The organism is Gordonia sp. NPDC127522, from assembly GCF_042672305.1.
Lineage (GTDB): Bacteria > Actinomycetota > Actinomycetes > Mycobacteriales > Mycobacteriaceae > Gordonia > Gordonia hongkongensis.
The window spans coordinates 1-57,477 of the sequence record NZ_JBHXVK010000018.1 but is presented as its reverse complement, the minus strand read 5'-3'; the positions used below and the strand labels follow the sequence as shown (position 1 = coordinate 57,477).

The 57,477-nt window shown below is 68.2% G+C and carries 54 protein-coding genes; 27 read left to right on the top strand and 27 right to left on the bottom strand.

Annotated features, from left to right (window positions below; genetic code table 11):
* The first annotated feature begins 54 nt into the window (after positions 1-54).
* The 4 genes from rhaI to ACFVHY_RS20735 are packed head-to-tail and all read left to right on the top strand — an operon-like array spanning position 55 to position 6,041.
* Complete coding sequence (rhaI, locus tag ACFVHY_RS20750) at positions 55-1,215, top strand: L-rhamnose isomerase (RefSeq protein WP_390275187.1); 1,161 nt, start codon at positions 55-57, stop codon at positions 1,213-1,215.
* A 49-nt stretch (positions 1,216-1,264) separates the two neighbouring features.
* A complete protein-coding gene (locus ACFVHY_RS20745; RefSeq protein ID WP_390275185.1) occupies positions 1,265-3,301 on the top strand; it encodes a bifunctional aldolase/short-chain dehydrogenase in 2,037 nt (678 codons plus the stop codon).
* Positions 3,298-4,785 (top strand): rhamnulokinase family protein, encoded by a 1,488-nt coding sequence (locus tag ACFVHY_RS20740; RefSeq protein ID WP_390275183.1) that lies wholly within the window; start codon positions 3,298-3,300, stop codon positions 4,783-4,785. Before ACFVHY_RS20745 ends, ACFVHY_RS20740 begins: the two co-directional genes overlap by 4 nt.
* 20 nt (positions 4,786-4,805) lie before the next feature.
* Positions 4,806-6,041, top strand: coding sequence for an alpha-hydroxy-acid oxidizing protein (locus tag ACFVHY_RS20735; protein WP_390275236.1), 1,236 nt, complete (start codon positions 4,806-4,808; stop codon positions 6,039-6,041).
* A gap of 40 nt (positions 6,042-6,081) precedes the next feature.
* On the opposite strand, the gene ACFVHY_RS20730 is transcribed toward ACFVHY_RS20735, so the two are convergent.
* Complete coding sequence (locus tag ACFVHY_RS20730; protein WP_137809267.1) at positions 6,082-7,539, bottom strand: MFS transporter; 1,458 nt, start codon at positions 7,537-7,539, stop codon at positions 6,082-6,084.
* A 119-nt stretch (positions 7,540-7,658) separates the two neighbouring features.
* Here ACFVHY_RS20730 and ACFVHY_RS20725 point away from each other — a divergent pair, with 119 nt between their 5' ends.
* The 3 genes from ACFVHY_RS20725 (at position 7,659) to ACFVHY_RS20715 (ending at position 11,820) form a co-directional block, all read left to right on the top strand.
* On the top strand, positions 7,659-8,672 hold the full coding sequence (locus tag ACFVHY_RS20725) for a LacI family DNA-binding transcriptional regulator (RefSeq protein ID WP_390275182.1): 1,014 nt from the start codon (positions 7,659-7,661) through the stop codon (positions 8,670-8,672).
* A gap of 105 nt (positions 8,673-8,777) precedes the next feature.
* A complete protein-coding gene (locus tag ACFVHY_RS20720) occupies positions 8,778-9,455 on the top strand; it encodes a TetR/AcrR family transcriptional regulator (protein WP_390275181.1) in 678 nt (225 codons plus the stop codon).
* A gap of 1 nt (position 9,456) precedes the next feature.
* Positions 9,457-11,820 carry an MMPL family transporter gene (locus tag ACFVHY_RS20715; protein ID WP_390275180.1) on the top strand — a complete coding sequence of 788 codons (2,364 nt, stop codon included), beginning with the start codon at positions 9,457-9,459 and terminating at the stop codon, positions 11,818-11,820.
* 6 nt (positions 11,821-11,826) lie between these two features.
* Here the strand turns inward: ACFVHY_RS20715 and ACFVHY_RS20710 are convergent, their stop codons facing one another.
* Positions 11,827-12,147: a putative quinol monooxygenase gene (locus ACFVHY_RS20710; protein WP_068971038.1), complete on the bottom strand. Its 321-nt coding sequence runs from the start codon at positions 12,145-12,147 to the stop codon at positions 11,827-11,829.
* A 184-nt stretch (positions 12,148-12,331) separates the two neighbouring features.
* Between ACFVHY_RS20710 and ACFVHY_RS20705 the strand changes: the two genes are divergently transcribed.
* From ACFVHY_RS20705 to ACFVHY_RS20685, 5 genes are all read left to right on the top strand, one after another.
* Positions 12,332-13,756 carry an aldehyde dehydrogenase family protein gene (locus ACFVHY_RS20705; protein ID WP_058250781.1) on the top strand — a complete coding sequence of 475 codons (1,425 nt, stop codon included), beginning with the start codon at positions 12,332-12,334 and terminating at the stop codon, positions 13,754-13,756.
* Positions 13,757-14,008: 252 nt separating this feature from the next.
* Entirely contained in the window at positions 14,009-14,371 is a 363-nt protein-coding gene (locus ACFVHY_RS20700; protein ID WP_390275178.1) for a hypothetical protein, read from the top strand.
* A 44-nt stretch (positions 14,372-14,415) separates the two neighbouring features.
* Positions 14,416-15,225, top strand: a complete 810-nt coding sequence (locus ACFVHY_RS20695; RefSeq protein WP_390275177.1) for an alpha/beta fold hydrolase — start codon at positions 14,416-14,418, stop codon at positions 15,223-15,225.
* Positions 15,226-15,300: 75 nt separating this feature from the next.
* Entirely contained in the window at positions 15,301-16,782 is a 1,482-nt protein-coding gene (locus ACFVHY_RS20690; protein WP_390275175.1) for an alpha/beta hydrolase, read from the top strand.
* Positions 16,783-16,891: 109 nt separating this feature from the next.
* The gene (locus ACFVHY_RS20685) at positions 16,892-17,338 is read left to right on the top strand and encodes a hypothetical protein (RefSeq protein WP_390275174.1); all 447 of its coding nucleotides are present in this window, start codon (positions 16,892-16,894) and stop codon (positions 17,336-17,338) included.
* 15 nt (positions 17,339-17,353) lie between these two features.
* On the opposite strand, the gene ACFVHY_RS20680 is transcribed toward ACFVHY_RS20685, so the two are convergent.
* The 3 genes from ACFVHY_RS20680 to ACFVHY_RS20670 form a co-directional block, all read right to left on the bottom strand.
* On the bottom strand, positions 17,354-18,190 hold the full coding sequence (locus ACFVHY_RS20680) for an alpha/beta hydrolase (RefSeq protein ID WP_390275173.1): 837 nt from the start codon (positions 18,188-18,190) through the stop codon (positions 17,354-17,356).
* Positions 18,191-18,211: 21 nt separating this feature from the next.
* A complete protein-coding gene (locus ACFVHY_RS20675; protein ID WP_390275172.1) occupies positions 18,212-18,601 on the bottom strand; it encodes a hypothetical protein in 390 nt (129 codons plus the stop codon).
* Between the two features lie 294 nt (positions 18,602-18,895).
* Positions 18,896-19,825, bottom strand: a complete 930-nt coding sequence (locus ACFVHY_RS20670; protein WP_390275171.1) for an LLM class F420-dependent oxidoreductase — start codon at positions 19,823-19,825, stop codon at positions 18,896-18,898.
* A gap of 129 nt (positions 19,826-19,954) precedes the next feature.
* Here ACFVHY_RS20670 and ACFVHY_RS20665 point away from each other — a divergent pair, with 129 nt between their 5' ends.
* Positions 19,955-20,368 (top strand): hypothetical protein, encoded by a 414-nt coding sequence (locus ACFVHY_RS20665; protein ID WP_065631983.1) that lies wholly within the window; start codon positions 19,955-19,957, stop codon positions 20,366-20,368.
* 506 nt (positions 20,369-20,874) lie between these two features.
* On the opposite strand, the gene ACFVHY_RS20660 is transcribed toward ACFVHY_RS20665, so the two are convergent.
* A complete protein-coding gene (locus tag ACFVHY_RS20660; RefSeq protein ID WP_390275170.1) occupies positions 20,875-21,378 on the bottom strand; it encodes a DinB family protein in 504 nt (167 codons plus the stop codon).
* Between the two features lie 69 nt (positions 21,379-21,447).
* Here ACFVHY_RS20660 and ACFVHY_RS20655 point away from each other — a divergent pair, with 69 nt between their 5' ends.
* The 5 genes from ACFVHY_RS20655 (at position 21,448) to ACFVHY_RS20635 (ending at position 27,090) form a co-directional block, all read left to right on the top strand.
* On the top strand, positions 21,448-22,902 hold the full coding sequence (locus ACFVHY_RS20655) for an LLM class flavin-dependent oxidoreductase (RefSeq protein WP_390275169.1): 1,455 nt from the start codon (positions 21,448-21,450) through the stop codon (positions 22,900-22,902).
* Complete coding sequence (locus ACFVHY_RS20650; RefSeq protein ID WP_390275167.1) at positions 22,899-23,942, top strand: methionine ABC transporter ATP-binding protein; 1,044 nt, start codon at positions 22,899-22,901, stop codon at positions 23,940-23,942. Before ACFVHY_RS20655 ends, ACFVHY_RS20650 begins: the two co-directional genes overlap by 4 nt.
* A complete protein-coding gene (locus ACFVHY_RS20645) occupies positions 23,939-24,646 on the top strand; it encodes a methionine ABC transporter permease (RefSeq protein WP_390275166.1) in 708 nt (235 codons plus the stop codon). Before ACFVHY_RS20650 ends, ACFVHY_RS20645 begins: the two co-directional genes overlap by 4 nt.
* A gap of 84 nt (positions 24,647-24,730) precedes the next feature.
* Positions 24,731-25,669, top strand: a complete 939-nt coding sequence (locus ACFVHY_RS20640) for a MetQ/NlpA family ABC transporter substrate-binding protein (protein ID WP_390275165.1) — start codon at positions 24,731-24,733, stop codon at positions 25,667-25,669.
* 83 nt (positions 25,670-25,752) lie between these two features.
* Positions 25,753-27,090 (top strand): YibE/F family protein, encoded by a 1,338-nt coding sequence (locus ACFVHY_RS20635; protein WP_390275164.1) that lies wholly within the window; start codon positions 25,753-25,755, stop codon positions 27,088-27,090.
* Positions 27,091-27,105: 15 nt separating this feature from the next.
* Here the strand turns inward: ACFVHY_RS20635 and ACFVHY_RS20630 are convergent, their stop codons facing one another.
* Positions 27,106-27,951, bottom strand: a complete 846-nt coding sequence (locus tag ACFVHY_RS20630; protein ID WP_171011574.1) for a hypothetical protein — start codon at positions 27,949-27,951, stop codon at positions 27,106-27,108.
* A 344-nt stretch (positions 27,952-28,295) separates the two neighbouring features.
* On the opposite strand from ACFVHY_RS20630, the gene ACFVHY_RS20625 reads away from it, so the two are divergent.
* Positions 28,296-29,534 (top strand): TerD family protein, encoded by a 1,239-nt coding sequence (locus ACFVHY_RS20625; RefSeq protein WP_390275163.1) that lies wholly within the window; start codon positions 28,296-28,298, stop codon positions 29,532-29,534.
* Between the two features lie 19 nt (positions 29,535-29,553).
* Here ACFVHY_RS20625 and ACFVHY_RS20620 read toward each other — a convergent pair whose 3' ends face one another.
* From ACFVHY_RS20620 to ACFVHY_RS20605, 4 genes are all read right to left on the bottom strand, one after another.
* A complete protein-coding gene (locus tag ACFVHY_RS20620) occupies positions 29,554-30,804 on the bottom strand; it encodes an SfnB family sulfur acquisition oxidoreductase (RefSeq protein WP_390275162.1) in 1,251 nt (416 codons plus the stop codon).
* Positions 30,801-31,928, bottom strand: coding sequence for a dimethylsulfone monooxygenase SfnG (gene sfnG / locus ACFVHY_RS20615; protein ID WP_058250796.1), 1,128 nt, complete (start codon positions 31,926-31,928; stop codon positions 30,801-30,803). The genes ACFVHY_RS20620 and sfnG overlap by 4 nt, the downstream gene beginning before the upstream one ends.
* Before the next feature lie 67 nt (positions 31,929-31,995).
* Positions 31,996-33,174: an LLM class flavin-dependent oxidoreductase gene (locus tag ACFVHY_RS20610; protein WP_058250898.1), complete on the bottom strand. Its 1,179-nt coding sequence runs from the start codon at positions 33,172-33,174 to the stop codon at positions 31,996-31,998.
* Between the two features lie 199 nt (positions 33,175-33,373).
* Complete coding sequence (locus tag ACFVHY_RS20605) at positions 33,374-33,814, bottom strand: rhodanese-like domain-containing protein (RefSeq protein WP_065632001.1); 441 nt, start codon at positions 33,812-33,814, stop codon at positions 33,374-33,376.
* A gap of 92 nt (positions 33,815-33,906) precedes the next feature.
* Here ACFVHY_RS20605 and ACFVHY_RS20600 point away from each other — a divergent pair, with 92 nt between their 5' ends.
* Positions 33,907-34,401 (top strand): Lrp/AsnC family transcriptional regulator, encoded by a 495-nt coding sequence (locus tag ACFVHY_RS20600; protein WP_205333106.1) that lies wholly within the window; start codon positions 33,907-33,909, stop codon positions 34,399-34,401.
* 34 nt (positions 34,402-34,435) lie between these two features.
* On the opposite strand, the gene ACFVHY_RS20595 is transcribed toward ACFVHY_RS20600, so the two are convergent.
* Entirely contained in the window at positions 34,436-35,098 is a 663-nt protein-coding gene (locus ACFVHY_RS20595) for a TetR family transcriptional regulator (protein WP_058250799.1), read from the bottom strand.
* A 161-nt stretch (positions 35,099-35,259) separates the two neighbouring features.
* Between ACFVHY_RS20595 and ACFVHY_RS20590 the strand changes: the two genes are divergently transcribed.
* The 4 genes from ACFVHY_RS20590 to ACFVHY_RS20575 all read left to right on the top strand — a co-directional run bounded on the left by ACFVHY_RS20590 (position 35,260) and on the right by ACFVHY_RS20575 (position 38,840).
* The gene (locus tag ACFVHY_RS20590; RefSeq protein WP_390275161.1) at positions 35,260-36,375 is read left to right on the top strand and encodes a ferredoxin reductase; all 1,116 of its coding nucleotides are present in this window, start codon (positions 35,260-35,262) and stop codon (positions 36,373-36,375) included.
* Positions 36,376-36,444: 69 nt separating this feature from the next.
* On the top strand, positions 36,445-37,659 hold the full coding sequence (locus ACFVHY_RS20585) for a fatty acid desaturase family protein (RefSeq protein ID WP_390275160.1): 1,215 nt from the start codon (positions 36,445-36,447) through the stop codon (positions 37,657-37,659).
* A 90-nt stretch (positions 37,660-37,749) separates the two neighbouring features.
* Complete coding sequence (locus ACFVHY_RS20580) at positions 37,750-38,241, top strand: hypothetical protein (protein ID WP_065631996.1); 492 nt, start codon at positions 37,750-37,752, stop codon at positions 38,239-38,241.
* A gap of 101 nt (positions 38,242-38,342) precedes the next feature.
* On the top strand, positions 38,343-38,840 hold the full coding sequence (locus ACFVHY_RS20575) for a DUF4395 domain-containing protein (RefSeq protein ID WP_065631995.1): 498 nt from the start codon (positions 38,343-38,345) through the stop codon (positions 38,838-38,840).
* An 11-nt stretch (positions 38,841-38,851) separates the two neighbouring features.
* Here ACFVHY_RS20575 and ACFVHY_RS20570 read toward each other — a convergent pair whose 3' ends face one another.
* The 15 genes from ACFVHY_RS20570 to ACFVHY_RS20500 all read right to left on the bottom strand — a co-directional run bounded on the left by ACFVHY_RS20570 (position 38,852) and on the right by ACFVHY_RS20500 (position 53,542).
* Positions 38,852-39,028: a hypothetical protein gene (locus ACFVHY_RS20570; protein WP_171011688.1), complete on the bottom strand. Its 177-nt coding sequence runs from the start codon at positions 39,026-39,028 to the stop codon at positions 38,852-38,854.
* A 30-nt stretch (positions 39,029-39,058) separates the two neighbouring features.
* A complete protein-coding gene (locus ACFVHY_RS20565; protein ID WP_159370423.1) occupies positions 39,059-40,006 on the bottom strand; it encodes a Ppx/GppA phosphatase family protein in 948 nt (315 codons plus the stop codon).
* A complete protein-coding gene (locus ACFVHY_RS20560; protein WP_390275159.1) occupies positions 40,003-40,491 on the bottom strand; it encodes a DUF501 domain-containing protein in 489 nt (162 codons plus the stop codon). The genes ACFVHY_RS20565 and ACFVHY_RS20560 overlap by 4 nt, the downstream gene beginning before the upstream one ends.
* Positions 40,492-40,544: 53 nt before the next feature.
* On the bottom strand, positions 40,545-41,219 hold the full coding sequence (locus ACFVHY_RS20555; protein ID WP_390275157.1) for a septum formation initiator family protein: 675 nt from the start codon (positions 41,217-41,219) through the stop codon (positions 40,545-40,547).
* Positions 41,220-41,231: 12 nt separating this feature from the next.
* On the bottom strand, positions 41,232-42,515 hold the full coding sequence (eno, locus tag ACFVHY_RS20550) for a phosphopyruvate hydratase (RefSeq protein ID WP_058250807.1): 1,284 nt from the start codon (positions 42,513-42,515) through the stop codon (positions 41,232-41,234).
* A gap of 184 nt (positions 42,516-42,699) precedes the next feature.
* Entirely contained in the window at positions 42,700-43,488 is a 789-nt protein-coding gene (locus ACFVHY_RS20545) for a lytic transglycosylase domain-containing protein (RefSeq protein ID WP_065631991.1), read from the bottom strand.
* 285 nt (positions 43,489-43,773) lie between these two features.
* Positions 43,774-44,703, bottom strand: a complete 930-nt coding sequence (locus ACFVHY_RS20540) for a formylglycine-generating enzyme family protein (protein ID WP_390275156.1) — start codon at positions 44,701-44,703, stop codon at positions 43,774-43,776.
* Complete coding sequence (gene cysC / locus ACFVHY_RS20535; protein WP_390275155.1) at positions 44,700-46,622, bottom strand: adenylyl-sulfate kinase; 1,923 nt, start codon at positions 46,620-46,622, stop codon at positions 44,700-44,702. The genes ACFVHY_RS20540 and cysC overlap by 4 nt, the downstream gene beginning before the upstream one ends.
* On the bottom strand, positions 46,622-47,602 hold the full coding sequence (cysD, locus tag ACFVHY_RS20530; protein ID WP_390275235.1) for a sulfate adenylyltransferase subunit CysD: 981 nt from the start codon (positions 47,600-47,602) through the stop codon (positions 46,622-46,624). Before cysD ends, cysC begins: the two co-directional genes overlap by 1 nt.
* A gap of 5 nt (positions 47,603-47,607) precedes the next feature.
* Positions 47,608-48,417, bottom strand: coding sequence for a Stf0 family sulfotransferase (locus ACFVHY_RS20525; protein ID WP_390275153.1), 810 nt, complete (start codon positions 48,415-48,417; stop codon positions 47,608-47,610).
* Positions 48,418-48,559: 142 nt separating this feature from the next.
* Positions 48,560-49,966: a sulfatase gene (locus ACFVHY_RS20520; protein ID WP_390275152.1), complete on the bottom strand. Its 1,407-nt coding sequence runs from the start codon at positions 49,964-49,966 to the stop codon at positions 48,560-48,562.
* A 144-nt stretch (positions 49,967-50,110) separates the two neighbouring features.
* Positions 50,111-50,761 (bottom strand): GntR family transcriptional regulator, encoded by a 651-nt coding sequence (locus ACFVHY_RS20515; protein ID WP_390275151.1) that lies wholly within the window; start codon positions 50,759-50,761, stop codon positions 50,111-50,113.
* A 34-nt stretch (positions 50,762-50,795) separates the two neighbouring features.
* Complete coding sequence (locus ACFVHY_RS20510; protein WP_390275150.1) at positions 50,796-51,827, bottom strand: isopenicillin N synthase family dioxygenase; 1,032 nt, start codon at positions 51,825-51,827, stop codon at positions 50,796-50,798.
* 51 nt (positions 51,828-51,878) lie between these two features.
* Complete coding sequence (locus ACFVHY_RS20505) at positions 51,879-52,766, bottom strand: ABC transporter permease (protein WP_390275148.1); 888 nt, start codon at positions 52,764-52,766, stop codon at positions 51,879-51,881.
* Complete coding sequence (locus ACFVHY_RS20500) at positions 52,763-53,542, bottom strand: ABC transporter ATP-binding protein (protein WP_390275147.1); 780 nt, start codon at positions 53,540-53,542, stop codon at positions 52,763-52,765. Before ACFVHY_RS20500 ends, ACFVHY_RS20505 begins: the two co-directional genes overlap by 4 nt.
* Positions 53,543-53,844: 302 nt before the next feature.
* On the opposite strand from ACFVHY_RS20500, the gene ACFVHY_RS20495 reads away from it, so the two are divergent.
* The 3 genes from ACFVHY_RS20495 to ACFVHY_RS20485 are packed head-to-tail and all read left to right on the top strand — an operon-like array spanning position 53,845 to position 57,411.
* Positions 53,845-55,026 carry a nitrate ABC transporter substrate-binding protein gene (locus tag ACFVHY_RS20495; protein WP_390275146.1) on the top strand — a complete coding sequence of 394 codons (1,182 nt, stop codon included), beginning with the start codon at positions 53,845-53,847 and terminating at the stop codon, positions 55,024-55,026.
* Positions 55,027-55,066: 40 nt separating this feature from the next.
* Positions 55,067-56,080 carry an isopenicillin N synthase family dioxygenase gene (locus tag ACFVHY_RS20490; RefSeq protein ID WP_390275145.1) on the top strand — a complete coding sequence of 338 codons (1,014 nt, stop codon included), beginning with the start codon at positions 55,067-55,069 and terminating at the stop codon, positions 56,078-56,080.
* The gene (locus tag ACFVHY_RS20485) at positions 56,077-57,411 is read left to right on the top strand and encodes an amidohydrolase family protein (RefSeq protein WP_390275144.1); all 1,335 of its coding nucleotides are present in this window, start codon (positions 56,077-56,079) and stop codon (positions 57,409-57,411) included. The genes ACFVHY_RS20490 and ACFVHY_RS20485 overlap by 4 nt, the downstream gene beginning before the upstream one ends.
* Positions 57,412-57,477: the final 66 nt, after the last annotated feature.

Sequence of the window (57,477 nt, the reverse complement as noted above, 5' to 3'; positions counted from 1 at the left end):
GCCGCCGGCTGACCCCGACGCCGGCGGCGGGGAATCCCAACCGAAAGAAATCTCATGGCCACCTTTGACGAGACGATCCTCGACAACCTCGAGATCGAGCTCCCCTCCTGGGCGTTCGGCAACTCCGGCACCCGGTTCAAGGTGTTCGGCACCCCGGGCACCCCCCGCACCATCCACGAGAAGATCGCCGATGCCGCGAAGGTCAACGAGCTGACCGGGCTGGCGCCCACCGTCGCCCTGCACATCCCGTGGGACACCGTCGACGACTACACCGCCCTGGCCGCTTACGCGAAGGATCTCGGCGTCGGCCTGGGCACCGTCAACTCCAACACCTTCCAGGACGACGCCTACAAGTTCGGCAGCCTGACCCACACCGACAAGACGGTGCGGCAGAAGGCCATCGACCATCACCTCGCCTGCATCGAGGTGATGAACGCCACCGGTTCGCGCGATCTGAAGATCTGGCTGGCCGACGGCACCAACTACCCCGGACAGGGGGACATCCGCGGACGCCAGGACCGGCTCGCCGAGTCGCTCGCGACCATCTACCAGCACATCGGCGACGACCAGCGACTCGTGTTGGAGTACAAGTTCTTCGAGCCCGCCACCTACGTCACCGACGTCCCCGACTGGGGCACCTCCTACGCCCACGTGACCGCGCTCGGCGAGCGGGCGATGGTCTGCCTCGACACCGGCCATCACGCGCCGGGAACCAACATCGAGTTCATCGTCGCGCAGCTGCTTCGCCTCGGAAAGCTGGGTTCCTTCGACTTCAACTCGCGCTTCTACGCCGACGACGACCTGATCGTCGGCGCCGCGGATCCGTTCCAGCTCTTCCGGATCCTGTTCGAGGTGATCCGCGGCGGCGGGCTCGACGCCGGGTCGCCGGTCGCTCTCATGCTCGATCAATGCCACAACGTCGAGGAGAAGATCCCGGGCCAGCTCCGTTCGGTGCTGAACGTCGAGGAGATGACGGCCCGTGCACTGCTCGTCGACACCGATGCCCTGACCGAGGCTCAGGCCGCCGGAGACGTGTTGGGCGCGAACGCGATCGTGATGGACGCGTTCTACACCGACGTCCGTCCGATGCTCGCCGAGCGTCGTGTCCGTCGCGGCCTGCCCGCGGACCCGATGGCCGCATACGCCGACTCCGGATACCACGAGCGCATCGTCGCCGAGCGTGTCGGCGGTACCCAATCGTCCTGGGGCGCCTGAGCCCTCCCCCCGCCCCAGTTCCCCTGAACTCCCGAGGAGATCACCCGCAATGACCAATCCCGCAGTCGCCGCCCTCATCGCGCGGTCCAACCGACTCGGATCGGATCCGAAGAACACCAACTACGCCGGCGGCAACACCTCCGCCAAGGGCACCGACACCGACCCGGTCACCGGCGAAGACGTCGAACTGCTCTGGGTGAAAGGCTCCGGCGGCGATCTCGGCACCCTAACGGAGAAGGGCCTGGCCGTGCTCCGGCTCGATCGCATGCGTGCGCTCGTCGACGTCTATCCCGGCCTCGACCGTGAGGACGAGATGGTGGCCGCCTTCGATTACTGCCTGCACGGAAAGGGCGGTGCCGCACCGTCGATCGACACCGCGATGCACGGTCTCGTCGACGCCGCGCACGTCGACCACCTGCACCCGGACTCCGGTATCGCCATCGCCACCGCGTCCGACGGCGAGGTATTGACGCACAAGATCTTCGGTGACCGCGTCGTGTGGGTGCCGTGGCGTCGTCCGGGTTTCCAGCTCGGACTCGACATCTCGGCGATCAAGAAGGACAACCCGCAGGCCATCGGTTGCATCCTCGGCGGCCACGGGATCACCGCCTGGGGCGACACCTCCGATGAGGCGCAGGCGCATTCGCTGGAGATCATCCACACCGCCGAGGAGTACATCGCGGCCAACGGCCGGCCGCAGCCCTTCGGCGCCCCGATCGACGGTTACGGCGCACTGCCCGCCGAGGAACGCCGGGCCAAGGCCGCGGCGCTCGCCCCGTTCATCCGCGGTCTCGCCTCGATGGACAAGCCGCAGGTCGGCCACTTCACCGACGTCGACCCGGTCCTCGAATTCCTGGCGGCAGAGGAGCATCCGCGCCTGGCCGCACTCGGCACCAGTTGCCCGGACCACTTCCTGCGCACCAAGGTCAAGCCGCTCGTCCTCGACCTCCCGGCCGACGCGAGCGTCGAGGAGTGCAAGGAGCGCCTGGCGGCACTGCACGAGGCCTACCGCGAGGACTACCGCGCGTACTACGACCGTCACGCCACCGCGGACAGCCCCGCGATGCGCGGCGCCGACCCGGCCATCGTGCTGATCCCGGGCGTCGGCATGTTCAGCTTCGGCAAGGACAAGCAGACCGCACGTGTCGCCGGCGAGTTCTACCTGAACGCCATCAACGTGATGCGCGGCGCCGAGGCCATCTCGACCTACGCACCGATCGACGAGTCGGAGAAGTTCCGGATCGAGTACTGGTTGTTGGAGGAGGCCAAGCTCGCGCGCATGCCGAAGCCCAAGCCGCTCGCCACCCGCATCGCCCTGGTCACCGGGGCGGCCTCCGGTATCGGCAAGGCCATCGCGACGCGTCTGGCCGCCGAAGGTGCGTGCGTGGTGATCGCCGACCTCGACGCCGAGAAGGCACGGGCGGCCGCCGAGGAGATCGGCTCCACCGATGTCGCGATCGGGGTGGCCGCCGACGTCACCGACGAAGCCGCCGTCCAGTCCGCGATCGACGCGACGGTGCTCGCCTTCGGCGGCATCGACCTCGTCGTGAACAACGCCGGCCTGTCGCTGTCGAAGTCGTTGCTGGACACCACCACCGCCGACTGGGACCTCCAGCACAACGTGATGGCCCGCGGGTCGTTCCTGGTGAGCAAGGCCGCCGCACGCGCCCTCATCGACCAGAAGCTCGGCGGCGACATCCTGTACATCTCGTCGAAGAACTCGGTCTTCGCCGGGCCGAACAACATCGCCTACTCGGCGACGAAGGCCGACCAGGCCCATCAGGTCCGTCTCCTGGCCGCCGAGCTCGGCGAGCACGGGGTCAAGGTCAACGGCATCAATCCCGATGGCGTGGTGCGTGGTTCGGGGATCTTCGCCGGCGGCTGGGGCGCCAAGCGCGCCGCCGTCTACGGCGTCGAGGAGAAGGATCTCGGCAAGTTCTACGCGCAGCGCACCCTGCTCAAGCGCGAGGTGCTGCCGGAGAACATCGCGGGCGCCGCCTTCGCACTCTGCACGTCCGACTTCTCGCACACCACCGGCCTGCACGTGCCGGTGGACGCGGGCGTCGCCGCCGCGTTCCTGCGATGAGCCGATCCACCCGGTCCGCCCAGGTCGCCGCGATCGACCTGGGCGCGACCAGCGGCCGGGTCATGCTGGCCGACGTCTCGCGCGGACGACTCGAGCTCGACCAGGTCGCCCGGTTCACCAACGACCCGGTCCACATCTGGAACGGGCGCAGGTCCGCTCTGCACTGGGATGTCCCGGCACTGTTCCGCGCCGCGTCGGCCGGCCTCGCCGAGGCGGGCAGGCAGTCCGACGATCTGGTCGGGATCGGGGTGGACTCCTGGGCGGTGGACTACGCGCTCCTGCGGGAGGGCCGCATGCTCGGGTTGCCGCACCACTACCGGGACACCCGGAGCGCCGTCGGGGTGGACGCCGTGCACGCCGAACTCGGTCCCGCGGACCTGTACGTGCGCAACGGTTTACAGTTCCTGCCGTTCACCACCGTGTACCAATTGGCCGCCGAGAAGGCCGACGGGTTGCTCGACCAGGCCGACACCGCCCTGCTGATCCCCGACCTCATCACGTACTGGCTCACGGGCCGACGCGGCACCGAACGCACCAACGCCTCGACCACCGGATTGCTCGGCATCAACGGGCGGTGGGACACCGCGATGATGGAGCGTCTCGGATTGCCCGTCGGCTTGTTCCCCGACCTCGTGGAGACCGGCACCGACCAGGGCCCGTTGCTCGGCGACGTCGCCGAGCGCCTCGGACTGGCGACGTCGACCCGCGTCACCGCGGTCGCGTCCCACGACACCGCGTCGGCGGTCGCCGCCATCCCGATGGACCCGTCGCGGTCGGCGTACATCTCGTGCGGGACATGGGGTCTGGTCGGCGTCGAACTCGAGCAGCCGGTCGTCTCCCGCGACGGGTGGAAGGCCAACTTCACCAACGAGGTCGGCGCCGACGGCCGTATCCGCTACCTACACAACGTGATGGGCCTGTGGCTGCTCAGCGAGACGGTCCGCCAGTACCAGCGCGAAGGGTATCGCGCCGAACTCGGTGAACTGCTCGCGCTGGCCGCCGAGGCACCGGCGACGGTCGAGATCTTCGACACCGACGACGCCCGGTTCCTCCCGCCGGGAGACATGCCCGGGCGCATCCGCGACTGGTACGACGAGCGCGGCATGCGGCCGCCGATGACCCGCGCCGAGATGGTGCGCGCGATCGTCGAGAGCCTGGCGGCGGCCTTCGCCGACGGGGTGGCCCGGGCGGCCGAACTGTCCGGCACGACGGTGGAGACCGTCCATCTCGTCGGCGGCGGCTCGCAGAACCGACTGCTGTGCCAACTCACCGCCGACCGGCTGGGTCTGCCGGTGCAGGCCGGTCCGGTGGAGGCGACCGCGCTGGGCAACGTGCTGATCACCGCCCGCGCCCACGGTCTGATCGATGGCGACCTCGAGGCGATGAGGTCTATCGTCGCCGACAGGTTCCCGCCGCAACACTACGCACCCCGACACTCCCGCGGCACGCGCTCCCGCACCGCGGTGGGGACAGGAAAGGCATGACCATGCAAGGCAGTTCTCCCATGAAGCGTCGAGTTCCCAAACCGCGCGACCTCGCGCCGCTGATGCAGTTCAAGAAGCCCCAGTTCGACGCGAAGAAGCGTCGTCTCGACGCCGCCCTCACCATCGAGGACCTGCGCGCGATCGCCAAGCGCCGCACCCCGAAGGCGGCCTTCGACTACACCGACGGTTCGGCCGAGGCCGAGCTGTCCATCGAACGGGCACGACAGGCGTTCGCCGACATCGAGTTCCACCCGGCCATCCTGCGTGACGTGTCCAAGGTCGACACCTCGTGCACGATCCTCGGCGGGCGTTCGGAACTGCCGTTCGGCATCGCGCCCACCGGGTTCACCCGGATGATGCAGACCGAGGGCGAATACGCTGGTGCACGCGCCGCCGGCCGGGCCGGGATCCCCTTCTCGCTGTCGACGATGGGGACCGCGTCGATCGAGGACGTCCGGGATGCGAATCCGCACGGCCGCAACTGGTTCCAGCTGTACATGTGGAAGGACCGGGAGCGCTCGATGGCCCTGGTCGACCGCGCGGCGAAGGCCGGGTACGACACCTTGCTGGTGACCGTCGACGTGCCGGTCGCCGGGGCTCGTCTGCGCGACAAGCGCAACGGCATGTCGATCCCGCCGGCGCTGACCGCCAAGACCGTGCTCAACGCCATTCCCCGCCCGCAGTGGTGGATCGACTTCCTCACCACCGAGCCCCTGGCGTTCGCCTCGCTCGATCGATGGTCCGGAACGGTGGCCGAACTACTGGACACGATGTTCGACCCCACCGTCACCTTTGACGATCTGGCGTGGATCAAGTCGCAGTGGCCGGGCAAGCTGGTGGTCAAGGGCATCCAGACCGTCGACGACGCCAAGGCCGTCACGGCCCTCGGCGCCGACGGCATCGTGTTGTCGAATCACGGTGGGCGCCAGCTCGACCGCGCACCGATCCCGTTCCACCTGCTGCCCGACGTGGCCCGCGAGGTCGGCGCGGACACCGACGTCATGCTCGACACCGGCATCATGAGCGGCGCCGACATCGTGGCGTCGGTCGCCCTCGGCGCGCGGTTCACGCTCGTCGGCCGGGCCTACCTGTACGGCCTGATGGCCGGCGGGGAGGCCGGGGTGGACCGGATGATCGCGATCCTCGGCGAGCAGATCGCACGCACGATGCGGCTGCTCGGTGTCGCCTCGCTGGACGAGCTGACACCCGCGCACGTGACCCAACTCGAACGGCTGGTGCCCCGGTCGCGTTCCTGAGGCTCGACTGCCGAGGTCGCGTGGGCATCAGACCGGCCGCCTACGCGACCTCCGCGTCCTCGCGGCGGTGGGCGAAGTGATCCACGAGACCCACCACCAGCGCGATCAGCACCAGAACCGCGGCGGTCGCCAGTCCGATCTGGAACGCCCGCGCCCAGTCGCCTCCGGTGTTCGCGACCTGGGCGAAGAACACCGCACCGACGAGCGCGATCCCCGCGGCGGCCCCGATGCGCTGACCGGTCTGCAGGACGCCACCGGCGATGCCCGCCTTGGTGACCGGCACCTGGTCGAGGCTGAGCGTGAGGTTGGGCGAGATCACGAGACCGGAACCGATACCCGCCACCAGCAGTGGCAGCGCGGCGGCGTACCCGACTCCGGGACCGGACACGAACGCGACGGCGACGATCGTCGCGATCATCCCCACGACCACCAGGCCCAGACCCAGCAACACCAGCGAGCGCCCGACCCGGTTGACGATGTTGCCGCCGACACTGGCCGACACCGCCGAGCCGAGCGCGAACGGGGTCACCGCCAGACCGGCCTGCAGTGCCGAGTAGCCCAGGCCCTGCTGGACGAACAGCGTGTAGATGAAGAACACCGTGGTGAACCCGGCGAAGTACACCATCGCGATGATGCACCCGAGCGTGTACGACCGCATGGAGAACAACGAGAGGTCGACGAGTTGCTGGCGGCCGACGCGGCCCTGCCGACGTTCCCACAGGACGAACGCACCGATGAGCACAGCCGCGACGACGAGCAGCAGCCATTTCCGCCCGCCGGGCCATTCCTGTTCCTGGACCATCGGCAGCATCAGTGCGAACACCCCGGTACCCAGGAGCACGACGCCGACGGGATCGAAACTCCCCCGCAGCGGTTGTTTGAGTTCCTCGGGCCGAGCCGGGATCAACCGGATCGCGGCGACGAAGGCCGCGATGCCGATCGGCACGTTCACGAAGAAGATCCATCGCCACCCGTCGGCGGACCCGCCCAGCTGGATGAGGACCCCGCCGAGCAGCGGCCCGACCGCGGTCGAGATACCGATGGTCGCGGCGAACATGCCGAAGGCCCGGCCACGCTCGGCCCCGCGGAACAGCAGCTGGATGAGCCCGGAGACCTGCGGCGCGAGAATGCCGCCCGCGACGCCCTGGATCAGGCGGAAGACGACGAGTTGTGTCGGGCCCTGGGCGAACCCACATGCCGCCGACGCCAGCACGAACAGGGAAAGACCGATGAGGAAGGTCACCTTGCGGCCGCGTGCGTCCCCGACCCGGCCGGCCGGGACCAGGACGAGTCCGAAGGCGAGGGCGTAGCCGGACACGACCCACGAGAGGTCGGCCGAGTTCGCGCCGAGACCGGATTCGATGGACGGGAGCGCGACGTTGACGATCGAGACGTCGAGAAGGGTCATGAAGCCGACCACCAGGCACACCGCGAGCGCCTTCCAGCGCCGCGGGTCGGGTTCGTAGTCCGCGGAGAACGGGCTGGCCGGAGTCGACATGAATCGCCTTTCCTACAGGGGGTACCGCGGGTGTTCGTAGTCAATCAGCTCGCGAGATGGGCGACCCTCCCGAGTCCACGAAACGCGGGTACCGGCATCGCATCTGGTGAGATGGGCCCATGGGTGTGAGCATGCGGGATGTCGCGGCGGCGGCCTCGGTGTCGGTGGGCACGGTCTCGAACGTGCTCAACTCGCCCGGAAAGGTCTCGCCCGCGACCGTCGCGCGGGTCCAGGCGGCGATCGACCAGCTGGGTTTCGTGCGCAACGACGCCGCGCGTCAGCTCCGTGCGGGGCGCTCGCGTTGCGTCGGCATGGTGGTGCTCGACGTGGGCAACCCCTTCTTCACCGACATCGCCCGCGCCGCCGAACAGCGCGCCGCCGACCACGACCTCACGGTGCTGCTCGGCACCTCCGACGACGACGAATCGCGCGAACAGGCCTATCTCGACACCTTCGACGAGCAGCGGGTGTTCGGTCTGCTCGTCTCGCCGATCGGCGACGATCTGCGACGGTTCGACTCGCTGCGCCGTCGCGGCACCCCGGTGATCCTCGTCGACCGCGACGCCGGCGGCTCCCCCTTCGATTCCGTCGCCGTCGACGACATCGCGGGCGGGCGGTTGGCGGTGTCGCACCTGTGCGAGACCGGTCGTCGCCGGATCGTCTTCGTGGGCGGACCGCCCGGCCTGCGGCAGGTCGCGGACCGTCGGCGGGGCGCGCAGGAGGCGGTCGACGCCGTCGACGATGCCACGCTCGAGGTCGTGCAGACGGCGAACCTGAGTGTGCTGGCCGGACGCGAGGCGGGAACGGCCCTGCTGGCCAGGGCCCCCCGCGACCGACCGGATGCGGTGTTCTGCGCCAACGACCTCCTCGCAATCGGGGTCCTGCAGGCGTTGACGATGCTCGGCGGCGACGTCCGCGTTCCCGACGACATCGCGCTCATCGGTTACGACGACATCGATTTCGCCCGCTCGGCCGTCGTCCCGTTGTCGTCGATCCGGCAGCCGACCTCCCGCATCGGCGTCACCGCGGTCGATCTGCTGATGAGCGCGGCCGACGATCCCGCCGAACGCCATGTCCCGTCGAACCTCGTGTTCCAGCCCGAGTTGGTCGCCCGCGCATCGACACTGGGCTGATGGTGTGACGCACGCCATCGCCGGGTAGACGGTGTGAGGACTCTCCCAAATATTGCGTAGTCCTGCAAGTTTGCAGGGTTCTGCAAGTTCCGTACCGTGGGTGAGGTGAACTCCCCCGGACTCCGCGAGGCGAAGAAGGCGGCGACGCGTTCGGCGCTCGCCCGCGCCGTGCTGCGGTTGTCCACCAGCGCCGGGATGGATCACGTGACGATCGACGCCGTCGCGGCGGAGGCGAACGTCTCGGTCCGCACGTTCCACAACTACTTCAGCGGCAAGGAGGACGCGCTGCTGCACTTCGTGTCGTCGCTGTTCGACACGATCGTGGAGCGGATCGAGGCCCGACCGACGGACGAGAGCTTCTTCTGCTCGGTCCGGACCGCCCTCATCGAGGCCGCCACCTCGCCCGACGTCGGCGAACCCGCCGAGATCGTCGCGCTCCTGCGCCTCCTCGACACGGATCCGGGGCTGACGGCCAGGTCCCGCGACATGGAGTTGGGCGACACCGTCGAAGCGCGTCTCGCCGAACTGTGCGCGCAGCGCGGACAGCCGGCACACACCCTGTATCCACGCCTCGTCCTGCACAACGCGATCACCACCATCCGCGTCGCCCTCGAATTCTGGGTGACCCATCACGACGACACCCCGGGCACCGCTGCCGACCTGGCCACCGTGCTGGAGTCGGCCTTCGACCAGCTGGCGTCCGGGCTGGCACTCCCCATCCGACCCCTGAACGCCGACGGACCCGAGAGCGGTCTCGCCGAACCATCCTCCGAGGAGCACTGACGTGGCAACACACCTGTACCGGCTAGGGCGATGGGCGTACGAGAACCGCCTCAAGACCATCGCGATCTGGGTTCTGGTCCTGATCGGGCTGGGCATCGGCGCGAGCCTGCTGGCGAAACCGACCTCCGAGTCGTTCTCGATCCCGGGCATCCCGTCGGAGCGCGCACAGGACCTGATGATCGAGCGCTTCCCCGGGGAGGCGACGTTCGGTTCCGACATCAGCGTCACGTACGTCGTCCGCGCACCGGAGGATTCGACGCTGAGCGAGCCCCGGTTCCAGAGCGCCATCGACTCGATGGTGGCCGGCCTGAAGACCGTCGAGAACGTGAAGAGCCCCGATTCGATCGCCAACCCGTTCGTCTCGTACGGCACCGAACAATCCCCCGGTCAGCTCCGTGAGCTCTCGGCGACCTTCCAGCGGGAGACCTTCGGCAAGAGCGCGGACGAGGCCGCCGCCGACGCGCAGGCCACTTCGCCGATCAACGCGGCGGGCACCGTTGCGCAACTCGGCGCCTCCTTCGACGTCGAGGCATCCTCGGACGTCACCGAGACCATGCGCGAACAGATGGACGCCATCGCCGACGACGCCCGGGCTGCCGGCCTCACCGTCGAGATGAAGGGTTCGGCCACACAGCAATTCGCGCTCGGGATCACCTCCGAGCTGATCGGCATCGGGGTCGGTGCGCTGATCCTCATCCTGACGTTCGCCTCCCTGGTCGCCTGGGGCATGCCGATCATCACCGCGATCGTCGGCGTCGCGATCGGCATGCTCGGCGTGCAGATGGGCACCCACTTCTTCGACCTCAGCAACGAGACACCGATTCTCGCGACGATGATCGGCCTCGCGGTCGGCATCGACTACGCGCTGTTCATCGTGTCCCGCTACCGCCACGAGATCCATCGGTCGGCGAACCGCGCCGACGCGGCGGGCCGAGCGGTCGGCACCGCGGGTTCGGCGGTCGTGTTCGCCGGCAGCACCGTCGTCATCGCGCTGGCCGCACTGGCGATCGTGAACATCCCGTTCCTCACCGCGATGGGTATCGCCGCCGCGGGCACCGTGGTGGCTGCCGTGCTGGTCGCGCTCACCCTTCTGCCGGCCATCCTCGGCCTGTTCGGCGGCAAGGCGTTCGCCGGACGCGTGCCGCGCCTCAACGCTCCCGATGTCGGACCGCACGATGCGGAGCGGTTGCACAACGGCCAGCGCTGGGTCCAGCGCATCGTGGCCCGGCCGCGCACCGTGACGGTCGCGATCGTCGGCATCCTCGTCGTCCTCGCGATCCCGATGGCCGGGCTCAAGCTCGCGTTACCCAACGACGGGACCGCCGAGCCGTCGGAGACGCAGCGCCGGGCCTACGACATGGTCGCCGAGGGTTACGGCCCCGGCTTGAACGGACCGCTGGTCGTCGTCGCGGACGGTCGCGAGATCCAGGACACCGGGGAACGCCTGCGCGCTTTCGACTCGCTCGTCGACGACCTGGGTCGCGTCGACAACGTCGAGGTGGCGCAGATCGGTGCCGGCGGGCTCAACGAGGCCCAGGACACCGCGAAGATCACCATCATCCCGTCGACCGCGCCGGCCGACGAGGCGACGCCCGCACTCGTGGAATCGCTCCGCGAGATGGAGTCCCGGGTACAGGGCACGACGGGCATCTCCTACGGGGTGACCGGGCAGACCGCGATCGAACTCGACATCTCCGACCGCCTGTCGAGTTCGCTGATCCCCTACCTCCTGGTCGTGGTGGGTCTCGCCTTCATCCTGCTGATCATCGTGTTCCGCTCGATCCTCGTGCCGCTGACCGCCGCGCTCGGCTTCCTGCTCAGCGTCGCCGCGACCTTCGGTGTGACCGTCGCCCTCTTCACCGACGGCGCCCTGGGGATCGTCGACAACCCGCAACCGCTGGTGTCGTTCCTGCCGATCATGTTGGTGGGCATCGTGTTCGGACTCGCGATGGACTATCAGGTGTTCCTGGTGACCCGGATGCGGGAGGCATACGTGCACGGCGCCGACGCGAAGACCGCGGTGGTGGAGGGATATCGCCACAGCGCCCGCGTCGTGGCGGCGGCCGCGGCCATCATGATCTCGGTCTTCGCCGCATTCATGCTGCAGGACATGGCCTTCATCATGGTGATGGGCTTCGCCCTGGCCGCCGCGGTGTTCCTGGACGCCTTCGTCGTCCGGATGACCCTGATGCCGGCGGTGCTCACCGTCCTCGGCGACAAGGCGTGGTGGATCCCGCGCTGGCTCGACCGCATCCTGCCCGACGTGGACATCGAGGGCGAGAAACTCGGCATCGGTGACGACGTGGCACGATCGGCGGATCCGGCGGGGGCCGACACGGACTCCGAGGTCCGCGCCGGCCGCTGAGACAGGTCAGTCGACCCGGAACTCCCCGAGTTCGGACCAGGTGTCGCCCTCGATCGTCGTGTTGATGACGTCGGGTGTGCGCTGGAGGTACTTGGGGAGTTCCTGCTGGGCCTGCTTGAAGTGCGGGGCGGTGACGTGTGCCTCCGCGGCATCGTCGTCGAACGCCTCGACCAGGACGTAGGTGTTGGGGTCCTCGAGCGATCGCGACCAGTCGAACCACTTGTTACCCGGTTCGGCGCGGGTCGCCTCGGTGAACTCGCGGGACAACTCGGGCCACTCGTCGGCGAATTCGGGCTTGATGGGGAACTTCACGACGATGAGGATCATGATTCGACCCTAGTCGTTCACGGCCGGGCCGAGCGTCGCAGAATGCGACTGGGACGGCTGTTCCAGACCCGGTCACAAAGTGTCGCCCCCGGAACGCCGGGATTCACGAGACCCCGGTCGCGGCAGCGCCTAGAGTGTGAAACAGACAACAATTGTCCTCACTTCAGGCTGCAACGGAGGCACCATGCCGGACATCACCAAGTTCTACATCGACGGCCAGTGGGTCGAGCCCGCCGAGCTCAACCTCATCGACGTCATCAACCCGGCCACCGAGAAGTCGGCCGGACAGGTCGCCATCGGCAGCGCGGCCGACGTCGACGCAGCGGTCGACGCCGCCCGTCGCGCATTCGTCACCTGGGGACAGACGACCGTCGAGGAACGTCTCGAAGTCCTCAACCGGATCATCGCCGAGTACCAGAACCGCATGGGCGATCTCGCCGCCGCAGTCACCGAGGAGATGGGTTCGCCGGTCGGCCTCACGAACGCCGCCCAGGTGCCGATCGGCCTCGGCCACCTGATGACCGCCGCCGCGCAACTCCCCGACTTCAAGTTCGTCGAGGACCGGGGCAGCTCGCGCATCGCCAAGGAGCCGATCGGCGTGTGCGGCTTCATCACCCCGTGGAACTGGCCGCTCAACCAGGTCATGTGCAAGGTCGCCCCGGCACTCGCCACCGGTTGCACCATGGTCCTCAAGCCGTCGGAGGTCGCGCCGTTCAGCGCGGCCATCGTCGCCGAGATCTTCGACGCCGCCGGCGTGCCCGCAGGTGTGTTCAACCTCGTCAACGGTGACGGCCCCGGCGTCGGCGCCGCGCTGTCGAGCCACGAGGGCATCGACATGATCTCGTTCACCGGGTCCACCCGCGCCGGCATCGAGGTCGCCAAGAGTGCCGCGCCGACCGTCAAGCGCGTCGCCCAGGAACTCGGCGGCAAGAGTCCGAACATCATCCTCGACGACGACGACTTCGCGAAGAACGTCGCCGGCGGCATCGCGACGATGATGATGAACTCGGGCCAGTCCTGCAACGCGCCGAGCCGCATGCTGGTCCCGGCCGGCCGCGTCGACGAGGTCGCCGAGATCGCCAAGGGTGTCGCCGCCGAGCTCACCGTCGGCGATCCCACCACCGACGTGAAGCTCGGCCCGGTCGTGTCCGAGGCGCAGTTCGACAAGATCCAGGGTCTCATCGAGCGCGCCGTCGCCGACGGCGCGACCGCGGTCGTGGGAGGTCCCGGGCGCCCCGAGGGTCTCGAGACCGGTTACTACGTGAAGCCGACCGTGTTCACCAACGTCACCAACGACATGGAGATCGCCCGCACCGAGGTGTTCGGCCCGGTCCTCGTCGTCATCGGTTACGACTCGATCGACGAAGCGATCAAGGTCGCCAACGACACCGAGTACGGCCTCGCCGGCTACGTCTCCGGCAAGGACGTCGACGAGGTCCGCCGCATCGGATCGCAGATCCGTGCGGGTTCGATCTCGCTCAACGGCGCCCAGCTCGACCCGAGCGCACCGTTCGGCGGATACAAGAAGAGCGGCAACGGCCGCGAGTGGAGTGACTACGCCTTCGACGAGTTCCTCGAGGTGAAGTCGCTGCTCGGTTTCGGAGCCTGACAACCCAGCCCGTTCCCTCTCCCGACGCCGCCGGGCGCATCCCCAACGGATGTGCCCGGCGGCGTCGTTCGTCGCGAGCCGCGGAGTCGCGCCCACCGCGCCACCCCGGGATTTCGCAAGGCCCGGACAGGACTGCGCGAACGTCCTACGCTTGGCGAACGACTTCGATCCGGCAGCCCGACCGCCGACCGATCGATCCACATCTTCGGGGGAAGAGCGTCCGCGCGGCGCACATGGGGAACGGTGCTCCGAGTGATTCTTCGTGCGGTCTGTGCCGCATGTCTGGTGATGCTGTGTCTGGCCGCCGCGCCGGCGGTGGCGGCGCCCGTGGCGCCGCGGGTGGTGTCGGTCGTGCAGGAGTCCCCCACCCGCGCCGTCGTCTGGGTCTACTCGGCGGCGATGGCCAAGAACATCAAGCTCTTCGTCCTCACGCCACGAACGAAGACCGGACCCCGGTCGACGCTCTACCTCCTGGACGGGGCGGGTTCGCGCGGCAACGACAGTGGATGGCGCGGAGCCGGCAATGCCGATGAGTTCTTCGCCGACAAGGACGTCAACGTCGTACTCCCGACGGAACTCCCCAACATGTGGGCGGCGATCTCGCCGGCGCTCTGAGGCGAATCACGGAATCCGGTCAGCCGCGTGGCTACCATCTCCGCATGCAGATCCCCGTCGCGTCCGATACCGGTCCCGTCCTTGACACCGAGGTGTTCGGCGACGGCGAACCGCTGCTGCTCATCGGCGGCATGTCCGCACACCGCGGGATGTGGACCGACGAGCTCCTCGACGCCCTCACCCCGCACTTCTCGGTGGCCGCCTACGACCATCGCGGCATCGGCACGAGCAGTCGGGCCGAGGGACCGTTCACCATCGCCGACCTGGCCGCCGACGCCCGCGGAATCCTCGACGGCCTCGGCTGGGACTCCGCCCATGTGCTGGGCACGTCGATGGGCGGGATGATCGCGCAGGAACTCGCCCTGAATTCGCCGGACCGGGTGCGCAGTCTCGTCCTCGGCTGCACCACCGCGGGCGGCCCCGGGGCCATCGGCGCACCCGGTTCGTCCGGCGCCGCCCGCCTCGTCGAGGCGATCTCGTCGCGCGACGCCGACCGCGTCGCGCGCATCGCGTTCGAGGTCAATCTGTCTCCCGAGTTCATCGCCCGCGCCGGCGCCTTCGACCATTTCGTCTCGATCTCGAGGCAGCGCCGCGTTCCGTCGGCAGTCGTCGCGTGGCAGGCGGGCGCCTGTGCGGCACACGACACCCGCGACCGGATCGGCTCACTCGACATGCCGACGGCGGTCATCCACGGCGACGTCGACGAGATGATCGCCGTCGCCGAGGGCGAGCGGCTCGCCGACCTCATCCCGCAGGCCACCCTGGCGCGATGGTCCGGCGTCGGACACATGTTCTGGTGGGAACGTCCGGACGAGACCGCCGAGGTCGTCCGAAAAAATGCGCTCGCCCGGTAACACCGGTCCACTCTCCGAGCGACATCCCTGACATCGGCACCGTGTAGTCCGGTGGCCGCGTATGTCAGGAGCTCCATGTCGCACTCGCACAGCGAACCGCCCGTCCCCTCCACCCCCGCGGGCCAGACGCCCGAGTCGCCACGCCGACCCTCACCTCGTCGCCGCCTCCTCACCGGCATCTCGGTGGTCGCGATCCTCACGCTCGGCCTGTTCGGCGCGAGCACGCTGATCAACTCGTCGAACACCGCCAGCGCTCTGCGTGGGCATCCCGAAGTGCTGCGGCCGGGATGCACGTGGGACTCCTCCGGGAACTACGTCCAGAACTGCAAGGTCTGGTCGGAGTCGCAGAAACGCCACGTGATCGTGCAGATCCGCGCCTCGAGCGGCAGCGACAGCGGCGTCTACCTGCTCGACGGCATGCGTGCCAGCGAAACCCGCTCGGCATGGACCACCGACGTGCAGGCCGCGAAGGTCTACGACGCCAAGGCCGACACCACCCTGGTCATGCCGGTGGGCGGCGCATCGTCGTTCTACACCGACTGGGACGGCGGCGCCGGTGACAAGAACACGGTCATCAAGCAGGAGACCTTCCTGACCTCCGAGCTGCCCGGCTACCTCGAGCGCGAGTTCGGCGTGGCCCGCAACAACAACGCGATCATCGGACTGTCGATGTCCGGCGGGCCCGCGGTGACCCTCGCCGAGCGCCACCCCGAGCAGTTCAAGGTCGTGCAGGCGATGTCGGGCTACTACCAGACCGACAACCCGGTCGGCGCTCTCGGCGTGTTCGCCACGCAGACCATGGTGTCCAACTACGTCAACGGCGTCGTCAACATGTGGGGCGCGCCGGGCGGCACCCGCTGGACCGACAACGATCCGTCGAAGAACCTCACGCAGCTGGCCGACAACGGCCAGGTTCTCATCATCTCCTCGGGCAACGGTTTCCTGACGCCGTCGGAGATGGCCAAGCTGTCGCCGCAGGACCAGCTCAGTGCGATGGCCCTGGAGATCCTGTCCGCGGTGTCGACCGTGCTCATGCAGTTGCAGGCCAAGCAGGCCGGCGTATCGGTGATCTCGTTGCCGAACTACGGCGGCCACACGTGGGAGAACTGGGGACGTGCGCTCGGTGACGGCAAGGAGCACGTGCTGACCACACTGCGCAACAACCCGCCGGTGACCACGAAGACGACCGTCGTCTCTGCCTCGGGCAGCCCCGATCCCGAAGGCCCCGCGAAGGTGACCCTGGCGGCGAAGAAGGCGGCCGAGGAATCGCCGGCGCTCGACCTGTCGGGTCTGTCGGCCCGTGGTTCGGATGAGACCGGGTCCGCTTCGCAGTCGGCCTCCTCGTCCGCCGAGTCGTCCGCAGCGGAGTCGTCGGCCTCCGGGTCGTCCTCGGCCGACCTCGCGCCGTCCGCGGTGTCGGGCTCGGAGTCGGTGGACGCTTCCGTCCCGGAATCGGCCACCAGCTCCGAGACGAGCACGCCGGCCGTGCCCCAGCTCGCCCCGACGGGGCCGTTCACACCCGGTACCTCGAGCAGCACCCCGGTCCCGTCCCGCTGACCGGCTCTCCCGCTCACGGTTTCCGTTCCCGCTCACCGGGAGAGGTGTGAGCGGGAACGGACCGTGTGAGCGACCGATCGTCGACCGCACCTGCTGCTAGCGTTCAGCCATGACCGCCGACCCCGATCTCGCCGATCTCGTCGGCGTCGACACCATCGTCGTGGTCGTGGCGTCCGGTGTGATCCTCGTCTGGGCACTCGTCGTGGGCGTGTGGAAGTACCACGGCATCCGCACCTCACCGGACCGGACGGCCCATGTGTATGTAGACATCGCGCACCGGGCCGCGCTGATGTACTCGTTCGCCACCCTGGTGCTCGCCGCGCTGGTCGAACTCAGCGCCTTCCCGACGACCGTCAACGTGATCGCCGCGGCGGTCCCGATCGTCTTCTTCGTCGCGGCGATCGCCGCGTATTGCATCCACGGCGCCCTGCGGGACACCACGAATCAGTTCGTCGAGCCGACTCCCGGCACCTATCTGTTCATGCTCGCGCTCATCGTGGGCGAGATCGGCGGAGTGCTGGTCCTGCTGGCCGGGGTAGTGGTGCGACTGACGTGAGTGGGCGCGCGACGGTCACGGGCGCGCGGTGTGACCGCGCAACCAGGTGATCACCGCGTCGAGCACCACCGCCTGCTCGGGTTCGTTGAAGATCTCGTGGAACAGGTCGTCGTAGATGACGAGCGTCTTGTCCGCCGATCCGGCGAGGCGCTCGACGAGTTCGCTGCCGCGCGGGTCGGTGAGCGCGTCCTCGCTGCCGTGCATCACCAGGATGGGTAGTTGCAGGGACGGCAAGCGCGCGGGAAACGACCGCATGGTGCCGATCATCGCCCCGCCCAGCCCGGCCGGGATCTTGCCGCGCGTCACCAGCGGGTCGGCGTCATAGGCGGTCACGACGTCCGGATCACGGGAGATGCTCGACGAACTCAGCTCGGTGGTGGGCAACCCCGGTGCGATCCGGCCGATCAGCGGCGCGACTCGGACGGCCAGATCGGGCAGGTCGTCACCGGGCAGCACAGCCGCCCCCGACAGGATCAGTCCGTCGAGCTTGTCCTGGTGGTCGAGCGCGTAGTCGAGAGCGATGCACCCGCCCATGCTGTGCCCGATGAGGAACGTCGGGACGCTGCCGTCGGCGACATGGGCGAGCACGGTGTCGAGGTCGTCGGTGAAGTCACCGAACCGGCGCAATCGGAGTCGCTTGCCACCCGACCGGCCGTGACCGACGTGGTCCGGTATCGCGACGAGGTAACCGTCGTCGACGAGCCGACGGGCCACATGCAGATACCGTCGTCCGTGTTCGGCGAGTCCGTGCACCACGACGACGACGCCGCGCGGGCTGTCCGCGGGCCGATGGACGTCATAGACGATGGTGTGCCCGTGCCGGCCACGAAAACTGTGTTCTTCCGGTGTCATTCCCTGATCTCGTTTCGATGTTCAGTGCCAGCCGAGTCGGGCAGCGACCGACTTGCCTGCCGACTCCAGGGCGCCGAGCGGACGGAAGGCGGCCTCGCCGATTCCGACGAGTGCCTCGACCCGCCCGACCACCCGTTCGAGCCTCCCGACGATGTCGGACATGCGGTCGACGGTGGCGTCGACCTGGTCGAGGGTTCCGGACAGTCGCACCAGCGTCACGTCGAGTTTCGCGATCGTCGAGTTCAGCCCGTCCAGGGTGGGACCGAGTCCGTCGAGGGTCTCCCCCATGTCGGCGATGATGCCCTCGAGTTGCTCGACGGTCACGTCGGCGTTGAGCGCGGCCTGGGCCAGCTTCTTGATCCGTTGACGTTCCGGCGGTCTCGATGGTGTGTGCTCGCCCCTCTCGGCCATGAGGTGGATTATGGCCCATCGGGGTCGGCCCGGGTGCCGGGTCGGGGGAACACCCTTCGAGGACACTCCGCTCCCTGTAGAGCGAGCTAGCGAGCCCGCCACCCCGCCCCCTGAGGAGCGAGCTTGCGAGCGTCACCCCGCTCCCTGAGGAGCGAGCTTGCGAGCCCGTCACCCCGCTCCCTGAGGAGCGAGCTTGCGAGCCCGTCACCCCGCTCCCTGAGGAGCGTCCGGAGCTTGCGGAGGGCGCGTCACGAAGGGTCAGGGCTCCCGCACTCCGCGCCGCACCAAGGGCGCTCACGCCAACTGCGGGGCGACCTTCGACGCGACGAGCTCGAGGTGATCGAGATCCGACAGATCCAGGGTCTGCAGATACATGCGCGTGACGCCGAGTTCGCCGTAGGTCGCGATCTTGGCGGCGACCTCGTCGGGGGTTCCGGCAGCCCCGTTCTCGCGCAGTTCGTCCGGTTCCCGGTCGATGGCCTCGGCCCGGCGCCGGAACTCGGCTTCGTCTCTGCCGCAACACAATACGAGGGTGGCGGAGTAGGTCAGCGACTCCGGGTCGCGGCCGGTGTCGACGCACGCCGTGCGGACGCGACCGATGAGATCCCCGGCGACGTCGAGCGGTTGGAACACGACATTGAACTCGTCGGCGAAACGCGCCGCCAGCGCGGGCGTCCGCTTCTTGCCACTGCCTCCGATGATGATCGGCGGGCGCGGGTGCTGCACGGGTTTGGGCAGGGCCGGCGACTTCGAGAGGCGAAAGTGCGTGCCCTCGTAGTCGAACTCCTCGCCCAGCGGGGTCTGCCACAACCCGGTGATGATCTCGAGGTTCTCCTCGAGGCGGTCGAACCGCTCCTTCAACGGCGGGAACGGGATTCCGTACGCCTCGTGCTCACCCTCGTGCCAGCCCGTTCCGATTCCCAATTCGACACGACCACCGCTCATCTGATCGACCTGGGCGACTGCGATCGAGAACGGCCCGGGTAGGCGGAAAGTGGCGGACGAGACGAGCGTCCCCAGGCGGATCCGCGAGGTCTCGCGCGCCAAGCCTGCCAACGTGATCCACGCGTCGGTCGGCCCGGGGAGGCCGTCGCCAGCCATTCCGGCGAAATGGTCGGAACGGAAGAAGGCATCGAAGCCCAGGTCTTCGGTTGCCTTGGCGACGGTGAGCAGGTCGTCGTAGGTCGCACCCTGCTGGGGCTCGGTGAAGATTCGCAATTGCACGTTTTCAACCTACGCGCGATGGGCACACGACCGGTGGCGAGGCGGCGTGCGAAGCGGACCCCATCCGGCCCGGCGGCCATTCCGAATCGCTCCACGCACGACACCGTTCCTCGACAAAGGAGTCCCAACATGAAGACGGTCACGCGCACAGCTCTGGGTTTCGTCGTCGCCGCCGCAGGTGCGACAGCAGTATCGCTCGCCGCCGCGCCGTCCGCCGGCGCCGCGCCCACCGTATGTCCGGCACTTCCCGGCCAGTCCGCCTCTGCGGCCTCGTGTAGCGCCGACTCCGGCCCGACCGGACTCTCGCTGGCCATCACCGACAACGGCGGCGAAGCCAACGTCACCGCCGACAACTTCGCCGGGCCCGCGGCCATCGCCCTCGGTCCCGGGGCGACGGTCACCATGGACGGCATTCGTCCCGGCCTGGCCATCGGTATCGCCGGACCCGGCGGCGAGGTCGTCGTCGACGGCAAGAACGGCCCGACCTGCAAGGGACCCGCCTTCGCCGGTGACTTCCAGACCTTCAAGGGCTGCCTGTCCTGACCGTCCCGCTCCGGCGCCTGACGTGCGTCGTGGATAGCGACCAACCCCCTGCTCCCTGAGGAGCGCCCGGAGCTTGCGGAGGGCGCGTCACGAAGGGTCTACGCAACTCGCCTCACCAGGACCCTTCGAGGCTCGCTTCGCTCGCACCTCAGGGAGCAGGGGGTCGGCCTGCTCGCACCTCAGGGAGCAGGGGGTCGATTCGCTCGCACCTCAGGGAGCAGGGGGTCGGCCTGCTCGCACCTCAGGGAGCAGGGGGTCGATTCGCTCGCACCTCAGGGAGCAGGGGGTCGATTCGCTCGCACCTCAGCTGAGGTGCGAGGAGCGATAGCAACGAGCCACGAACGGTTTGGCGACACACCTCACCAGGACCCTTCGTGACGGCCTCCGCAAGCTCCGACCTCCTCAGGGAGCTGTAGTTGGGCTCGCACCGCGCACCACCGTTGTTTCGTGGTCCACGACGGCCGCCAGGCCGCAAATACTCAGAACGCAGAGCGACAGCGACGGGATCAGGACAACAGGCCCCGGACGTATGCCGCCTGACCGATGTGCTGGGTGTCGTCGTCGATCACGCTGAGCAGTCGTACGCCCAACGTGACCGGCGGGTCCCAGTTCTCGTCGACGACGCGGTCGAGATCTGAATCCGACAGCGCGCCAATGTAGTCGACGCTGACCGCGTGAGTGGCGTCGTAGTAGCCACGCAACAGGTCCGGGTCGTCGACGACGACCCGCGCCGCCTCGTCGGCAGACTGCCCGTACCCGCTCTCCCCGGGGTCGAACGGCAGACCGAACCGTTCGACCCATCCCCCGGTCACCCACACCTCGTCGGTTCCGGCGACGTCGGCGACGTGCGAGTCCTGCACGCGCGTCAGATGCCACACGAGCCAGGCGATCGTGTTGGCACCGGGCGCGGGAGCCCGATTCAGTTCTCCGGCGGAGATGTCGTCCAGGACGGCGTGAACGTTCTCGACGACTCGACCGAGACCGTCGAGCAACACATCTGTGGATCGCATGGCACGCGTTTAGGTTCGCGGTGGGCACAACGATGGCCACTCCGACGATCCGTCAGCATCATTCCTCCGGTGTCAGAACCGAATGCCCCACGTAAGATCCGATTCAACGCCTTCGACATGAATTGCGTTGCGCACCAGTCACCGGGTCTGTGGCGCCACCCCGACGACCGGTCGTGGGACTACAACACCATCGACTACTGGGTCGACCTCGCCCGCTTGCTGGAGACCGGCGGATTCGACGGTCTGTTCATCGCCGACGTCCTGGGCACCTACGACGTGTACGCCGGCAACGACGAAGCCGCCATCCGCCAGGGTGCGCAGATCCCCGTGAACGACCCGCTGTTGCTCGTCTCGGCGATGGCGCACGCCACCGAACACCTCGGCTTCGGGGTCACCACCGGTACGGGTTTCGAGCATCCCTACCCCTTCGCACGGCGTCTGTCGACGCTGGACCACCTCACCCGCGGCCGGATCGGCTGGAACGTGGTGACGGGATACCTGCCTGCGGCAGCCCGCAACATGGGCGCCGACGATCAACTCGAGCACGACGAGCGCTACAACCAGGCCGACGAGTACCTGACCGTTCTGTACAAGCTCTGGGAGGGTTCGTGGGAACGCGACGCGGTCCTCCGCGATCGCGAGGCGGGCATCTTCGCCGACCCGGCCCGGGTTCATCACATCGGCCACCGCGGCACCCGCTTCACCGTGCCGGGAATCCATCTCGCCGAACCGTCGCCGCAGGGTTCACCGGTCATCTATCAAGCCGGGGCCTCGCCTCGCGGCCGACGTTTCGCCGCGGAGAACGCCGAGGCCATCTTCGTCGCCGCGCCGACCAAGGCCATCCTGCGTGATGTGGTCAGCAAGGTGCGCGACGAGCTGATCCTGGCCGGACGCGACCCGTACGACGCGAAGATCTACACGCTGCTGACGATCATCACCGACTCGACTCCGGAGGCCGCCCGCGCGAAAGCCGCGGAGTACCAGTCCTACGCCAGCACCGAGGGTGCGCTGGTCTTCATGTCGGGCTGGATGGGCATCGACCTCGCGAGCTACGAGATCGACGAACCGATCGGCAACGTGCACAGCAACGCGATCCAGTCCGCGGTGGCCGCTTTCCAGCAGGCGAGCGACACCGGCGAGGAATGGCGGGTGCGGGACATCGCGGCGTGGGGCGGCATCGGCGGAATGGGTCCGGTCCTGATCGGCTCCGGTGACGAGGTGGCAGAAGCCCTGCAGGACTGGGTGACCGAGACCGACGTCGACGGCTTCAACGTCGCCTACGCGGTGACCCCCGGATCGTTCGAGGACATCATCACCCACGTGGTGCCCGCCCTCGAGCGGCGCGGACTCTACGATCGTGCCTACGTCCCGGGAACGTTGCGCCACAAACTCTTCGGACGTGGCGATCAGCTGCCGGAGAATCATCGCGGGTCGACGTATCGGGTCGGTGGGAGCAACTCGACCATCGACGATTCGATCAGGGAAGCCGCTCAACTCACCAGCGCGAACGGGGACCGCCGGTGATCGAGGTGGTCGGGTTGACGAAGGTGTTCGGGGTCGGTTCGCCCGACCCGACGACGGTACTCGACGAGGTCGACTTCACTGTCGACGCCGGCGAGATCTTCGCCGTCGTCGGCCCGTCCGGCGCCGGCAAGAGCACGCTGGCCCGGTGTCTGAATCTGCTGGAACGTCCGACGTCAGGGAAGGTCGTCGTCAACGGGGAAGATCTCACCGCACTGGGCACGTCGGGCCTTCGCGACGCCCGGCGCCGGATCGGCACCGTGTTCCAGTCGGCGAGTCTGCTGTCCCGGCGAACCGCGGCGCAGAATGTCGCCTTGCCTCTCGAATATCTGGGTGCGACAAAGCAATCGACCACCGCACGCGTTGGCGAACTTCTCGATCTGGTCGGCCTCGCCGACAAAGCGGACCGGTATCCGCATCAGCTGTCCGGCGGTCAGCGGCAGCGCGTCGGCATCGCTCGGGCCCTCGCGCTCAAACCTTCCGTCCTGCTGTCCGACGAAGCCACGTCGGGTCTGGATCCCGCGGCCACGGACACCTTCTTGCGGCTCCTCACCGACGTTCGGGACGAACTGGATCTCGCGGTGGTGTTCATCACCCACGAGATGGACACGGTCGTGCGGGTCGCCGACACCGTCGGCCGTCTCGACCGCGGCCGCATCGTCGAGCACGGTCGGCTGGAACAGGTGGTCCTGGAACCGGATTCGGTTCTGGGACGGGCACTCCGGCCGCGCGGGCCGAGTGCGCAACCGGCCTCTGCCGAAACCCCGATCTCGGTGGTCTACCACTCCGCGACGGTCCCCGCGGACTGGTTGACCCAGCTGGGCAGGCGACTCGACATCTCGATCTCGGTGCTGGGCGCCAACGTGCAGACCATCGACGGCACCGTCTTCGGCGATCTCACCGTGTCGGTGCCGACCGGACACGCGTCGGCGTTCATCGGCGCCGCGGATGAACTCGGCCTGGCCGCACGCCTTCTCGACGCCACCGCGACCGCGGGCGGTTTCGCCGTCGAGACCGACACCGGCTCCGAGGTGGCCGCGTGAGCACCACGTATTCGGCGAACATCACGGTGCCGCTCGACGAGATCCCTGACCTGCTCATCCCGGCGGCCATCGACACGGTCCTGATGGTGAGCATCGTGATGGTCGTCGTCCTGGTGGTGGGAGTCCCGCTGGGCGCACTCATCCACAACCTCGCTCCCGGCGGACTTTTCGCACGACGCTCGTTGCACGCCCCCCTGTCGTGGGTGATCAGCATCGGTCGGTCGTTGCCCTTCCTGGTGCTGATGACCGCGATCATCCCGTTCACCCGCCTGGTCACGGGCACGAACATCGGCATCGCCGCGGCGGTGGTCCCGATGTCGATCGCCGGCATCGCCTTCTTCACACGCATCGTCGAGAACTCGCTGCGGTCGGTCCCGGCCTCGACGATCGACGTGGCACGTGCGTCCGGCGGATCGAACGCCCAGATCATCTGGAAAGCACAGGTTCCCGAGGCGTTGCCGAGCATCGTCGGCGGACTGACGATCAACACCATCGCGATGATCGAGTACTCCACGATCGCCGGCACCATCGGCGCCGGCGGACTCGGATACGTGGCGGTCACCTACGGCTACCAGCGGTTCGATCAGGGAGTCATGGTCGCCACCATCATCGTGCTCATCGTGACGGTGGCCGTGATCCAGGTCGCCGGCGACGCCCTCGCGCGCAGCCTCAACCCGGTCACGTCCCGCCGGGTCAACCACTGAAGACCCACAAACCGCCGGCGAACCTCGCTCCGCAGGGAGCAGGACCAGTCGACGCATCACCCAGCCACACCCGAAAGGCACCCCATGACACAGGACACCGGTTCCACCACCGGCACCGCATCGGATTCCGGCGAGACTCCCTCTCCGCCGGGCGGTTCCGGTATCGAGATCTCGACACGTCGCCGTTGGCCGCTGATCGTCGGCGCGCTCGTCGTGGTCGCCGTGATCGCCACCGTCGTCGGCTGGCGCTTCCTCGGGTCCGACTCGACGTCGCCCAACGAGACCGCCGGCGCGACACTGACCGTCGTCACCGCCGAGGGCAACGCGTCCGAGCAGGCACTCGTGGAGTTCATCGCCGACGAGGTCGCACCCCGGTATGACATCAAGGTCGCATTCAAGGGCCTGTCCGACTCCACGACGCTGAACCGCGCGGTCAGCGACGGGGAGGTCGCGGGCACCGTCTATCAGCACAAGCTGTGGCTGTCGCAGGTCCTCGAGGCGAACCCGGACTTCCAGGAGGAAGCCGCGACGCCGGTGTTCCGCTGGGGATTCGGCATCTGGTCGGACAAGTACCGCGACGTCGCCGACCTGCCGCAGAACGCCCGCGTCTCGCTCTACTCCGATCCCGCGAACGAGGCCCAGGGACTCTGGCTGCTCGAACGCGCCGGACTCCTCACGCTGAAACCGGGCGTGGACAAGTGGAAGGCGACCCAGAAGGACATCGCCACGAATCCGCGGAACCTGCAGTTCGTCCTGCTCGACTTCGCCGCCCAGTCGCGCTCGCTCGCCGACCTCGACGCCACCGTGGGCTACACCGAGTACTACCTCGCCGCGAACATCGACATCGCCAAGCAGATCTACGCTCCGCCCGCTCCCGACGAGTTCGCCGGGCAGCTGACCATCGGAACGCAGTGGAAGGACACCGAGAACATCAAGAACCTGGTCGCCGCGTTCAAAGACCCTGCCGTGCAGGAATTCCTGCGGACCGATCCGCGGGTCAAGGGCATCCTGCTGCCCCTGTGACCAGCGTCTGCACTGCTGCACACCCCATCACCGCTCCCGGGTCGCCCATCGCGACCCGGGTGCGGTGCGCATAGGCTCACCGCGTGAGCCGCACACATCACGGGCACGGTCATGCGCACTCGCTGTCCGACATCAGCCACACGCTGTCGCCGATCGCCCGGTGGTTCGTCATCGGCACGCTCGCGGTGACCGCGGTCGCGGTCGCGGTCGGCATGGTCGTCCTGTGGCCGTCGGATTCCGAACACCCGATCCCCACCCAGTTCCGGTCCGCCGACGGCGGGCCGATCACCACGGTCGACGGCGAGATCGTGGACCAGTTCCATGCGAACTGTCTCAACTCGGTGGCGGGGTCGGTGCTCGAGACCGCGGACATACCGGTGAATCCGGTCCCGGGTGGGCCGTGCATCCTCAACGCGGTCCGGTTCTCCTCCGGCGACGTGGCCGGCCAGTACACCGTGCTGGAGATCCCGACCAACCGGGCGCAGGCCGGGTCCGGGCCCGACACCGTGGCGCCCGCCGCCGGCACGCTCGACGACCCCCAGGCCGGCCAGCCGACGTTGAACGTCGGTGACGACATCCGGCTCGCGACCGTTCCCGGCCCCGACGGCAGCAACCGGTACAGCTTCTTCGACTTCCAGCGCGGACCGGCGATCATCTTCTGGGCCGTGCTGTTCATCGCCGCGATCGTGCTGGTGGCGGCGTGGCGCGGGTTCCGCTCGATCATCGGGCTGGCGATCGCCTTCGGGATACTCACCGTGTTCACGCTGCCGGCCATCCTCGACGGGTCGTCCCCTGTCGCCGTGGCGGTCGTGTCGTCGGCGGTGATCCTGTTCGTGGTCCTCTACCTCGCGCACGGTGTCAGTCTCCGGACCAGTTCGGCTCTGCTCGGGACGCTGACCTCCCTCCTGCTCGCCGGATTCCTGAGCTGGCTCGCCATCCGGACCATGAACCTCACGGGGCTCTCGGGCGATCAGACCACCAATCTGCAGGTGTATCAGGGCAACATCTCGGTCAGCGGTCTCCTGCTCGCCGGGTTCATCATCGGCACCCTCGGTGTTCTGAACGACGTCACGATCACCCAGGCCTCGGCGGCCTTCGAGCTGGCCGCGGCCGGCGAACCGTCACGGCTCGCGACCTTCCGCGCCGCGATGCGCGTGGGCCGCGACCACATCGCGAGCACGGTGTACACCCTTGTCTTCGCCTACGCGGGCAGCGCGCTGCCGCTGATGCTGTTGTTCTCGGTGGCCCAGCAGCCGTTGGGCGGACTGCTCACCACCGACGTCGTCGCGGTGGAGTTGGCCCGCTCGTTCGTCGGCGGAATCGCGATCGCGCTGTCGGTTCCGCTCACGACGGCGATCGCCGCCGCGCTCACGACCCCGGCGGGCGCGGGACGTACACCGGCCGCGCACGCCGCGGCCTGAGCTCGCGCCGCGCGGTCAGCACCGGCCCTTCGGGAGGTCGGCCAGGTTCTTGCCGAGCCAATTGCCGAGGCGGGTCAGCATCTTGGTGCCGTCGGTGAACGATCCACTTCGCGGGATCGCCGCCATCGACACCGCGACCTGGCCGCTGGTCGTGGTGATGATGCCCAGTTGCCGCACCAGATGCGCCGACGACTTCGACGTCGCCGGACCCCAGCCACCCTTGACCGCGGTCACCGCTCCCTGACTGCGCCCCACCTTCGCGATACCCCACTGCTGGTTCGGGGCGACGGCGCTCATCAGCCGGATGAGGTGTTCGCTGTCGGGCAGACACGGCAGGTGAGCGCCGAAGATCGCCTGGTCGCGCAGCGCCCAGGCGGTGTGACCGGGGTACGACGGCGGGTTGTCGACCTCGGAGGACACGTGCGTCCGGACGTCGTGGCCCTCACGGAGAACCGCACTGACAGCGTCGACGGACGCGTGCCCGCCGCCGAGCACCCCCCACAATTCGCCGGCTGCATCGTTGTCGGAGAACGTGATCGCCTTGTCCTCCATCGCGGCGACCGCTGGACCGCGCTCGCGCTGCGCGGCGAGCGACACCGGGACCTTCATCGTCGACCATGCACGTCCCGATTTGAGCGACCCGAGTGAGATGACCTCGTCCCCGCCGACGGGCACGATCGCGATCCCGAGCTGGCCGGGCAAGGACTTCCGCATCGACTTCGTCAGTGCGGCATAGCTCTTCGCGAGCTTTTTGTCGAGCGGTTCCGGGGGCTTGAACCACGTGGCGAAGGGCTCCGGCAGCGGCGGCAGCACGGGGAGCGGTATCGCCGTCGCCGAGCCCGCGCCGATCACCATCGACATCGCCACCGCGCAGAACACCACGCCGATCCTGGTCACAACTTTCACATCTGTCTCCTGAGTCACTTCAGACACATGAGACTAGGACGGTTACGCCTCAGGGACCAGGCTGTATACCCAATCGGAACCTTGCTGGGACCGGGGTCACACCCACCTCAGCAACCTGGCGCTGAAAACCACCCTCCACGAAAGAGCCAACGTCGTATTGTCGTCGCCCCCTCTCGGCCGGGTGGTCTTCAGACGCGGGTCGCCGCCTCACATGACTACGCTGTGCGTATTCGGCCCGCTCGCTTCGCTCCCAGCGCCGATACGGATTCGGCCCGACTGAAATGAGGAAAAGCCCGGAGATGTCTGCTCTGACCAAAGGCCAGAACGGCCCGTTGCCGACCCCCGATGTCATCGTCTCGGTGGACCTCGCGACCGCCGCCGACCTGTCGGCCCTGCTGGTCACCGACCGGGGGGTGGTGCGTACCGACGACGACTTCGTCTTCTACAACCAGCCGACCGGGCCCGGCGTCCGGCTGGAACAGGCCGCCGCAGGTTCTGCGCGACTGCACATCTCGACCGCTCGAGTACCTGCCGACATCGACGCGGTCCGCGCGGTCATCACGCTCGACGACGCGTCGTCGACCTTCGGCCGTTTCGCACCGCCGGTCGCTCACGTCACCGACGAAGCGGGCCGGCCGCTGTACGACTTCACCGTCACCGGCCTCACCAGCGAGTCGGTGGTCATCGCCCTCGAGGTGTACCGACGCAACAGCGAGTGGAAGGTACGTGCCGTCGGTCAGGGATACGCGGGCGGTTTCGCCGACCTGGTCCGCGACCACGGGGTGAGCGTCGACGACGAGCCGGAACCGACCACCGCCCCGCCCGCGCCGATCAGCTACTCGCGGCCGTCGGCGCCCACTCCCCCGGCACCCGCGCCCCCGGCGGCGCCGCCGCCCACTCCCGCGCCCCCTGCACCCGCACCGCCCGCTCCCGCGCCCCCGGCGCAGCCCGCTGAGGTCAGCCTGCGCAAGGGTGCACCGGTCAGCCTGGCGAAGGGCCAGAAGGTCACCCTCCGCAAAGAGGGCGGCGTGGCGCTCACCGACATCCGGATGGGGCTCGGGTGGGACCCGGTGCGCGGCGGGTTCGGACGCGGGGGCTCGATCGACCTCGACGCCTCGGTGCTGATGTTCTCCGGCGGCAAGTGCGTCGAGACCGTCTTCTACGGTCATCTCAACAGCAAGAACCGCTCGATCCTGCACTCCGGCGACAACCTCACCGGCGAAGGAGAGGGTGACGACGAGGTCATCCGCGTTGCGCTGCAGAAGGTTCCGCCTCACGTCGATGCGCTGTTGTTCATCGTCACGTCCTACCGGGGCCACACGTTCGAGAAGATCGAGAACGCGTATTGCCGGCTCGTCGACGAGACGACCTCCGCCGAGCTGGCCCGCTACACCCTCAAGGGCGGGATGCCGTTCACCGCGGTCGCGATGGCGGTCATCGCCCGCGACGGCGGCGAGTGGAAACTGCGCGCGATCGGTGACGGTTTCAACGCGAAGACCCCGAAAAAGGCCGTGCCGCTCGTCGGCCGCTACCTCTGACGCCGGACGCCCCCAGGGGTCAGATCACGCCGTGCAGGGGCGGCTCCTCGCCGCGCAGAACCCAGCGCCCGATGTGCTGGTACTTCCATCGCACGGGGTCGTGCAGCGTGTGCGTCCGGGCGTCGCGCCAGAAGCGATCCAGACCCCCGCCACCGGCGGCACTGCGGGTGCCGCTCACCTCGAACAGAGCCGACGCCACCGAGGGGGCCACCCGGTCGGCCACCACCTTCGCCGTCGCAACGGCGATCGAGGCCTCCGCGACCAACTCGCGCGAGGGCGATTCCGGGGTATCTCCCACTGCCGCGTCGACTCTTCGACCGGCCGCGGCGAGGGTCGCCTCGGCGGTCGCGACCTCGACCTCCAACTCGCCGAAGCGCTGCACGACCAGCGGATCATCCACTGCTCGTTCGACATTCGCCTCGAACCACGGTCGCGACTTCGTACGCACGAACTCCGACGCCGCGCGCAGCGCACCGCGGGCGATACCGACGTCGATCGCCACATGGAGCAGCTGGGCGAAGGCGCCGTAACCGGTGGGCGCAGATGTTGCCGGTGCGCGCGCCACCAGATCCGCGAGACCCACGCCGACCCCGCTGAACCGGACGGTCCCAGAGCCGGTCGTGCGCTGTCCCACCGCATCCCAGTCGTCGACGATCTTCACGCCGTCGGCATCGGCCGGGACGAAAGCCACGTACTCCCCGGGCGCGACGTCGCCGACGGCGACGTCCAATCGCGCGAGGACGGCGAGGGTGTCCGCGAACAACGAACCGGTGCAATAGAACTTCTCACCGTCGAGGACGAATAGCGTCGATGCTCGATCGGCCACCGGACTCAACCGTGTCGAGATGTCGGCGATGGTCTTGCCGCCCCGCTCGGACTGCGCGTTGGCCACCCGTCCGCCGACGAGGACGTCGGCGAAGATGCGCTCCTGCAACACTTCTCCCGCGGACAGGCGGACGAGGTTGAGGTAGACGAAGTGGCTGTGCGGAATCTGCGCGATGCTCGCGTCCGCGGCGGCCAGGATGGACACCACCTCGGCGAGCGCACTGGGACGCAGGTCGAGACCGCCGAACCGAGCCGGGACGGTGAGTGCCAGCAGCCCCGACTGCGACAGACGGTCGATCTCGGCATGGGGCAACCGACGTTCGCGGTCGCGCTCGGCCGCCCCGACCGCGAATTCGGCGGCCAGTTCGCGCGCGATCGACAGCGCCTCGGCCTCGGACCCGATCCGCACGGCGGACCGCACCCGCGCCTGGCTCACTGCGGTCACGCCACTCCCGCAGGCGTCGGGGCGGTGTCGCTCTGGGCGCCCTCGATCTCGCGGACCAGAGGCAGCACCTTCTCACCGAAGTACTCGATCTCCTCCTGGAAGTGCAGGAAGCCGCCGAGGATCAGGTCGACGCCCAGACGCTTGTAGGCGACGATGCGTTCGGCCACCTGCTCCGGGGTGCCGATCAGCTGGGTCCGGAAGCCGTCGTTGTACTGGACGAGGTCCTCGAACGACGAGTCGGCCCACATGCCCTTCTTGTCGCCCGTCGAGTTCCCGGCCTGCTGGACGGCGTCCCGGAAGCCCTCCACCGCAGGGCGATTCGCCTTCTCGACGATCTCGCGCAGAGTGTCGCGGGCCTCTTTCTCGGTGTCCCGCGCGATGATGAAGCCGTTGAGCCCGAACTTCACCTCGCGCTCGTGGGCACGTGCGACGGCGCGGAGGTCGTCGAGCTGCTCGGTCACGCCGTCGAAGTCCTTGCCGTTGGAGAAGTACCAGTCCGCGTAGCGTCCGCCGTTGTTGCGGGCGGCCGAGGAGTTTCCGCCCTGGAACAGCTCGGGGTTCGGACGCTCGACGGTGTTGAGCGGCTTGGGCTTCAGCGTGAAGTCGTGGATGCGGTAGAAGTCGCCGCGGTAGTCGACCTCGTCCTCGGTCCAGATCTTGCGGATCACCTCGAGGAATTCTCCGCTGCGCCGGTACCGCTCGTCGTGCTCGAGCCACGGCTCGCCGAGGTGGGTGAACTCGTCCTTGAACCAGCCGCTGACGACGTTGATCGCGAAGCGACCCTTGGACAGATGGTCGGCGGTGGCGCCGAGCTTGGCCAGGACGGCCGGATGCCAGAGCCCCGGGTGCACCGCCGCGATCACCTTCAGCCGCTGCGTGGCGAGCAGGAGTGCGAGGCTGAAACTGGTGGATTCGTGCTGGTATTCGGCTCCGTAGCTCGCCTCGTACCGCACCTGCGACAGCGCGTACTCGAAACCGTTGTTCTCGGCGGTCTGCGCGAGTTTGACGTTGTAGTCGTAGTCCCAGCCGGTGCGTTGCTCGATGGTGCTGGTGACCAGGCCACCGCTGACGTTGGGCACCCAGTAGGCGAACTTGATCTGGTCCGCGATGGACTCGGTGGACATGGCTACCTCCGCGAGGTGTCGGTTACATGGCGAGAAGGGACGTGGTGAAGGTGAAAAGTGTTGTCGATCAGGATGATGCGGCCTGCAGGCGCGGCAGGAACGCGGTGCGCACGGCTTCGGACGGGCCGGCCGACGCCGGGTCGAGCAGTCCGAGCCGGGCGAGAGCGGGCCGGACCCCGTCTCCGAAGTGGTACGCCTCTTCGAGATGCGGATAGCCCGACAGGATGAAGTGGTCGAGTCCGAGCGCGGCGTACTCGGCGATGAGTGCGGCCACTTCGTCGTAGGAGCCGACCAGCGCCGTACCCGCACCACCACGGACGAGCCCGACCCCGGCCCACACGCCGGGGTGGATCTCCAGCGAGTGCGGATCGTTGTGGTCGGCGAAACCGGCTCCACGACCGTGGAGTTCGGACATACGTCGCTGGCCCTCGGACTCCGAGCGCGCCAGGTTCTGCTGGGCGGTCGCGACCTGGGCCGGATCGAGCGCACCGAGCAGACGGGCCGCCTCGGCCCAGGCCTGCTCCGACGTCTCGCGGGCGATCACGTGAAAACGGATGCCGTGCGAGAGTTCCCGGCCCTGCGCGGCCGCGAGACCGTTGACCCACGCGATCTTCTCAGCCACCGCGTCCGGACGCTCGCCCCAGGTGAGGTAGGTGTCGGCGTGCTTGGCGGCGACGTCACCGGCGGCCGGCGACGATCCGCCGAAGAAGATCTCCGGCGTCGGATCGGGACGACGTCCGAGCTGCGCACCCTCGACGCGCAGGTACTTCCCCACCACGTCGACGGGTTCTTCCTCGGTCCAGAGCCGCCGGATGATCTCCAGGTACTCGTCGCAACGCTCGTACCGCGCGTTCTTCGCCAGGAAGTCGCCGAAGGCACGCTGTTCACTCGACTCGCCGCCGGTGACGACGTTGACCAGAAGGCGGCCCTGCGAATGCCACTGGAACGTGGCGGCCATCTGGGCGGCCAGCGTCGGCGAGATGAGCCCGGGGCGGAACGCCACCAGGAATTTGAGGCTCTCGGTGGCGTCGATCAGAGCGGCGGTGGTCAGCCAGGCGTCCTCGCACCAGAGACCTGCCGGGGTCAGGACGGCTTCGAAGCCGTTGGCCTCGGCGGCGCCGGCGAGCTGTTTGAGGTACCGCAGATCGGCCGGCCGGTCCCCTGTCATCTGGCTGCCGTGTCCGCCCGCGATCAGATTGCGCGAGTCGCCGTAGGTGGGCAGGAACCAGTGGAAATGCAGAGACACCGCGAGGGCACCTTTCGGTCGGGTCGGCACGTGACGAGCACGACACCGCCTCGACTCCCGCCTCGAGGCGAGTGGGCCGGCGCGGTGCCTCGGCCCAGTGTCGGGCACCATCGCGTCGACGGACCACAGTTGAAATCGCCCTGAGGGCAAATCGACAACCGCAGGGCCCGGCCGCTAGGCGTCGGCGGGTACGACTGTTTCAGCAGTCGCAGACCACCGAGTCCAGTGGCACGGTGAGCGGGTCTTTGGACCGGATGATCCGGCTGTGATCATTCTCGACGGGGTAGCCCTCGCGCGCCCAGTATTCGTAACCGCCGATCATCTCCTTGACCCGGTAACCCAGCTTGGCGAACTCCAGCGCGGCCCGCGTCGAACCATTGCATCCGGGCCCCCAGCAGTACGTCACAACCGGTGTGCTCGTTGCTATCTCGTCGACGGCGCGTGCGGCGATCTGTGACGTCGGCATGTGCACGGCTCCGACGATGCGCCCCTGCGCCCACGCCGCCTCACCTCGTGAGTCGATCAAGACGAAGTTCACACCGCGTTCCTGATCGGCGTGCACGTCGGACGCATCGGTCTCGAAGCCGAGCTTGCGAGCGAAGTGGGATATCAAGAGGTCTGATGACGGCGAATCTGGCATGCCTCGACGCTATTCACGTCCGTTCGCCAACGGAAGGTCGACTTCCCGGCACCTTGTCGGAGTCGCCGGTACTTTCATGGCATTCTTGCTCGATGGCGAAGAATCTCACTTTCGAGTCCGACAGGGTCGACACGGCAATCCTGACGTCGCTTCAAGCGAACGGACGGCAGAGCATTGCAGAACTGGCCCGGCAGATCACGATGAGTCACAGCGCCACAGCCGAGCGCGTGCGCCGCCTCGAAGAATCCGGGGTGATCAGCGGTTACAGCGCCAGCGTCGACCCCGAGCGGCTCGGGTTCGCGATCCTGGCCTTCCTACGGCTGCGATATCCCAGCAGCAGGTACGAGCCGTTGCACACCCTGCTCGCAGGGCTACCCGAAGTCATCGAGGCGCATCACGTCACCGGCGACGACTGTTTCATCATGAAGGTCGTCGCCACCGACATGAAGCACCTGGAACGGGTCAGCGGCATGGTCGGAACCCTCGGCAGCGTCACCACCAATGTGGTCTACTCCTCCCCGCTGCCACCTCGCCCGCTACTCCCGCCCAGCGGGTCGGGACTCACCGAGAGCGCCGACAAGCTGTAGGTCGGCAACTACCAGGGCGTCCGATCCCCGCCGCTCAATCGGTCGACGGGCGCCATTGACCCATACCGAGGAAGACCATCACGAGTTGTCGCTCGGTGCGCTCGACGATCTCCTGCTCGGCGGAACGTCCGCGATACTCACCGTCGAGCAGATCGGCCACCGCGGTGAGCATGATGATGACGATCAGCTCCGCTGCCAGTTCGAGGTCGTCGGACTGCCACCGTGCCAGGTCCGGGATCCGGGCGAGATCGATCGCGAGTTCCTTGGAGAACAACCGGAGTTCGGTGTCGATCGCGCGACGGATCTCGGCGATGCCGCCCCGCTGCTCGCGCACCAGGAACCGGAATTGCGACTCGTTCTCGCGGACGTGCCGCAGCAGGATGGCCAGCGAGTTCTGTGCGGTGGGCAAGGCGTCACGCGCCGCCAGGTCGCGTCGTCCCTCACGCAGCGCCCGTCGCAGGACGCGCATCGAGTCCTCTACGACGGTGACCCCGAGATCCTCCATCGATGCGAAGTGGCGATAGAAGGCGGTCGGCACGATCCCGGCGCCACGGGCGACCTCACGGAGGCTGATGCTGCCGAAACTGCGCTCGCCGACCAGTGACCGCGTGGTGTCCAGCAACGCCTGTCGCGTCTGGTTCTTGCGGTCCGCACGGGTTTGCGCATCGCGCCGGCTCGGCTCTCGCGTGCGTGTCACGCACCCGAGTCTATGCGTCGGGTCGGCCGACGCGACGCAGAGGCACAGGCGGTGTCGTGACGGCAGTCACATCGGCCAACACTTGACGATCGACTGTCGCGCTGTGTCACACTTGCCGGTGTACACATGTACACCGAAACAGACCGAACGGAGCCCAGCCCATGAGCATCCGCACACCCCAGGACCAGACCCGCGCCGGCACCGGCGCCGAGCCCGGCCGGTGGAGCCGTCTGGTCGGTTCGATCGTGGAGGCAGCGCTGTCGCCGCATCCGGTCGACCGCTACCTCGAGTTGCTCGATCCGATGATCACCTGGCGCGATCTGCGCGGCGAGATCACCCGTGTCGAGCGTCCCACGGCGCGCACCGTCCGCCTCACCATTCGTCCGACCCGTCAGTGGCGAGGCCACGAGGCCGGCCAGTTCGTGCAGCTCAAGGTCGTCATCGACGGCGTTCGGCACACCCGCTGCTTCTCGCCGGCCAACGCCGCCGCGGGCCCGGACGGCGAGATCGAGCTGACCATCACCGCACACGACGACGGTTTCGTGTCCACCCACCTTCGTGAGCACGCCCGCGCCGGGGACGTCGTCGGGCTGTCCGCCGCCGACGGCGAGTTCGTGCTTCCCGACACCGACGCGACGTCGGCGGTCTTCCTCAGCGGCGGCAGCGGGATTACACCTGTACTCTCAATGGCGCGAACACTCGTCGCCCGACGGTACGCGGGACCGATCACGTTCGTGCACTATGCGCGCACCCCGGCCGACGTCGCCTACCGCGACGAGCTGCGTGAGCTCGCGGACAGCCATCCCCGGTTCGACCTGCGCGTGTACCACACGCGCGACGACGGACACTTCAGCGCCGACCACCTCGAGGGAATCCCGGGGTTGTCCGACGCCGACGTGTTCGTCTGCGGCCCCGCCGCCCTCATGGACGAGGTCGCACGGGTCCATGCCGAACTCGCCATCAGCCAGCCGTTGCACAGCGAGGCCTTCGCGCCGGTCATCCCCGCCGTCGACCCCGACTCCGTCGAGGGCGAGGTCACGTTCTCCTCGTCGGGGACGTCGGCGACCAACGACGGCCGTCCGATCCTGGACCAGGCCGAAACGGCCGGGCTCACGCCCGAATCCGGGTGCCGGATGGGGATCTGCTTCTCCTGCGTCGCGACGAAGAAGTCGGGGTGCACCCGCAACGTCCTGACCGGCGAGATCGACGACGAGTCCGACACCCGGATCCAGCTGTGCATCAGCGCGCCGGTCGGCTCGGTCGACATCGACATCTGATGTCCACGAGCTGATCCCCCAGATCCACCCTTCCCAGCCACATCTCCTCTCCGAGAAGGAGGCAATGCCATGACCATCGACATCAGCCGTGACATCGAGACCACCATCGACGACAACCTGCCCGCGCTGCACCGCGTCGGCGCCGACCAGAAGGTCGCGGACGATCCCAACACCGTCGTCATGTCCTACGAGCAGGTCGAGGCGCTCGGGCGGGACCTCGACGCCCTGCGGGCCCGGATCGTCGCTGACCTGGGTCAGAAGGACCGCGACTACCTCTACTCGGTGATCCGTGCCCAGCGCGGCTTCGAGATCGGCGGACGCGCGCTCATGTACCTCGGGTTCTTCCCGCCCGCGTGGATCGCCGCGGTAGGCGCCCTCTCGGTGTCGAAGATCCTCGACAACATGGAGATCGGCCACAACGTCATGCACGGTCAGTACGACTGGATGCGCGAGGACACCTACAACTCCCGCGAGTTCGAGTGGGACACCGTCTGTCCGGCCGATCAGTGGAAGCACAGCCACAACTACCTGCACCACACCTTCACCAACATCCTGGGTGAGGACCGCGACATCGGTTACGGCATCCTGCGAATGGACCGCGACCAGAAGTGGAACCCCTACTACCTGGGCAACCTCGGCTACGCGACCGCACTCATGCTGCTCTTCGAGTGGGGCGTCATGCTGCACGACCTCGAAGCCGAGAACGTCATCGCCGGCAAGCGCAAGTGGAGTGACATCAAGGGCCTGGTGAAAGGCATGTGGCGCAAGGCCGGTCGTCAGGTCCTCAAGGACTACGTCGTCTTCCCCGCGCTCACGGGCCCGCTCTTCGTCCCGACCCTCATCGGTAACGCGACCGCCAACCTGGTGCGCAACGTGTGGACCTACTCGATCATCTTCTGCGGCCACTTCCCCAGCGGTGCACAGACATTCACGTCCGAGGAATGCCAGAACGAGACGCGGGGCCAGTGGTACCTGCGGCAGATGCTAGGTTCGGCCAACATCACCGGCAGCCCGTTGTTCCATGTGATGAGCGGCAACCTCTCGCACCAGATCGAGCACCACCTCTTCCCCGACATCCCGGCCAGTCGCTACCCCGAGATGTCCGCGGAGGTCCGGGAGATCTGCGAACGCTACGGACTGCCGTACAACACCGGCTCGCTGAGCCACCAGCTCGCGTCGACCTGGAAGAAGATCGCGAAGCTGTCGTTGCCCAACTGGATGACGCGCGACGACAACGATCTCACCGTCATCGTCGAGCGCGAGAAGCCCGCCTCGGTCGCCTGACGCCGGTTTGATCGGTGTGCCTCGGGGGTAGGCTCTGGGCACACCGATCAGGCTCCAGCCGCAACCAACTGCAGGGGGATTCCCGAAGCGATGGTCGACAGCATCGAACGCAACAAGGATCTGTTCCAGGAATTGATCGAGTCCACGGCCACCCACGTCGGCCGGATAGCGACCATCATCACCGGAGCCGTCGCGGGCGTGACCCGCGAGATCGGTGAGATCGTGACCGACGGGTTCGAGATGCGCGAGGCCGCCCGCAAGGCCAAAGCCGACGCCCACCCGCGATACGACGCGAGCGGCATCATCGACGCCGAGTTCGCGGACGCATCGTCCGAGGTGGACACCTCGGCCCCGTACGCCGAATCCGAACAGGCCAGAGAGGTGACCGGAGTGGACATGGACGAACTGCCAGACCGCATCGACGTCGGTGAGCAGACCGGTATCGACCAAGAGGGCGAGGTCTCCCGCGAGGCGGAACTCGCCTCCGACGGCGGCGAGACCGACAAGGACGAACCGGACGTCGACGACCCGCGGGACATCGCCGCGTCCGAGCCGCGAATGGACCCGACCGCAGGGTCCTGACCGGCACCGATCGATTCACCCTGGGCGCAATCGTTGCCCGATGGGGCCGTCGCACGTACCTTGGTCGGCGATTGTCCCCGCTCTCCGGAGGTTGTTGCCCGATGTCGGTGCGCTCTGTCCTCACGTTCCCGAACCCGGTCAACGACTACGCCGCGCGCAGTACCGCCGGGTTGGTCGTCGTCCTCGCGATCATCGCGGTGTCGGTGAACACGCCCGTGCTCTACGGCATCCTCGCCCTGGGATTCGCGCTGCGTGTGGCATCGGGACCGACCCTGTCGCCTTTCGGGCAACTCTCGGTGCGCTTCCTCGTGCCGAAGATCATCCGCAAGGAGAAGCTGGTCCCGGGGCCGCCCAAGCGGTTCGCCCAGACCATCGGCCTCGTCGTCAGCGGGACCGCCTTCGTGCTCAGCCTGCTCGGCTACGGGCTCGCCGCCCAACTCGCCACGGGCGTGCTGATCGCCGCCGCTACGCTCGAGGCCGTCTTCGGCTTCTGCCTGGGCTGCACGATCTTCGGATTCCTGCAGCGCCGCGGTGTCATCCCCGAGTCGGTCTGCGAGGCGTGCAACAACATCTCGCTGCGCGATCCGGCTGCCGTCTGATCCGACGCCGCTCAGCCGTCGGACTTCACCGAACGGTCGGGAACGGTCATGGCCATCATCATGATCTCGGTCTCGCTGTAGTCGCGGCCGGGATGTTCGGCGGCGAGGTGGGCCTGGACCGACGGCACGAAGTCGGCTTCGAGGGCCGTGATGGACTCACCGCAGGGGCAACGCAGGTTGTAGGCCATGCGACGCATGGTAACTGGATCGAGCATTGCTCAGTCGAGTATTCCCAACGCGATCCCGTCGAGGATGTCGTGTTCGCTCACGACTAGTTCGTCGATACCGGCACTTTCCGACAGCACTCTCGCGAGCTCGAGGGTGATCAGTGATCCGCCGCCGATGACGTCGACGCGCCCGGGGTGCATCGGTCCGAGCGCCGCGCGGTCGGCGCGTGTCATACCGATCAGGTTCCGGCAGACCCGGTCGAGTTCGGGCAGCGAGATCGTCGACAGATGGATCGCGTCCGAGTCGTACTCGGGGAGGCCGGCACCGAGCGCGGCGAGCGTCGTCATCGTGCCGGCGACGCCCACCCAGGTGCGAGCGGACTGAACCGGCACCGCGGCGAACGCCTCGGCGAGACGTGCGCGTGCGAATTCGGTCGCCGCGGCCAGCTCCGCCGGCGTGGGCGGGTCGGACGGCAGAGCACGCTCGGTCAGCCGAACACACCCGATGTCGGCCGAGTACGCCGCGGTCACACCGTCCGCATCGCCCAGGACGACTTCTGTCGAACCGCCGCCGAGGTCGGTGACCACGAAAGGCCCATCCGCCGAATCCAATTCGCCGACTGCCCCGCGGAACGACAGCCGCGCCTCCTCGTCGCCGGTGATGACCTCGGCGATCGCGCCTGCGGACACGCACCCGAGCAGATCGGCGGTCATGGCGAAGAACTCGTCGCGATTCGACGCGTCGCGGGTCGCGGAGGTGGCGACCATCCGCACTCTCTCGACGCCGAGCGCTTCCATCGTGTCGACATAGTCGCTGAGGGCGACCCGCGTCCGCTCGATCGATTCCGCGGCGAACATCCCGGTCGCGTCGACGCCGTAACCCAGTCGGACCACACGCATCTCACGATGGAGATCGACGAGTCGCCCGTCCGGGCCCGGCTTCGCCACGAGCAGGCGGATCGAGTTGGTGCCGCAGTCCACGGCTCCGACGACGGTCACCCGTCGGTCCCCGTATCCGACGGCTCGGGCCAGTCCTCCGGAATCGCGCTGCCGCGCAACCCGTTCGCGGCCGCGAGCGCCACCGCCTCGTCACCGAGAGGATTGAGCCCGGGGCCCTTGGCCAGGGAGTGCGCGATCAGGACGTGCAGGCACTTCACCCGGTCCGGCATACCGCCACCGGTGAAATCGGTGCCGAGGGGTTCGATCGCGTCGCGTTCGGCGAGATAGTCCTCGTGCGCACGGCGGTACGCCGCGGCGAGTTCGGCGTCGTCGTGCAGGCGCGCGGTCATGCCCTTCATGACACCGGCCGACTCCTGGCGGCTCGCCTCGGCGGTCAGACGCGGATCGGTCAGGTAGTACAACGTCGGGAACGGTGTGCCGTCGGGCAGCCGGGGCGCGGTCTTGACGACCGCGGGCTTCCCGTCAGGTGTGCGGTAGCTGATCTCGAGGACCCCGCGCGGTTCGCGTCCGAGCTGGGCGGCCACCGTGGCGAGATCCTCCGCAGAGACACCGTGGCCGGAGGAGGAGGAGGAGGAGCTCACTGCACGCCGGGAGGGGTCGACAAGGTGTCCCAGAGATTTCCGTACCACGGTGCGCGGGCGCGCTCCTCGGCACGTTCGGCGGCCTCGCGCCGTGCCTCGTCGGCGGGGAACAACATCACGAGCGGGATCTCTCCTGGTTTGACGAACTGCAGACGCGTCCGCGCCTGGGCCTCGATGTAGGCGGGATCGTTCTGCTCGTTGACCTTCTGCTGATAGTCCGCGACCTCGCGTTGCAGCTGCTCGTTCGACGCGGTCAGCTGACGGAATTCCGAACGCTGACTGAAGTACGTCCGCAGCGGCATCGCGAGGGTCAGTGCCACCACGCACACCACCACGACGGTGATGACGAGCGTCGCAAGGCCGGCCGGGGTCATCTCGACACCACGCAGGCGCGCGCCGATGCCGGCGCGGGCCGGACGTCGACGGGTTCGCGGCACGCGCTCCCGCGCCGCCCGACGAACTCCGGAATCCGATGTGTCGTCGGCGACCGGTGCGTGGAGGTCGGCGGGAACCTCCTGCCCGGCCGCCTCGACCGCTCCCTCGGGCGTCGCCGGCGGCGCGGGACGAGCGTGCCGCCGCGTGCGACGGGCGCGTTCGCGTGAGCGCGCGTCTACCCGACGATCGCGCCCACGCTGACGCCCGTCACCGCGGTGACGTCGCTGCGAAGCCATGCAGACAGCTAATCACGAACCAAACGAGAAACGCGGGAAGGCGAGGTCGCCCGCGTACCGTGCCGCGTCGCCGAGTCCTTCCTCGATCCGCAGCAGCTGGTTGTACTTGGCGACGCGCTCGGAGCGGGCCGGGGCGCCGGTCTTGATCTGTCCACAGCTGCAGGCGACGGCGAGGTCGGCGATGGTGGTGTCCTCGGTCTCACCGGACCGGTGACTCATCATCGTCTTGTAGCCGTTGTTGTGCGCGAGCGCGACGGCGTCGAGGGTCTCGGTCAGGGTGCCGATCTGGTTCACCTTCACGAGCAGCGCGTTGGCGATGCCCTTGGAGATCCCCTCCTCGAGACGCTCGGGGTTGGTGACGAACAGGTCGTCACCGACGAGCTGCACCCGGTCGCCGATCGACTCGGTCAGCTTGGCCCAGCCGTCCCAGTCGTCCTCGGACAGACCGTCCTCGATCGAGACGATCGGGAAGTCGCTGATGAGCTTCTCGTAGAACGACACCATCTCGTCGGCGCCGAGTTCCTTGCCCTCGAGCTTGTAGGCACCGTTCGAGAAGAACTCGGTCGCTGCGGCGTCGAGCGCGATGACGACGTCGCGACCGAAGTTGTAACCGGCCTTGCCGACCGCCTCACCGATGACCGCGATGGCCGCCTCGGTGTTGGGCAGGTCGGGGGCGAAGCCACCCTCGTCGCCGAGTGCGGTGCTCATGCCCTGCTTGCTCAGGACGCCCTTGAGGGCGTGGTAGACCTCGGCACCGCACCGCAGCGCCTCCTTGAAGGTCGGCGCGCCGACCGGGGCGATCATGAATTCCTGGAAGTCGATGCCGTTGTCGGCGTGCTCGCCACCGTTGATGATGTTCATCATCGGCACCGGCAGGATGTGGGCGTTGGGTCCGCCGATGTAACGGAACAACGGCAGCCCGGCCGATTCGGCCGCGCCCTTGGCGACCGCGAGCGAGACGCCGAGCAGCGCGTTGGCGCCGATACGGCTCTTGTCGGGGGTGCCGTCGCAGTCGAGCAGCGCCTGGTCGACGAGGCGCTGTTCCTCGGCCTCGATCCCGATCACGGCCGGGGCCAGTTCCCCGAGGACACCCTCGACGGCCTTGGTGACGCCCTTGCCCAGGTACCGGTCGCCACCGTCGCGCAGTTCGACGGCCTCGTGTTCGCCGGTCGACGCCCCGGACGGCACGGCGGCCCGGGTGAAGGTGCCGTCATCCAGGACGACCTCGACCTCGACCGTCGGGTTGCCCCGCGAATCGAGAATCTCACGCGCACCTACCTGCTCGATGATTGCCACGGTTGCACCCCAATCTCGGTGGACGAGTTCGTCGGCGTGATCCCAGGAGACGTGTCCTCCGACGGGGCCGCCTACGCCGACGACGGCCGGTTCTGGTGCCGGCCGATAGGCAAGAGCCTAGTGGCTGCGCCGAAGCCGCACGTGACAAGGTCGACGCAAGCGCTGAAGCCCTTCCCGACAGGGTTCAGAAGCGGACGTTGATCGAGTAGGCGTTGGCGTGGTCGCGCACGTCGAGGACGTAGGCCATCGAGTTGTTGTAGGTCCGGACGGCCTTCTCCCACCCCTCCGGCGTCGTCATGTCGTTGCCGGCGGAGACACACAGATAGCGGGCCGCCGAGAGGGCGGCGTCGTCGATGTTGTCGGGGTCGGGGACGCCGTCACCGTTGGCGTCGACGCCGTAGCGCTTCCACGTCTCCGGGATGAACTGGAACGGCCCCATCGCTCGATCGTGGGTGGCGTCGCCGTCGAGTGCGCCGCCGTCGGTGTCGAGGATCTCCATGTTGCCGCGGGTGCCGTCGAGTTTGACGCCCCGGATGGGCGGGTTGACGTCGCCGTTGTCGGCCACGTCGGAGCCGCGGTAGTGGCCGTGTTTGCTCTCGACGCCGGCGATCCCCGCCAGCGTGGTCCAGTTCAGTCCGCACTCGGGGTGTTGCTGGCGCTGGATCTCGGCGGCGTTGCCGTAGGCCTGGAGCGAGACGACCGGGATACCGGTGGACTCCGCGATGGGCACGGCCCAGTCGTGCATCCTGTCCGCGGTACGCCCGGGTGCGTTGATGTCGATGTAGGGCTGGGGCACGCCCGCCCCCGGCGGGATGCCCTCCGGGATGTCCGGCCTGGTCAGCGACGGCAGGTCGATGCAGCCGGCCAGCAGCACCGACGACGCGACCGCCACGGCCGAGGCCATGAGGCCGTTCCTCCACGGGTTCGGCCGCCTCGACTCCCGACGCACCGCATCCCGGCCCTCCACACGCATTCCTGCCCTACTCCCCTCTCCGGTCCGACGACTTTTCGGGCGGACACCGCCCGAGGGGACCCACGATCGCACAGCCGATCGGGTCTCCCGGAAATCGACACACAGTCTGCTGATCCAACTGACCACGGCGGAGTTCGGTTCCCGGGCGCCGGGAGCGCAGCGAGCGGGCCCTGTGTCCCGGGCGCCGGGAGCGCAGCGAGCGGGCCCTGTGTCCCGGGCGCCGGGAGCGCAGCGAGCGGGCCCTCTGTCCCGGGACGTGCGGACGGGTTATCGGCCGGACGGGTGTCAGCCGGCCGCGGGACCGACGGTCCGGAAGCCGATGTTGCTCGCCGTCGACTCCGGCGTGTTGTGCGATCGCGCGGCGACCCGGTAGCGATGACAGTACGAGTCGTGGCAGAGATGGCTGCCGCCCCTCAGGACGCGAGCGCGGCCCCGCCCCGGCCCACGCGGATCGATGCGGTCGGAGACGCGGTAGTACCGCGCGCCGAAGATGTCGGCGCACCACTCCCAGACGTTGCCGGCGCACTGGTACAGGCCGAAGCCGTTGGGTTCGAAGTCCCGCACGGGCACAGTGCCGACCCGGGCGGTCGGCGCATCCGGGAACTCGCCGCGAAAGATGTTGCAGCGGGGCTCTTCCGGGGTCGGCTCCGCGTCCCCCCACGGATATCGTCGGCCGCGCAACCCACCCCGGGCCGCGTACTCCCACTGCGCTTCGGTGGGCAGGACACGTCCGGCCCAGGCGCAATAAGCCTGCGCATCACGGTGACTGACATGGACGACGGGGTGGTCGGCCAGACCGTCGACCCGGCTGCCGGGACCCGCCGGCCGGCGCCACGACGCACCTTCGACCGCGAGCCACCACGGTGTTCCCGGCACGGGTTCGCCCGGCGCGGTGGCGTAGGTGTGGAACACCGCGGAACCGCCGAATCGCTCGGCATCGGTCCGGTGTCCGGTCGCCGCGACGAACGTGGCGAACGCGGCGTTGGTCACCGTCGTCGAGTCGATCGAGTACGCACCGAGCTCGACCTCGTGCACCGGTCGCTCACCGTCGGCGCGGTACCCCTCGTCGAACGCATCCCCCATGGCGAAGCCCCCGGCCGGGATGTCCACCGTCTCGATCGGGTGCACTCCGGGACCGCCACCGGTGTGCTCGGCCGGCGGGAACGGCGCACCCGGGCCGCCGTGCGCGGGTCCCGGGGGATGACAGCAACTCACCCCGCCATGATGCCGCGATCCATCAGCGCACCGAGGATGAGCGACGCCAGCCGGTCGATGTCCGCGCCGGTGGTGTCGAATCGCAGATCAGGGCTCTCCGGACTCTCGTAGGGCGCATCGATGCCGGTCAGCCCGCGGAGTTCGCCGCGTCGCGCGCGTTCGTAGAGGCCCTTGGGGTCACGGCGTTCGCATTCGGTGACCGGCGTGGAGACGTGGACCTCGATGAAGTCGAGGTCGGCGGCGCGGTGCAGTTCACGCGCGATCTCCCGGTCGGAACGCAGCGGCGAGACCATCGACGCGATCGCGATGACCCCGGCGTCGGCGAAGAGTCGGGCCACGTGGCCGACACGGCGGATGTTCTCCGCGCGGTCACCGGCGGAGAAGCCGAGGTCGTCGGAGATCCCGTGCCGGATGTTGTCGCCGTCGAGGAGGTAGGCGACGCGCCCGCGGCTGACGACGGCCCGCTCGAGCGCGACGGCGACGGTGGACTTGCCCGACGCCGGTAGACCGGTGAGCCACACCGTCGCTCCGCGCTGCCGGGTGTGCGCCCATCGTTCCGCACGCGCCAGCGAACTCGGATGCCATTTGATGTCGTTGCGCGTCGCCTTACCCGGGATGACCTCGCGCGGCTCGAGGATCGTCCCCGCGCCGACCGTGTCGTTCGAGGCCTCGTCGATGAGGATGAACGCGCCGGTGTCGCGGTTGCTCGCATAGGGGTCGGCCGGCACCACCGACGACGTCCGCAGCGTGACGGTGCCGATGTCGTTGAGCACGAGCTCACCGGGGGCGACGTGCTCGATGAGGGTGTCCGGGTCGAGGCGCCGCTCGAGGGACTGGACGGTGGCGCGGACCGTCGACGGGCCGTGCTTGAGGGCGACGCGGTCACCGGCCCGCAGCGGCGAGTTCGACAACCAGCACACGTGCGCATCGATTTCGCGGGCCAGGACCGGTAGATGCGCTCCGTCCGCACCGCTCACGATGACGTCGCCGCGACCGATGTCGATGTCGTCGGCGACCTGGATTCCCACCGAGAGAGGCGCCACCGCAACGTCTCTCGTGGGATCGAGGGTATCGAGCGCAGTGACGGTCGACCGGCTTCCCGACGGCAGCACGACGATCTCGTCACCGACGCGCAGTGTCCCGGAGGCGAGCCGGCCGGTGTAGGTACGCCGGTTCGACTCGCTGGGACGCGACACCCACTGGATCGGGAGGCGCAGTTCCTCGGTCACCGGCGCGGGCGCGTGCAGCTCGACGTCCTCGAGGTACTCCAACAGCGTTGTCCCGGAGTACCACGGGGTGTTCGACGAGCGGTGTACGACGTTGTCCCCGTGCTTGGCGGCCACCGGGATCGCCGAGATCTCCCCGATCCCGAGCTGCACCGCGAGTTCGGCGAGGTCGGCCCGGATCTCGTCGAAACGGCGCTCGGAGTAGTCGACGAGGTCGATCTTGTTGACCGCCGCGATCACGTGCGGCACGCCCACGAGAGTCGCGATCCGGGCGTGGCGTCGGGTCTGCCGCAGCAAGCCGTGCCGGGCGTCGACGAGCAGGATCGCCACGTGCGCGTTCGACGCCCCGGTGAACATGTTGCGGGTGTACCGCTCGTGTCCGGGGGTGTCGGCGAGGACGTAACTCCGTGTGGGCGTGGAGAAGAAGCGGTAGGCGACATCGATCGTGATGCCCTGTTCGCGTTCGGCGCGCAACCCGTCGGAGAGGGCGGCCAGGTCGACATCACCGTCGCCGTCGGTGACCGCGGCGAGATGATCGGTCGGCAGACTGCCGGTGTCGTGCAGAATCCGGCCGATGAGCGTGGACTTGCCGTCATCGACACTGCCCGCGGTCGCGATCCGCAGGAATTGTCTTGTTGACGTGCTGGTTTCGTCACCGGCGGGGACGACCGGCTGTGGCGAGGTGAGAGTCATCAGAAGTATCCTTCGCGCTTGCGGTCTTCCATGGCGGCGCTGGACGTGCGGTCGTCGGCGCGGGTCTCCCCGCGTTCGGAGACGGTGGATTCGCTGATCTCGGCGATGATCTCGGCGATCGTGGTGGCCCGCGAGCGTACCGCCCCGGTGATGGTCAGGTCACCGACGGTGCGGTAGCGCACCCACTCGGTCCGTACCTCCTCACCGTCGCGGGGCCGTGAGTACTCCGAGACCGAGAGCAGGATGCCGTCCCGGTCGAAGACCTCCCGCTCGGCGGCGAAGTAGATGGAGGGCAGCTCGAGGCCCTCGAGCTCGATGTAGCGCCAGATGTCGGTCTCGGTCCAGTTCGAGAGCGGGAACACACGCACCGACTCCCCACGACGGATCCGCCCGTTGTACAGCGACCACGGTTCGGGTCGCTGGGCGCGGGGATCCCATTGCCCGAACTCGTCGCGGAAGCTGAAGATGCGCTCCTTGGCGCGGGCACGCTCCTCGTCGCGGCGGGCGCCGCCGAACGCGGCGTCGAATCCGCCCTCCTCCAGCGCATCGAGCAGGGTGCGGGTCTGCAGGCGGTTCCGCGAACCCGACGGGTCGGTGGACTCGGCGACCCGTCCGGAGTCGATGGACTCCTGGACCGAGGCCACGATGAGTTCGATGCCCTCGGGATTCTCGGCGGTCGGCGCGACCCGTCGGTCACGGAACTCGATCACCTCGTCGAAATTGTGGCCGGTGTCGACGTGCATGATCGGGAAGGGCAGGGGCGCGGGCCGAAATGCCTTCTCGGCCAACCGGAGCAGGACGATGGAGTCCTTGCCGCCGGAGAACAGCAGCACCGGCCGCTCCAGTTCCGCGACCACCTCGCGGATGATGTGCACCGCCTCGGCCTCCAGCACCCGGATGGCGGTCACATGGTCGAAGTCGCCGGTGTCCCCGGGCCGGGCCCGGTCGCCGGTCGCCCGGTCGAGCGAGGTCTCGTCCACAGCGGTCACAGTGGGTATCCGTTTCGTTCGGCGTCTTCTCGATAGCGTCGGGCCCACTCCTTGGACCGCGAATTGGACTGTGGCTTCAGCGGTGGCGGTGGCGCCAGCTCCGGGTCCTGCCCGATCTTCTCCAGCACCAGTGCGGTCGCCTTCGTGGGATCGGTGACCAGATCCCGGAACCCGACCTCGAGCGGTTCGATCCCCTCGGCGGCGAACCAGTTGCGCCACTGTCGTTCCTGGTCGCTCAAGATGCCGGCGAGATGGGCGATACCGCCGGCGTGATACACCGCCTCGTCGTGCTCGTCGGTGTCCGAGCCGTCGTGCCGCCACACGCGGGTCTGCACCGCGCGCCACATCGACACCGCCTGCGGCACAACATCTTCTCGATGGACATGCACGTAGAGCGGATCGGCTCCGTCGAACAGCCAGCGGACGGCGCCGCGCAACGAACCCGACGCGACCCGGCTGCGCGAGATCAGCAGCGGCGTCTGGTTCCACATGAGCTTGCCGCCCCACACCCCGTTCGGCGTGCGACCCGCCGCCCGCACGTCCGAGCGCCAGGTGGCCGAATCGCGGGTGTCCACCACCCCGGCATCGAGTGGCTCCAGGAGCTCGAGGATGGTGGGATCGCTGACACCGGCGAACCATTCACGCGGCTGCGGAGCCGCCGAGGAATCCGAGAAGTACTGGAAGAACTCCTCCGGACGACCCGCGACGCCGGTCCTGGCGAGCGACTCCACCAGCAGCGTGCTGCCGCTGCGCTGGCTGGCACACACCAGATAATCTGCCGGTCCCGACGAGGACTTCGCTGACATGAAAGACGAGTCTAGCGAGCGGGAAAAGCACCGCAAGCTGGCCTTTTACGCGCAACCGGGTCGAAACCATTGACACCGAGACCGCGCTGTGGGTGTCGTGAGATCGCGTGTCCGAGATGACGCTTTCGCGCCCAACCCCCCCTCAGCGCTCGCCCGACGTGATGTCCCCGGCCAACTCGCGACGGGCACCCAGCGGACGCCGGGACGGCAATGCCTCCTCCTCGGCCTCGACCTGCGCCGCCTTGGCGTGGAATGCGTCCATGAAGGCCTCCGCAGTCGCCGTGCCGGCCGCTTCATCGGGCAGGTCGTCATGGGTGCGCTCGCGCCAATCGGCCAACGCCCGCGCGAGCTCGTCCCGGACATGCGCATACGACGGGTCGTCGGCGAGGTTGTTGCGCTCATGCGGATCGGAACGCAGGTCGTAGAGTTCGACCCGCGACCGATCCTGTTGCACCTCCTGCCGATCCAGCGACCGCGCCGACAAACTGTCGGCGATGTCGAGCGGGAGCAACAACGCCGGCCGCGCCGCGTAGTTCTCGATGTAACTGAACTCTTTGGTCCGAACGGCACGGATCGGGTCGAAGGCATCGTGATAGGTCTTCTCGGTGAACACCTCGGTGCGGACGGCTGCGTCTTCCGTTCCCACCAGCGCGGGGGCGTGCGAGTCACCGTCCACCGTGTCCGGGATGTCGACGCCCACCAGGTCGAGCAGCGTCGGCGTGAGATCGACCCCCGAGAACAGATCGTCGTAGACCGTCGGCGTGATCCCCAGCCGCGATGGCGGGCGCATGATCAATGCGATCCCGGTGCCCTCGGCGTACAGCGTCGATTTCGCCCGTGGGAACGCCAGACCGTGATCGGTGACGAACACGATCCAGGTGGAGTCGTCGAGACCGAGTTCGGCGACGGTGTCGAGGAGCCGGCCCACGGCCGAGTCGGCCTTCGTGATCGAGCCGTGCAGACCCGCCAGATCGTCGCGCACGTCGTCGGTGTCCGGCAGGAACCCGGGCACCGCGATCGTGCTGGTGTCCGCCGGCTTGTACTCGTCGGCCGGGTAGGGCCGATGCGTTTCGAAGAAGCCCGCCGTCAGGAAGAACGGCCGATCGTCGTGCGCATGTCGTCGCAACCAGTCCTGGGACCGGTCCACCACGTAGTCGCAGCGCGAGTCGGACACGTCCACCGAGTCGAACCCGAGCCGGCCGGGGTCCGCGCTCTCGTGCTGCATCCCGAAGAGTGCCGAGCGGTAGCCCGCGCCCGCGAGGAGAGCCGGCAGGGTCTGCACGTCCGGGAAGTACTCGAACCCGTGGTGGGCCAGGCCGACGAGCCCGTTGCCGTGCGGATAGCGCCCGGTGAACAGGGAACCGCGGGCCGGTGAGCACAGGGGCGCCGTCGCGTGTGCGTCGGCGAACCGGATGCCGGCGGCCGCGAGGTCGTCGAGGACGGGACTCTCGACGCCATCGGCGCCGTAACACCGCAGATGGCGACCGAGATCGTGCCAGTGCACCAGGATCACGTTGTCGCGGCGCGCGGCATCGGGTGAAGAGACCATCCACCCATGATGGCGCAGACGATTCCCCTCCCGGGGCCCACCCGGGGCGGCGAATGCGCTCTCTCCCGCCGCCGCACCGCCTGACGAGATCAAATCAGCGTGGGCGAAAGTCCGGTGGCGGGGTCACGGCGATCGCGCACCGGATCAGGTACGGAGCAACCGGACGAGCACGCCGGCGGCGTGGGCGCGCGCGGCCCGGTCGGCTTCGTCGGCGTCACCGACCTCCAGTGCCGCGACTATCCGGCGATGCTCGGTCACGGCGTGCCGACGGTTGTCCTCGTGCGACCACATGTCGGATCGGTAGAGATGTGACTGGGTGTCGAGCTTCAGCAGTGCGTCGCACAGCGGGGCGTTGCCCGACAGCGACCGGACCGCGGTGTGGAAGTCGAGATCGAGTTCGGCGTCGCGTCGGTGATCGGGCTCGGTCTCCAGCAGACGCTCCTGCTCACGCACCCGATCCCAGAGTCCGGTCAGCTCGGCACGGGTCACCCGGATCGTGGCCTGGCGGGCGGCGAGCCCGTCGAGGACCTCGCGGACCTGGAAGACGTGCCGCAGCATCTCGTCGTCGAGGACGGCCACCTTCGCACCGACACGAGGCGTGTAGACCGCCAGCCCGTCCATGACGAGTTGTTGGACCGCCTCGCGCACGGGGCTGCGGGACACGTCCAGTCGGGCGGCCAGACCGGGAACCGAGAGCGACGCACCGGGTTCGAGCGTGCCGTCGAAGATCTCGTCGCGTATCCGGCGCAGGACCGACTGCATGAGCAGCGCGCCGTCGTCTCCGTTTCCCGTCATGATCGTCCCAGCGTAGAAGGCCGATGCCCTGACCTCATCCCGCGGCCATCACGCGCTGCGCCTCGCGCTCGGCGCCGACGGGTGCGATTCCGCTCTTCATCCCCGCGAGTTTCGCATCGATGTTCTCGGCGACCGTGATCGGCGGATATCCCGGGCGGTCGGTACGCGCACACCCGGGCAGCGTCTCGATGACGGCATCGGCGTTGCCGTCGAAGAAGAACGCTGCCGACCGACGACGCAGGATCCGGCCGTCGACGACGGGCGGGTCGACGCGGTGGACAGTCGAGCGCCACCGGTCGTTCGTCCACCGCGCCATTGCATCGCCGAGGTTGACCAGCAGGGCGCCGTCGGCGGGTGCCACGTCGTGCCACCGCCCCTCGTGATCGAGCACCTGGAGCCCGGGCACCTGGTCGGCCCACAGCACGGTGAGGATGCCGAAGTCGGTGTGCGCACCCATCCCGGTCAGCTCCCCGGCGAGTTCGATCTCGCCTTCGGGGAGGGTGTAGTTGTTGAGCTTCAGCGCGTCGATGGAGTGATCGGTCATCCCGTCGAAGTACCCGGGCGGCAGACCGAGCGCATCGGTGAAGGCGGTGAGCAGAACTCGCGAGAGGCCCCGCGCCGCGTCGAACCAGGATTCGACCGCCGGGCGGAATCCCGGCGCCGCGTCCGGCCAGGTGTTCGTCGGATAGCTGGACTCCGGCAGGTCGAGGCCCGGGAACCAGGAACCCTCCGAGCCGACGGTGAACGCCTCGTAGAAGTCGTTCATCTGATTCGCCGCGGCCACACCGAGACTCATGCTCAGCGACTCACTCTTCGGGGGGCTGTAGCCACGATTCTGCCCCGGCCGGGCGTACTGCTTCTTCACCTCGAGGGGCAGCGCGTAGAACTCGTCGAGTGCCACGGTCAATCCGTCGATGACGCCGGGTGCGATCCCGTGACCGACGACCTGGACGAAACCGACGCCGCCACAGGCGTCGTCGAGGGCGCGCGCCACATCGTCCCGGGCCGCGGCCGAGCTCTCCGGGTCGAGGTAGGGCGAGATGTCGATGGTGGGAACGGTGAACACGAATCCTCCGGATGGGTTCGGGTCGAGGTGGTTGCGAGCGCGGAGCTGCCGTCAGCGACGACGGTTCACGGCGGCGTTGAGAATGCTGAAGGCGCCGAAGACGAGGATGCCGAACACCGAGGCCAGAACGATCGCCGCGATGAGGTCGTCGGACTGGAGGCGAGCCCGATAGATGTCGAGCAGGGTCCCGATACCGGGTTCGCCCTTCGCGAAGAACATGTCGCCGATGATGGCGCCCACCACGACCAGCCCCGAGGCCGTCCGGAAGCCGGTCATCATCGACGGGAGTGCCGACGGGAACTCGAGCATCATCAGGCGTTGCACCGGTGAGGCCTTCGACAGGGTGAACAGCTCCTGTGAGGACTTGTCGACCGAGACGAGACCGAAATGCGTGTTGGCGATGATGGGAAAGATCGCGATGATCACGCACACGATCGTGCGGGCGACCATCCCGTAGCCGAACCAGAGCCCGATCAGCGGAACGATCGCGAGCACCGGGATCACCTGCAGCACAACGGCCCAGGGGTAGATCGCGCGTTCGAGGAAGGACCCCCGGCTCATCAGGACGCCGATGGCGACCCCGATCAGTGCGGCGAAGGCGAAGCCCACGAGACAGACCTTCGCGGTGACCCACAGCGCCTCGAGCATGGGGCCGACGCTGTCCGGATCCAGCAGCGACTCGGTCAGCACGGTGTGCGGCGGCGGAAGCAGGAAACGCCGTTCCGGAGTGAGGATGAGATAACTGACCGCGTACCAGGCGGCGATCCCCACGGCGAGGGAGAGGACCGGGGGTGCTCCGTACCTCAGCACGGCTGCCGTGACGCGGCGGGCACCACTCTTCCGCGACGACCGTTCGCCCCGTGTGGGTTCGGGCTCCGGCGCGGAAACCGGTCCGTGGTGCTCGCCGGCAGCGGGACGAGATCGGGCGGCGGTGGTCATCGTGCACCTCGGAGGGTTTCGGAGATCTCGGCGACGTGGTCGGTGAAACGGCTGTCGTAGCGCAGATCCGGGTGGCGTGGGTGAGCGAAGTCGATGCCGATGTCGGCGACGATCCGCCCGGGGCGTGCGGACATCACGATCACCCGGTTGGCGAGGAAGACCGCTTCGGACACCGAGTGCGTGATGAACATCGCGGTGAACCGGCGTTCGGCGTAGAGCCGTTGCAGCTCGGATTGCATGTCGAGCCGGGTCATCTCGTCGAGAGCGCCGAAAGGCTCGTCGAGGAGCAACAATTCGGGCTCGGAGGTCAACGCGCGGGCCAGCGAGGCACGCATCTTCATGCCACCGGACAGCATGCGCGGCAATTGCGACTCGAACCCGGTGAGACCGACCGCGTCGATCGCGGCCTGCGCCCGGCGTCGTCGTTCACCCCGCGGCAGCCGGGCGATCTCGGCGCAGAGTTCGACATTGCCCCGCACACTGCGCCAGGCGAGGAGGGTCGGTTCCTGGAAGATGAACCCGACCGACTCGGTGGACAGCGCCACGCTTCCCGCTGTGGGCTTCTCGAGACCGGCGGCCATCCGGAGCAGGGTCGACTTACCACAACCCGACGGTCCGACGACGGCCACGAAGTCGCCGGCGCGCACGTCGAGGTCCACCCGGTCCAGCGCCTGGGTCCCGGACTCGAATCGCTTCGTCACCCCGGAGACGGACGCGACCACATCTTTGGTGAGATGACGCGCATCCACATCCCTCACCGTGTCGTAGAGTTTCATCCGGCCTTCCCGCCCTGTTCTGTTTACATGTAACTGTTGCGTTCTTTCTGCCACTAGATGATTGGTTACATGTATTTCAAGTTGATGACCATGTGTAAACACTGCGTCACCAGCCGGGGCGGGCCAGGGTCGTTCCGCGGCCCAGTTCGTTGCATAGTTGCAGTTCACAGGGTTTCTACATGTCACTGGAGCCCTCTCGGATCGACACCGTCCCCGGCTGGCGCAATCCGGAACGTCCACCTAGCTTTCACATGTAGATCGCGAATGTGTCGCGAATGAACGGCATCAGTCCAGGAGATCCCATGACCCCTCACCCACCGTCCCGCCTCCGCACGTCGCGTCTGGCCGTGGCCGCCACGGCGGCGACGATCTGCGCAGCGGTTCTCGCCGGCTGCTCGAGTTCCGGGTCCGACGACACCGCGTCGTCGAGCCTCCCCTCGGCGCCGGCCGAATCCACCCTCGCCGGAACCTGCCCCGACAACGTGGTGGTTCAACTGCAGTGGCAACCGCAGTCGGACATGGCCGGGGTCATCGGGCTCCTCGGACCCGGGTACACCGTCGACACCGACAACAAGTCGGTCTCCGGACCGCTCGTCTTCGACGGCATGGACACCGGTGTGGACATCACGCTGCGCGCCGGCGGACCGGCCATCGGATTCCAGTCGGTGCCCTCGGCCATGTACTCCGACGACTCCATCCACCTCGGTCTCGTCCACGGCGACCAGATGATCTCTGCCGCCAAGGACCAACGCGTGGTCGGCGTGACGCCCCTGCTGCAGTACAACCCCTCGATCATCATGTGGGACCCCGCAACCCATCCGGACGTGAAGACGATCGCCGACATCGGCCGGTCCGACGCCAGCGTGGTGGTGTCGAAGGATCAGATCTTCCCGCAGTGGCTGGTGGCGAAGGGTCTGCTCCAGCAGGAGCAACTCGACACCAGTTACGACGGCGCCCCGGCACGTTTCGTCGGCGACCCGTCGATCACCCAGCAGGGGTTCGCCAACTCCGAGCCCTACACCTACGAGAACGAGACCCCGTCGTGGAACAAGCCGGTCGCCTACGCGATGGTCAAGGACGCCGGGTACGACGTCTACGCGTCGAACGTCTCGGTGCGCGCCGGTGACGTCGAGGAGCTGTCGCCGTGTCTGGAGAAGCTGGTCCCGATGATCCAGCAGACCGGTAAGGACTACGTGGCCTCGCCCGACGCGGTCAACGCCACCATCGTCGACTGGGTGTCCCAGGACGTGTCCTTCACCCCGTATTCAGCCGGCGAGGCGGCGTACTCGGCGGGCCTGCTGAAGGATCGCGCGGTCATCGCCCCGGGCGCGGACGGTGTCTACGGCAGCTACGACATGGTGAAGGCGCAGAACGTGATCAACGACCTCGTGCCGATCCTGAACGGCGGAGGCGCCGACCTGCCGGCCGCATTGCCCGCTGACCAGCTGTTCACCACACAGTTCATCGATGAGCAGATCCGCTGACCCGACGCCCACGTCATCCCCGACCACAGAGAGACACACGATGACCGAGACCACCACACCCCCATCGCCGGCTGCCCCGGCCGGCCTGACCGAGCTCGACCGGGAACGCCGGATGGGCGGGCTGGGAACCGAGACCACCGACCGCGAGATCCGCCGGATCAGTCTGGCCGATCTGGACAACCGCCGCGACGAGATCGCCGACCAACTCTGGTCGGCCGCAACCGACATCGGCTTCTTCCAGGTGATCGACCACGGCATCGACCTGGCCGCGGTGGACCACGCGTTCGAGATGTCCGCCCGGTTCTTCGCGCTCCCCCGTTCGATCAAGGAGCAGTATCCGCTCAAGAAGGGCCAGAACGCGGGCTGGGAGTACCGCACCCAGGTACGCCCGTCGATCGGCACACCGGACCAGAAGGAGTCCTACCAGTTCACCCGGCCCCGCATGGACGGACTCTGGCCGAGTGAGCGCGAGCTCGCCGGATTCCGCTCCACCATCGAGGATTTCGAGCACCGGTGCTGGTCGGTGGCCATGACCCTGCTCAGCTGTTTCGCCGAGCGTCTGGGTCTCGACCGCGACTTCTTCACCCGGGCGCACGACCCGACGGCGGACACATACCAGAGCACCCTGCGGCTGCTGCACTACTACGCGTTCCCCGACGAACTGATCGACTCCGAGAACAGTTGGCGCGCCGGCGCACACACCGACTTCGACGCACTGACCCTGCTGTTCCAGCGGTCCGGTCAGGGAGGCCTGCAGGTGCTACCGGGAGCCGAGGCCGACGGTCAGGCCTGGACGTCGGTCGAGCCGTCCGACGACGCCATCACCTGCAACATCGGCGACATGCTGATGCGCTGGTCCGACGACCGACTGCCGTCGAACTTCCATCGGGTCCGGGCTCCCCGAAGGGGCGAGTACACCGGTCCGCGCTACACGCTCGCGTTTTTCGCCCAGGCGAACTCCGACGTGCTGATCGAGAGCGCGGGCGGCACCTACCCGCCGATCACCGCCGCCGATTACCTCGCCCAGCGCATCGCCGCGAACTTCGCGAAGTGACCGACACATCATCGCCCGGGGCCGCCGTCACCGCGGCGGCCCCGGCCTTTCGCGACGTCACCGTCTACACGGCCGGGCAGTGGAAAGCCCATCACGACGTCCATGTCGTCGACGGGATCGTCACCGCGATCGCGCCCACCGACCGTCCGGGCGAAGATACCGGCGGCTACGTCATCCCCGGGTTCGTCAACACCCACACGCACCTCCAGCAGTCGCTCATGCGGGGAATCGCCGAATGCACACCGTTGCTCGAATGGTTGCTGGCCGTGGGCGAGGAATCGGTGGCCATCACTCCCGAGCGGGCCTATCTCGCCGCCGTCTCGGCCTGCCTCGAACTGTTGCGATCGGGCACGACGACCGTCGTCGAACACATGTGGCCGCACCCGTCGCACGAGATCCATGACGCCGTCGTACGGGCACTGCGCGACACCGGAATCCGCGCAATCCTCGGCCGCGGGGTCGCCGACCGGGCCGACCCGAGCCGCAAGTGGGGGTTCGAGCCGCGGCTGATGCAACCCCTCGGCGAGGTCCTCGACCACGTCGACCATCTCCGGAACGAGGTTGCCGGGTCAGCGATCTCGATGGCCCTGGCGGTACCCAATCCGCGCTCGGTCACCGACGCCGGGATGCGGACGATCCGCGACTTCGCGCAGGAGCGTGGACTACCGGTCTCCATCCACCTGCTCGAGACCGGCACCGACGAACAGATGTGCCGGCAGCACACCGGCTTCGGGGCCGTCGACCACCTCGACCGCAACGGCTTTCTGTGGGACCGCGTCCTGGCCGTCCATTGCGTCGAGCTCGACGACGCCGGCCAGCGCACCCTCGCCGCCCGGAAGGTGGCGGTGTCGCACAATCCGTTGTCGAACATGCGGCTCGGCAGCGGGGTGGCCCCGATCCCGGCGATGCTGGAGCGCGGCCTGGCGGTCGGGCTGGGCGTGGACGGCGCCGCCAGCAACGACACCCAGGACATGCTGGCGACGCTGCGCATCGCCGCTTACCTGCAGCGTGCCGTCCACCGGCGTGCGGACCTGCTCGGGTTCTCCCAGATGCTCGACATCGCCTGCGGCGGCGCCAACTCCGCGCTCGGTCTGTCGCCGGTGACCGGCGGTGTGACAGTCGGGTCGCCCGCGGACCTCACGCTGGTGCGGTTCGACCGCGACTACGCCACCCTCCCCGTCGGCGATCCCGGCGCGTCGCTGCTCACCACCGGATCACGGTCCATCGTCGACACGGTGATGGTGGGTGGCGAGATCGTAGTCGAGGACGGACGCCACACGCGGATCGACGAGGCGGAGTTCACGAAACAGCTGGCCGCACTGCCGGTCTGAGCCTCGATCCGGTTCATCTCCTCAAACCCCGGGACAGTCGTCGCGTTTCGTTGCGCGGATCGCAAC

Coding starts and splice junctions, on each gene's coding strand:
- rhaI (WP_390275187.1), top strand. CDS start 55: ATGGCCACCTTTGACGAGACGATCCTCGACAACCTCGAGATCGAGCTC.
- ACFVHY_RS20745 (WP_390275185.1), top strand. CDS start 1,265: ATGACCAATCCCGCAGTCGCCGCCCTCATCGCGCGGTCCAACCGACTC.
- ACFVHY_RS20740 (WP_390275183.1), top strand. CDS start 3,298: ATGAGCCGATCCACCCGGTCCGCCCAGGTCGCCGCGATCGACCTGGGC.
- ACFVHY_RS20735 (WP_390275236.1), top strand. CDS start 4,806: ATGAAGCGTCGAGTTCCCAAACCGCGCGACCTCGCGCCGCTGATGCAG.
- ACFVHY_RS20730 (WP_137809267.1), bottom strand. CDS start 7,539: ATGTCGACTCCGGCCAGCCCGTTCTCCGCGGACTACGAACCCGACCCG.
- ACFVHY_RS20725 (WP_390275182.1), top strand. CDS start 7,659: ATGGGTGTGAGCATGCGGGATGTCGCGGCGGCGGCCTCGGTGTCGGTG.
- ACFVHY_RS20710 (WP_068971038.1), bottom strand. CDS start 12,147: ATGATCCTCATCGTCGTGAAGTTCCCCATCAAGCCCGAATTCGCCGAC.
- ACFVHY_RS20705 (WP_058250781.1), top strand. CDS start 12,332: ATGCCGGACATCACCAAGTTCTACATCGACGGCCAGTGGGTCGAGCCC.
- ACFVHY_RS20695 (WP_390275177.1), top strand. CDS start 14,416: ATGCAGATCCCCGTCGCGTCCGATACCGGTCCCGTCCTTGACACCGAG.
- ACFVHY_RS20690 (WP_390275175.1), top strand. CDS start 15,301: ATGTCGCACTCGCACAGCGAACCGCCCGTCCCCTCCACCCCCGCGGGC.
- ACFVHY_RS20685 (WP_390275174.1), top strand. CDS start 16,892: ATGACCGCCGACCCCGATCTCGCCGATCTCGTCGGCGTCGACACCATC.
- ACFVHY_RS20680 (WP_390275173.1), bottom strand. CDS start 18,190: ATGACACCGGAAGAACACAGTTTTCGTGGCCGGCACGGGCACACCATC.
- ACFVHY_RS20675 (WP_390275172.1), bottom strand. CDS start 18,601: ATGGCCGAGAGGGGCGAGCACACACCATCGAGACCGCCGGAACGTCAA.
- ACFVHY_RS20665 (WP_065631983.1), top strand. CDS start 19,955: ATGAAGACGGTCACGCGCACAGCTCTGGGTTTCGTCGTCGCCGCCGCA.
- ACFVHY_RS20660 (WP_390275170.1), bottom strand. CDS start 21,378: ATGCGATCCACAGATGTGTTGCTCGACGGTCTCGGTCGAGTCGTCGAG.
- ACFVHY_RS20640 (WP_390275165.1), top strand. CDS start 24,731: ATGACACAGGACACCGGTTCCACCACCGGCACCGCATCGGATTCCGGC.
- ACFVHY_RS20630 (WP_171011574.1), bottom strand. CDS start 27,951: ATGTCGATGGTGATCGGCGCGGGCTCGGCGACGGCGATACCGCTCCCC.
- ACFVHY_RS20625 (WP_390275163.1), top strand. CDS start 28,296: ATGTCTGCTCTGACCAAAGGCCAGAACGGCCCGTTGCCGACCCCCGAT.
- sfnG (WP_058250796.1), bottom strand. CDS start 31,928: ATGTCCACCGAGTCCATCGCGGACCAGATCAAGTTCGCCTACTGGGTG.
- ACFVHY_RS20605 (WP_065632001.1), bottom strand. CDS start 33,814: ATGCCAGATTCGCCGTCATCAGACCTCTTGATATCCCACTTCGCTCGC.
- ACFVHY_RS20600 (WP_205333106.1), top strand. CDS start 33,907: ATGGCGAAGAATCTCACTTTCGAGTCCGACAGGGTCGACACGGCAATC.
- ACFVHY_RS20590 (WP_390275161.1), top strand. CDS start 35,260: ATGAGCATCCGCACACCCCAGGACCAGACCCGCGCCGGCACCGGCGCC.
- ACFVHY_RS20585 (WP_390275160.1), top strand. CDS start 36,445: ATGACCATCGACATCAGCCGTGACATCGAGACCACCATCGACGACAAC.
- ACFVHY_RS20580 (WP_065631996.1), top strand. CDS start 37,750: ATGGTCGACAGCATCGAACGCAACAAGGATCTGTTCCAGGAATTGATC.
- ACFVHY_RS20575 (WP_065631995.1), top strand. CDS start 38,343: ATGTCGGTGCGCTCTGTCCTCACGTTCCCGAACCCGGTCAACGACTAC.
- ACFVHY_RS20570 (WP_171011688.1), bottom strand. CDS start 39,028: ATGGCCTACAACCTGCGTTGCCCCTGCGGTGAGTCCATCACGGCCCTC.
- ACFVHY_RS20555 (WP_390275157.1), bottom strand. CDS start 41,219: ATGGCTTCGCAGCGACGTCACCGCGGTGACGGGCGTCAGCGTGGGCGC.
- ACFVHY_RS20545 (WP_065631991.1), bottom strand. CDS start 43,488: ATGCGTGTGGAGGGCCGGGATGCGGTGCGTCGGGAGTCGAGGCGGCCG.
- cysC (WP_390275155.1), bottom strand. CDS start 46,622: ATGACTCTCACCTCGCCACAGCCGGTCGTCCCCGCCGGTGACGAAACC.
- ACFVHY_RS20525 (WP_390275153.1), bottom strand. CDS start 48,417: ATGTCAGCGAAGTCCTCGTCGGGACCGGCAGATTATCTGGTGTGTGCC.
- ACFVHY_RS20520 (WP_390275152.1), bottom strand. CDS start 49,966: ATGGTCTCTTCACCCGATGCCGCGCGCCGCGACAACGTGATCCTGGTG.
- ACFVHY_RS20515 (WP_390275151.1), bottom strand. CDS start 50,761: ATGACGGGAAACGGAGACGACGGCGCGCTGCTCATGCAGTCGGTCCTG.
- ACFVHY_RS20505 (WP_390275148.1), bottom strand. CDS start 52,766: ATGACCACCGCCGCCCGATCTCGTCCCGCTGCCGGCGAGCACCACGGA.
- ACFVHY_RS20500 (WP_390275147.1), bottom strand. CDS start 53,542: ATGAAACTCTACGACACGGTGAGGGATGTGGATGCGCGTCATCTCACC.
- ACFVHY_RS20495 (WP_390275146.1), top strand. CDS start 53,845: ATGACCCCTCACCCACCGTCCCGCCTCCGCACGTCGCGTCTGGCCGTG.
- ACFVHY_RS20490 (WP_390275145.1), top strand. CDS start 55,067: ATGACCGAGACCACCACACCCCCATCGCCGGCTGCCCCGGCCGGCCTG.